53 protein-coding genes (2 of these 53 cut by a window edge) are annotated in these 57,671 nt (G+C 34.5%); 30 read left to right on the forward strand and 23 right to left on the reverse strand.

Annotated elements, in window-relative coordinates; all coding sequences use genetic code 11:
* The 11 genes from Q0951_RS06515 to Q0951_RS06565 all read right to left on the reverse strand — a co-directional run.
* Positions 1–790 carry the 5' portion of a glycosyltransferase gene (locus tag Q0951_RS06515; RefSeq protein ID WP_299335700.1) on the reverse strand. The gene continues 221 nt to the left of window position 1, outside the view, so the window shows 790 of its 1,011 coding nt (coding positions 1–790); the start codon lies at positions 788–790; the stop codon falls past the left edge of the window.
* A 77-nt stretch (positions 791–867) separates the two neighbouring features.
* Positions 868–2,427: a T9SS type A sorting domain-containing protein gene (locus Q0951_RS06520; protein ID WP_299335586.1), complete on the reverse strand. Its 1,560-nt coding sequence runs from the start codon at positions 2,425–2,427 to the stop codon at positions 868–870.
* A 198-nt stretch (positions 2,428–2,625) separates the two neighbouring features.
* Positions 2,626–5,862 carry a T9SS type A sorting domain-containing protein gene (locus Q0951_RS06525; protein WP_299335587.1) on the reverse strand — a complete coding sequence of 1,079 codons (3,237 nt, stop codon included), beginning with the start codon at positions 5,860–5,862 and terminating at the stop codon, positions 2,626–2,628.
* Positions 5,863–6,221: 359 nt separating this feature from the next.
* Positions 6,222–7,040 carry an SDR family oxidoreductase gene (locus Q0951_RS06530; RefSeq protein WP_299335589.1) on the reverse strand — a complete coding sequence of 273 codons (819 nt, stop codon included), beginning with the start codon at positions 7,038–7,040 and terminating at the stop codon, positions 6,222–6,224.
* Positions 7,041–7,087: 47 nt separating this feature from the next.
* A complete protein-coding gene (gene recN, locus Q0951_RS06535; protein ID WP_299335591.1) occupies positions 7,088–8,740 on the reverse strand; it encodes a DNA repair protein RecN in 1,653 nt (550 codons plus the stop codon).
* A 56-nt stretch (positions 8,741–8,796) separates the two neighbouring features.
* Positions 8,797–9,684, reverse strand: coding sequence for a DUF4835 family protein (locus Q0951_RS06540; protein ID WP_299335593.1), 888 nt, complete (start codon positions 9,682–9,684; stop codon positions 8,797–8,799).
* On the reverse strand, positions 9,677–10,888 hold the full coding sequence (gene coaBC, locus Q0951_RS06545; RefSeq protein ID WP_299335594.1) for a bifunctional phosphopantothenoylcysteine decarboxylase/phosphopantothenate--cysteine ligase CoaBC: 1,212 nt from the start codon (positions 10,886–10,888) through the stop codon (positions 9,677–9,679). Before coaBC ends, Q0951_RS06540 begins: the two co-directional genes overlap by 8 nt.
* Positions 10,889–10,895: 7 nt before the next feature.
* A complete protein-coding gene (locus Q0951_RS06550) occupies positions 10,896–11,225 on the reverse strand; it encodes a DNA-directed RNA polymerase subunit omega (protein WP_204345439.1) in 330 nt (109 codons plus the stop codon).
* 12 nt (positions 11,226–11,237) lie between these two features.
* Positions 11,238–12,053, reverse strand: a complete 816-nt coding sequence (locus Q0951_RS06555; protein WP_299335596.1) for an outer membrane protein assembly factor BamD — start codon at positions 12,051–12,053, stop codon at positions 11,238–11,240.
* Positions 12,054–12,172: 119 nt separating this feature from the next.
* Entirely contained in the window at positions 12,173–13,054 is an 882-nt protein-coding gene (gene dapA / locus Q0951_RS06560; protein ID WP_299335598.1) for a 4-hydroxy-tetrahydrodipicolinate synthase, read from the reverse strand.
* Positions 13,054–13,572: a hypothetical protein gene (locus Q0951_RS06565; protein ID WP_299335600.1), complete on the reverse strand. Its 519-nt coding sequence runs from the start codon at positions 13,570–13,572 to the stop codon at positions 13,054–13,056. The genes dapA and Q0951_RS06565 overlap by 1 nt, the downstream gene beginning before the upstream one ends.
* Positions 13,573–13,642: 70 nt before the next feature.
* On the opposite strand from Q0951_RS06565, the gene Q0951_RS06570 reads away from it, so the two are divergent.
* Together Q0951_RS06570 and Q0951_RS06575 are read left to right on the forward strand one after the other, a co-directional pair.
* Positions 13,643–14,401, forward strand: a complete 759-nt coding sequence (locus tag Q0951_RS06570) for a 5'-nucleotidase C-terminal domain-containing protein (protein WP_299335601.1) — start codon at positions 13,643–13,645, stop codon at positions 14,399–14,401.
* Positions 14,402–14,405: 4 nt separating this feature from the next.
* On the forward strand, positions 14,406–15,317 hold the full coding sequence (locus Q0951_RS06575) for a bifunctional UDP-sugar hydrolase/5'-nucleotidase (RefSeq protein WP_299335603.1): 912 nt from the start codon (positions 14,406–14,408) through the stop codon (positions 15,315–15,317).
* Here the strand turns inward: Q0951_RS06575 and Q0951_RS06580 are convergent, their stop codons facing one another.
* Positions 15,318–16,094 (reverse strand): hypothetical protein, encoded by a 777-nt coding sequence (locus Q0951_RS06580; RefSeq protein WP_299335605.1) that lies wholly within the window; start codon positions 16,092–16,094, stop codon positions 15,318–15,320. It abuts the gene before it with no gap.
* A gap of 149 nt (positions 16,095–16,243) precedes the next feature.
* Here Q0951_RS06580 and Q0951_RS06585 point away from each other — a divergent pair, with 149 nt between their 5' ends.
* Positions 16,244–16,633, forward strand: a complete 390-nt coding sequence (locus Q0951_RS06585) for a DoxX family membrane protein (protein WP_299335607.1) — start codon at positions 16,244–16,246, stop codon at positions 16,631–16,633.
* Here Q0951_RS06585 and Q0951_RS06590 read toward each other — a convergent pair.
* Together Q0951_RS06590 and ligA are read right to left on the reverse strand one after the other, a co-directional pair.
* Positions 16,622–17,359 (reverse strand): hypothetical protein, encoded by a 738-nt coding sequence (locus Q0951_RS06590; protein WP_299335609.1) that lies wholly within the window; start codon positions 17,357–17,359, stop codon positions 16,622–16,624. The two genes, Q0951_RS06585 and Q0951_RS06590, sit on opposite strands and share 12 nt — an antisense overlap.
* A 98-nt stretch (positions 17,360–17,457) precedes the next feature.
* Positions 17,458–19,452, reverse strand: coding sequence for an NAD-dependent DNA ligase LigA (ligA, locus tag Q0951_RS06595; RefSeq protein WP_299335611.1), 1,995 nt, complete (start codon positions 19,450–19,452; stop codon positions 17,458–17,460).
* Between the two features lie 61 nt (positions 19,453–19,513).
* Between ligA and Q0951_RS06600 the strand changes: the two genes are divergently transcribed.
* From Q0951_RS06600 to Q0951_RS06610, 3 genes are read left to right on the forward strand one after another with little or no spacing between them, the layout of a single operon-like run.
* Positions 19,514–21,781 carry a family 20 glycosylhydrolase gene (locus Q0951_RS06600; protein ID WP_299335612.1) on the forward strand — a complete coding sequence of 756 codons (2,268 nt, stop codon included), beginning with the start codon at positions 19,514–19,516 and terminating at the stop codon, positions 21,779–21,781.
* Position 21,782: 1 nt separating this feature from the next.
* The gene (locus Q0951_RS06605) at positions 21,783–22,484 is read left to right on the forward strand and encodes a copper homeostasis protein CutC (RefSeq protein WP_299335614.1); all 702 of its coding nucleotides are present in this window, start codon (positions 21,783–21,785) and stop codon (positions 22,482–22,484) included.
* Positions 22,477–24,954: a glycoside hydrolase family 2 protein gene (locus Q0951_RS06610; protein ID WP_299335616.1), complete on the forward strand. Its 2,478-nt coding sequence runs from the start codon at positions 22,477–22,479 to the stop codon at positions 24,952–24,954. The genes Q0951_RS06605 and Q0951_RS06610 overlap by 8 nt, the downstream gene beginning before the upstream one ends.
* Here Q0951_RS06610 and Q0951_RS06615 read toward each other — a convergent pair.
* Genes Q0951_RS06615 through Q0951_RS06625 form a run of 3 tightly spaced genes read right to left on the reverse strand, consistent with a single transcriptional unit; the run spans position 24,951 to position 27,276 of the window.
* Positions 24,951–25,925 carry a hypothetical protein gene (locus Q0951_RS06615; protein ID WP_299335618.1) on the reverse strand — a complete coding sequence of 325 codons (975 nt, stop codon included), beginning with the start codon at positions 25,923–25,925 and terminating at the stop codon, positions 24,951–24,953. The two genes, Q0951_RS06610 and Q0951_RS06615, sit on opposite strands and share 4 nt — an antisense overlap.
* Positions 25,922–26,788: a peptide chain release factor N(5)-glutamine methyltransferase gene (prmC, locus tag Q0951_RS06620; protein ID WP_299335620.1), complete on the reverse strand. Its 867-nt coding sequence runs from the start codon at positions 26,786–26,788 to the stop codon at positions 25,922–25,924. Before prmC ends, Q0951_RS06615 begins: the two co-directional genes overlap by 4 nt.
* The gene (locus Q0951_RS06625) at positions 26,785–27,276 is read right to left on the reverse strand and encodes a GNAT family N-acetyltransferase (RefSeq protein ID WP_299335622.1); all 492 of its coding nucleotides are present in this window, start codon (positions 27,274–27,276) and stop codon (positions 26,785–26,787) included. Before Q0951_RS06625 ends, prmC begins: the two co-directional genes overlap by 4 nt.
* A 54-nt stretch (positions 27,277–27,330) precedes the next feature.
* On the opposite strand from Q0951_RS06625, the gene Q0951_RS06630 reads away from it, so the two are divergent.
* The 5 genes from Q0951_RS06630 to Q0951_RS06650 all read left to right on the forward strand — a co-directional run bounded on the left by Q0951_RS06630 (position 27,331) and on the right by Q0951_RS06650 (position 31,215).
* Positions 27,331–27,786, forward strand: coding sequence for a hypothetical protein (locus tag Q0951_RS06630; RefSeq protein ID WP_299335624.1), 456 nt, complete (start codon positions 27,331–27,333; stop codon positions 27,784–27,786).
* 246 nt (positions 27,787–28,032) lie between these two features.
* Entirely contained in the window at positions 28,033–29,130 is a 1,098-nt protein-coding gene (gene ribD, locus Q0951_RS06635; protein ID WP_299335626.1) for a bifunctional diaminohydroxyphosphoribosylaminopyrimidine deaminase/5-amino-6-(5-phosphoribosylamino)uracil reductase RibD, read from the forward strand.
* Positions 29,117–29,734, forward strand: coding sequence for an HAD family phosphatase (locus Q0951_RS06640; protein ID WP_299335628.1), 618 nt, complete (start codon positions 29,117–29,119; stop codon positions 29,732–29,734). Before ribD ends, Q0951_RS06640 begins: the two co-directional genes overlap by 14 nt.
* The gene (locus Q0951_RS06645; RefSeq protein WP_299335630.1) at positions 29,731–30,594 is read left to right on the forward strand and encodes a DMT family transporter; all 864 of its coding nucleotides are present in this window, start codon (positions 29,731–29,733) and stop codon (positions 30,592–30,594) included. The genes Q0951_RS06640 and Q0951_RS06645 overlap by 4 nt, the downstream gene beginning before the upstream one ends.
* Positions 30,595–31,215 (forward strand): YigZ family protein, encoded by a 621-nt coding sequence (locus tag Q0951_RS06650; RefSeq protein WP_299335632.1) that lies wholly within the window; start codon positions 30,595–30,597, stop codon positions 31,213–31,215.
* Here Q0951_RS06650 and Q0951_RS06655 read toward each other — a convergent pair.
* Positions 31,212–31,622 (reverse strand): thioesterase family protein, encoded by a 411-nt coding sequence (locus Q0951_RS06655; RefSeq protein ID WP_299335634.1) that lies wholly within the window; start codon positions 31,620–31,622, stop codon positions 31,212–31,214. The genes Q0951_RS06650 and Q0951_RS06655 overlap by 4 nt on opposite strands.
* 190 nt (positions 31,623–31,812) lie before the next feature.
* On the opposite strand from Q0951_RS06655, the gene dnaA reads away from it, so the two are divergent.
* The 4 genes from dnaA (at position 31,813) to Q0951_RS06675 (ending at position 35,910) form a co-directional block, all read left to right on the forward strand.
* Positions 31,813–33,240, forward strand: coding sequence for a chromosomal replication initiator protein DnaA (gene dnaA / locus Q0951_RS06660; protein ID WP_299335635.1), 1,428 nt, complete (start codon positions 31,813–31,815; stop codon positions 33,238–33,240).
* Between the two features lie 9 nt (positions 33,241–33,249).
* Complete coding sequence (locus Q0951_RS06665) at positions 33,250–33,717, forward strand: low molecular weight protein-tyrosine-phosphatase (protein WP_299335637.1); 468 nt, start codon at positions 33,250–33,252, stop codon at positions 33,715–33,717.
* Positions 33,718–33,780: 63 nt separating this feature from the next.
* Positions 33,781–35,190, forward strand: coding sequence for a PQQ-dependent sugar dehydrogenase (locus Q0951_RS06670; RefSeq protein WP_299335639.1), 1,410 nt, complete (start codon positions 33,781–33,783; stop codon positions 35,188–35,190).
* Between the two features lie 3 nt (positions 35,191–35,193).
* Positions 35,194–35,910 (forward strand): SAM-dependent methyltransferase, encoded by a 717-nt coding sequence (locus Q0951_RS06675; protein ID WP_299335641.1) that lies wholly within the window; start codon positions 35,194–35,196, stop codon positions 35,908–35,910.
* Between the two features lie 147 nt (positions 35,911–36,057).
* Here the strand turns inward: Q0951_RS06675 and Q0951_RS06680 are convergent, their stop codons facing one another.
* The 5 genes from Q0951_RS06680 to dapF all read right to left on the reverse strand — a co-directional run bounded on the left by Q0951_RS06680 (position 36,058) and on the right by dapF (position 40,112).
* Entirely contained in the window at positions 36,058–36,747 is a 690-nt protein-coding gene (locus Q0951_RS06680) for a peptidoglycan-binding protein LysM (protein WP_299335643.1), read from the reverse strand.
* Positions 36,748–36,856: 109 nt separating this feature from the next.
* Entirely contained in the window at positions 36,857–37,699 is an 843-nt protein-coding gene (locus tag Q0951_RS06685; RefSeq protein WP_367179748.1) for a DUF2279 domain-containing protein, read from the reverse strand.
* 71 nt (positions 37,700–37,770) lie between these two features.
* The gene (gene mltG / locus Q0951_RS06690; protein WP_299335647.1) at positions 37,771–38,814 is read right to left on the reverse strand and encodes an endolytic transglycosylase MltG; all 1,044 of its coding nucleotides are present in this window, start codon (positions 38,812–38,814) and stop codon (positions 37,771–37,773) included.
* Positions 38,815–39,339 (reverse strand): GNAT family protein, encoded by a 525-nt coding sequence (locus Q0951_RS06695; protein ID WP_299335649.1) that lies wholly within the window; start codon positions 39,337–39,339, stop codon positions 38,815–38,817.
* Positions 39,336–40,112: a diaminopimelate epimerase gene (gene dapF / locus Q0951_RS06700; RefSeq protein ID WP_299335651.1), complete on the reverse strand. Its 777-nt coding sequence runs from the start codon at positions 40,110–40,112 to the stop codon at positions 39,336–39,338. Before dapF ends, Q0951_RS06695 begins: the two co-directional genes overlap by 4 nt.
* Before the next feature lie 144 nt (positions 40,113–40,256).
* On the opposite strand from dapF, the gene Q0951_RS06705 reads away from it, so the two are divergent.
* The 15 genes from Q0951_RS06705 to murQ form a co-directional block, all read left to right on the forward strand.
* A complete protein-coding gene (locus Q0951_RS06705) occupies positions 40,257–41,675 on the forward strand; it encodes a trypsin-like peptidase domain-containing protein (RefSeq protein WP_299335653.1) in 1,419 nt (472 codons plus the stop codon).
* A gap of 161 nt (positions 41,676–41,836) precedes the next feature.
* Entirely contained in the window at positions 41,837–43,285 is a 1,449-nt protein-coding gene (locus tag Q0951_RS06710; protein ID WP_299335655.1) for a glyceraldehyde-3-phosphate dehydrogenase, read from the forward strand.
* Positions 43,286–43,434: 149 nt separating this feature from the next.
* Positions 43,435–44,058, forward strand: coding sequence for a tRNA (guanine-N1)-methyltransferase (locus tag Q0951_RS06715; RefSeq protein ID WP_299335657.1), 624 nt, complete (start codon positions 43,435–43,437; stop codon positions 44,056–44,058).
* A 103-nt stretch (positions 44,059–44,161) separates the two neighbouring features.
* Positions 44,162–44,599: a GNAT family N-acetyltransferase gene (locus Q0951_RS06720; protein WP_299335659.1), complete on the forward strand. Its 438-nt coding sequence runs from the start codon at positions 44,162–44,164 to the stop codon at positions 44,597–44,599.
* 8 nt (positions 44,600–44,607) lie between these two features.
* Complete coding sequence (locus Q0951_RS06725) at positions 44,608–44,949, forward strand: DUF2834 domain-containing protein (protein ID WP_299335661.1); 342 nt, start codon at positions 44,608–44,610, stop codon at positions 44,947–44,949.
* A gap of 67 nt (positions 44,950–45,016) precedes the next feature.
* Positions 45,017–47,734, forward strand: a complete 2,718-nt coding sequence (locus Q0951_RS06730; protein ID WP_299335663.1) for a DEAD/DEAH box helicase family protein — start codon at positions 45,017–45,019, stop codon at positions 47,732–47,734.
* Between the two features lie 138 nt (positions 47,735–47,872).
* Positions 47,873–48,550: a tRNA (guanosine(37)-N1)-methyltransferase TrmD gene (trmD, locus tag Q0951_RS06735; protein WP_299335665.1), complete on the forward strand. Its 678-nt coding sequence runs from the start codon at positions 47,873–47,875 to the stop codon at positions 48,548–48,550.
* 17 nt (positions 48,551–48,567) lie between these two features.
* Entirely contained in the window at positions 48,568–48,918 is a 351-nt protein-coding gene (locus tag Q0951_RS06740; RefSeq protein ID WP_299335667.1) for a hypothetical protein, read from the forward strand.
* Positions 48,919–49,150: 232 nt separating this feature from the next.
* A complete protein-coding gene (gene rplS, locus Q0951_RS06745) occupies positions 49,151–49,501 on the forward strand; it encodes a 50S ribosomal protein L19 (RefSeq protein WP_230935649.1) in 351 nt (116 codons plus the stop codon).
* Positions 49,502–50,213: 712 nt separating this feature from the next.
* The gene (locus Q0951_RS06750) at positions 50,214–50,786 is read left to right on the forward strand and encodes a pentapeptide repeat-containing protein (protein ID WP_299335668.1); all 573 of its coding nucleotides are present in this window, start codon (positions 50,214–50,216) and stop codon (positions 50,784–50,786) included.
* A gap of 201 nt (positions 50,787–50,987) precedes the next feature.
* Entirely contained in the window at positions 50,988–53,207 is a 2,220-nt protein-coding gene (locus tag Q0951_RS06755; RefSeq protein WP_299335670.1) for an NADP-dependent isocitrate dehydrogenase, read from the forward strand.
* A gap of 80 nt (positions 53,208–53,287) precedes the next feature.
* Positions 53,288–54,229 carry a threonine/serine dehydratase gene (locus tag Q0951_RS06760; protein WP_299335672.1) on the forward strand — a complete coding sequence of 314 codons (942 nt, stop codon included), beginning with the start codon at positions 53,288–53,290 and terminating at the stop codon, positions 54,227–54,229.
* 50 nt (positions 54,230–54,279) lie between these two features.
* A complete protein-coding gene (locus tag Q0951_RS06765) occupies positions 54,280–56,655 on the forward strand; it encodes a TonB-dependent receptor (RefSeq protein WP_299335674.1) in 2,376 nt (791 codons plus the stop codon).
* A gap of 3 nt (positions 56,656–56,658) precedes the next feature.
* Positions 56,659–57,471, forward strand: coding sequence for a DUF4249 domain-containing protein (locus Q0951_RS06770; protein ID WP_299335676.1), 813 nt, complete (start codon positions 56,659–56,661; stop codon positions 57,469–57,471).
* A gap of 147 nt (positions 57,472–57,618) precedes the next feature.
* Positions 57,619–57,671, forward strand: partial view of an N-acetylmuramic acid 6-phosphate etherase gene (gene murQ, locus Q0951_RS06775; protein ID WP_299335678.1) — the beginning only. The gene runs 766 nt beyond the window's last position; 53 of the gene's 819 nt are visible here — the first part of the coding sequence; its start codon is at positions 57,619–57,621; its stop codon lies off the right edge, out of view.

Consider the following 57,671-nt stretch of genomic DNA (forward strand, 5'->3'; position numbering starts at 1 on the left):
TAAAATTGAGTAAAAACAGCATAGTAGATATAATTAAACCTACTGAAAATACTGTAGGAAACCAGTAAGTCAATCGCTTTGTTTTAGGATGCCATTTATTAAGTATTGGTCTAACCAATCCAAATTTATGAACTTGTTGATAAAACTTTTTCCAAGAAATACGTCTTTTATGAAATACAAAAGCCTCTTTTATTAATACAGTTTGATATCCTAAATTGTGTAATCTAATAGATAGGTCAGGATCTTCTCCTGGATGAATCAAACCAAAGCCCTTTGAATCAAAAAAAGCCTGCTTAGATATTCCCATGTTAAAGCTTCTTGGCTGAAATTTATCATCAGAAGACTTACCTCCTCTTATACCTCCTGTAGTTATAAATGAAGTCATAGCAAAGTTGATCGCTTTCTGCAAACTCGTGAAAGATGCATGAGCAGCGTCTGGTCCACCGAAACAATCTACGTATCTAGATGATAAATAAGAATGAACAGTTTCTAAATAATGTGATGGTAATAAACAATCGGAATCTAGAATTATAAAATAATTTCCTTTAGCTTTTTGCATGCCATAATTTCTAGAATCTCCCGGACCAGAATTAGGTTTCGCATAATATGATATCTCTAAACCCTGATCATATTTTTTAATGATATGTTTACAATCTATAGAAGATCCGTCTTCTACAATTACGATTTCAAAAGGGATATTCCCTTCTAAATCAATAAAACTAGAGAGAAGTTCATCAACTTCATCTGGTCTATTATAGACAGGAATTATGAAAGAGAATTGCAATGACATCATAGGTGACAAAGGTAAGTAAAGAAAATACAAAAGCCACCTTAAAGGTGGCTTTTGAAAAACTATTTAAGTTAAGCTTATTGCTTAAGTATTCTTACAGTTTCTGTTACGTTATCAATAGTAACCTGAACAAAGTAAGCACCTTGACTTAATTCGTTCATGTTGATAACACTCTCTACAGTATTAGGAGCAGTTCTTAAAACTTCTTGTCCTAACATATTGTAAATAGATACATTTTGAATATCCTTTTGAGCACTTAATGTTAACTCATTTCTAACTGGGTTAGGGAAATACGTAAATGTGTTTTCATTTTCAAAAGACTCAACAGATAATGTTGGATCAGTTAAAGATACATCAAAAGTACCTGTATCTGCACCAAAACCATCAATTACAAAGTAATATGTTGCACCAGCAGTTAAACCAGCTACTTGTAAGTTAGCTTGAAGACCAGCACCATCACCAACAACATTGGCATCATCATCCTCATCACAAGCTACCTCTACAGCAGTTGATAAGTCTGTACAATCACCAACAGTGAATAATGTAATTTGTGTGTCGTTTAATGTACCATCACCTGCTAATTCTTCAGTTTGAATTAAAACTTCACCTGTAACAGGTGCTACGAATGAGAACCAAACCGTATCACTTGCAGATGGTGTACCAAAGTAACATGTACCTGGAACTTCTCCAGTTTCTACAGAAGCAGCTTCATTTGAATAGAATGCACCAGTTGATGCATCACCAATATTAAGCATGATTGCATTACATGCATCATCATTTGCAGGAGGTAAAGCAGGTGTTGTAAACGCTGTTCCACCAGACCAAGAACTAAATCCTGCAGTATCACAGTTAGCTCTTACATAAAATACATAATCAGTTGCATCAGTTAATCCAGCTTCAGTTGCAGCAACAACACCAGCTCCAGTTGAACCAGAGAATAAGAATGTATCAACATCAGGATCACCTCCTGGTGCTAAAATTCCCCATTCAAAACCTAAAGTTGCTGTTGGTACATCAGACCAAGAAAAATCTGCAGACGTTGGCGACGTTGGTGTTGCTGTAGCTCCAGCAGGAGATGAACATGTAGGTGTTGGTGCAAATGTAAGTGCCCAACTATCAACAGTTCCAACATCTCCACCAGCATCATCACAAACTATTAGGTTCCATACACCATCACCAGCAGTAGTACCACTATTAAAACCAGCTAAGGCTTCTAAAGGTGCAAAAGTTCCTGTTAATGGATCAGTATTAGCAGTTGGTAACGCTGCAGCTCCATCTTGTAATACAAGATTCACAAAACCATCTCCATTTCCTGCAACATCGTCAGTTAAAAGTACTGTTACAGCTCCAGAAGGATCCTGTAAACTGATAACAATATCAGAATTCCAAGTGTGTGTTACATTAAGTGTTACACTCTCAAGAATGTTAGTTGTACCTAATGTACCAACACCAGTAACCGCAGTTGAAGGTAAAGTTAACTCATCTGCAGTACCACAAGTAGCAGCAGTTGTACCATTACCATTTTGCATATCCGCAGGATATGTAGCAGGATCACTAGTAGCATCAGATGTGAAGGTTTGAGCAAAACCTAAACCGCACATCATTACAAAAAGTAAAAGAAAAGTAATTTTTTTCATATTTAGTTGAATTTAATTAATAAGTCTTAAAATTATGATAAATCTGTAATAAAGTGAAACGAATATTATATAATCGATTAAATACAATAATTGTCGTTGAAATACATACATCTGCTTAACATTCAGTGTATTAAAAAAAGACCTCGCTTTTATCAAGCGAGGTCTTTCATTTATTAAAAATTCAACTATACTATTTGGTTATTCTTTGATAACTCGTATAGCTTTAGTTTGGTCTCCTATAGACACCTTAACAATGTAAGCTCCAGATTGGATGTTAGACATATCAATGTTTTGGATTGTATTTTGGCTATCTACAGCTATAATACGTTGTCCAAGCATATTAAATATCTCAACACTATCGATAGCTCTCGGTGAATCCAGAGTCAATACATCCTTAACTGGATTAGGGAAATATGTGAATCCTTCAAATGTATTGTCATCAACTCCTAACGTTGTTGGTGACCATGCACAGATATTAAAGTTACCTTTAAAATTATCTTGCCATTCCCATACACGAACTAAGAGTACTTCACCTGGAGTTAATCCTGTTAACTCTACCAGAGATAATAGTCCGTCACCATCATCATCGCTACAAGCGATTTCAACCAATGCTCCTGAGACTCCTGTATAGACTTCCATTACAGTATCTGTAATAATTGGATCTGTAGTTGAAGCCGAAACTTCAATTGTCAATTCACCTGTAGAAGGCACCATTACTTTGAACCACACATCTCCTGCTGGATCTGATGTAGAGCAACTTGCTTCGTTATCATTTTCAATTGAATCTGTAGCTCCCACATTAGTTCCAGCAACTATAGTTTCACATAGTGTATCTCCAACAGGTAAATCAATTGCTCCAGCAATTTCATCATTTTCTGGCGCTGGCGGAGGACAAGTAAATTCAAATGTTCCAACTGTAAAGCTACATGCTTCATCCAAAGCAATTAACTCAATAGTTACAGAATCTCCACTATTATATGGTCCAGCTGTAACTGTTCCAGCAACTACTGCATACGTAGTTGTTCCATCATCGAAAACACTTCCTGCACTTCCGGCATCTGATACCAAGATTTCTACTGTAAATGACCCTGTTCCATCTGGATTACAATCGTCTACAACAGTAGAACTATCAATAGTAGCTAGAGTACAAGCTGGTGGTGGAATAAACTCTAATGTCCAAGTAAACTCATTGGCGCCACTTGCATATCTATCATCCCACTCTATTGTATAAGGTGTTCCAGCGGTTACTGGGATTGTTAATTCTGAAGCAAAATTATTACCTAATCCTGAAGCACAAGAATCATCATTACTAGCAATAGATGTTAAATCAATACAAGGACCAGTTCCAATATTTAAGAAAGTATCTGCTCCTCCATCACATGAATTCACATATATTTCTCCATCTTCAGCTGGTGTGTAGACAAAAAACGCAGAGTCTCCACCTGTTCCCATTATAGAACCACCTGAACCTTGAGTTATCGTTGTTGTATATGTACCAGGAGTGATAGCTTCGGCAGTATCACAATTATCTTGAGCTAGCGGACAAGTGAAACTAAATGTTCCCACAGTGTCATTACACGCTGCATCTAAAGCTACAATTTCAATAGTTACTGAATCTCCTGTATTATATGTACCTAAAGTATTTAATCCAGCAACGACTGGATAGGTCGCTGTACCATCATCAAAAACACTTCCGGCGTCTCCTGCATCCGTTACAACAATTTCTACGGTGAATGTTCCTGTTCCATCTGGGTTACAACTATCAACGACGTCTGCAGTATCAATTATAACTGGTGCACACGATAACCCTGGTGTACTAGCAACAAACTCTAAGTTTCCAGTTAGTGAGTTAGACGTAGTAGCATCAAAGCCATCACTATAGGTGGTATTAAATCCACCTAATGCTATATAATATGTTCCTGCTGGAAGACCTGCTTCTGTAATAGAACTTTGTGGGCTTCCGAAATCATCATTGTTAGCAATTAAGAAACCATTACTATCATAAACACCTATTTCAGTATCAAAATCAGATAATAATGTATCGAAGGTTGCTTCAGTACATCCTCCATCATAAGTTAATTCCAACCATACTACACCATCAGCAGCACCATCATAAGCCGCAGAATAGGAGTCAGAATCTGAACATCCTGTAAGACTTAAACTAGCTACTGTAGCTGGCGCTGGAGGTGCTGGAGTACTTGCATTAATCACTAATGATCCTACAGCTGTAGAACTTGATGACACATCATAACCAGAAGCGAATGTTGTGTTAAACCCTCCTGCAGCTATATAATAAGTTCCAGCTGGTAAACCTAATGCCGTAAAAGAACTTAATGTTCCAGTTCCTCCATCATCATCATTCCCAATTAAATTACCTAAATTATCATAAATACCTATCTCAGTATCAAAGTCAGATGTTTCAGTATCAGCAGTTACCTCTGTACAATTTCCATCATAAACAAGTTCAACCCAAACCACACCTTGAGTAGTACCATCGTAAGCTACTGAATACGTATCACTATCAACACAACCATCAAGCGTTAGTGTTGCTTCTGTGGATGGATATAATGATGGGCAAATCACAGCTAAATCAAAGCTTCCGGTAGCTCCATTAAATCCTTCTACTGCAATAAGATAATTTGTTGCACCATCTGAAGTAATGGATACTTCTGATTGTAAACCACAAGAATCATCATTGCCATCAACGACTAATCCACCACATGAATCATATACAGTAATGATGGTATCAAAACCTGATCCACATAAGCTAAATGTTACAGTATCTCCTGCTGTAGTTAATGAACTATCAAAAGAAAACCATACATCTACATCGCCGTTACCATCGGTATCTGTTCCAGTATCTGTACTACCAGATGCAGAATCAAAACAAGTCAACGCTGTTGCACTTAAGCAATCGTCATTAGAAGGTGGTGGCGGTGGACCAAAAGTTAAGGCCCATGCATCTAATGTTCCTGTATCACCAGAGGCATCATCACAAACTCTTAAAATCCATACACCATCTGCAGCAACTCCATCGAAGTCTAACAAACTACCTTCTGGAGAATATGTACCTGTAAATGGTGCTACTCCACCTGTAATCGGTCCGTCAGCTCCACCATCAGCAAACACAGTGCCTGTGTAATTGTCATCAGAACTACCATTATCAGTAGACAACTCTACTTCTGTTCCATCTGGAGCCACGAGTGTGATATCCAAATCAGAAGCCCAAGTATGAGTAATATCAAGAGATACAGAGTTTAAATTGTTACCTGATCCCAAAGTTCCAATGCTTTCAGCAGATAAATCTAATGCGAACTCATTAGTAAGGTCACAGGTAGCGTCTGGAATTGCACCTGTACTGCCGGGAAAAGTTTGGGAAAAGCTTAGCGTTGTCACCATGCAACAGCACAGCAACCATAAAGTAATTTTTTTCATTTTTTGTCGGTTTTTAGTTATTGAATTAATTAACAGCGTGTAAATTATTCATATTAAAACCTTTAGCCTTAAAAATCTGTTAAGAAGATATTAACAATTCGATGAATATTAAGAAAAAACCGACAAGTGGTTACCTGTAATTTGTAATTAATTAAATATTTCGTTAAAAAAATGAATAATCTTAATCCAAAATCAATTTTTAACACAAAATCCTTAAACCGAACAGCTGTTTTCATCGATTTTTATTGTATTTCATCTATTTAACTATGTTATTGTATCACATGCTTTATAAACGAGAAAATAAAAAAGCCGATGCATTGCATCGGCTTTTTTATTTCTGTAGGAAATATAATTGAAATCTATTCTTTTTCGATAAAGGCATCCATAACAGCATCACTAACGCCCATATTACTAAAACCACCATCATTATATAAGTTCTGTAAAGTAACACGTTTTGTTAAATCGCTAAATAAGGTCACAGTATAATTAGCACAATCTAATGCTGTTGCATTTCCTAAGGGAGACATTTTTTCAGCATAAGAAATAAAACCATCAAAGCCTTTTACACCTTGACCAGCTGTAGTTGGTGTTGGCGACTGAGAGATGGTATTAACTCTCACCTTTTTATCTCTTCCGAAGAAATAACCAAAACTACGTGCTATACTTTCAAGATACGCTTTATTATCTGCCATATCATTATAATCTGGAAATACGCGTTGCGCTGCCATATAGGTTAAAGCCACAATACTTCCCCATTCATTCATTGCATCTGCTTTGTATAAGGTTTGCATTACTTTATGAAAGGACATTGCAGACACATCGGTTCCTTTTTGAGTCCAATCATACTTTTGGTCGGTGTAAGCTCTACCCTTCCTTACATTAACAGACATCCCAATAGAATGTAAAACAAAGTCAATCTTACCACCTAAGATTTCCATGGATTTCTCCACAAGGTTTTGAAGATCTTCTTCCGAAGTTGCATCAGCAGGAATAATTTGAGAACCTGTCTGCTCAGCTAATTCATTAATCTGTCCCATTCGCATTGCAATTGGAGCATTGGTAAGAACAAATGTTCCTCCTTCTTCATGAACACGTTCTGCTGTTTTCCAAGCTATAGAGTTTGAATCTAAAGCTCCAAATATGATTCCTCGCTTTCCTTTTAATAAATTATATGACATGCTATTAAAATTAAAATGTTAGTTAATTAGATGTGCCAAAGATAGTATTAATTGAGTAATTGTTTTGCATGTTCTATTGCAGAATTCGAAACGTTTACACCGCCAAGCATTTGGGCTATTTCAACAATACGTTCTTCGGGTGTTAATTTTTTAAGTTGTGTTTGAGTCACCTCATTAATATCTTCTTTAAAGACTTTAAAGTGCGTATCTCCCTTTGCCGCTATTTGTGGCAAATGAGTAATAGTAAACACTTGCATGGTTTTACTCATTTGCTGCATGATATTTGCCATCTTATTAGAGATTTCTCCTGAGACTCCAGTATCAATTTCATCAAACATAATTGTAGGCAACTGTGTATAGTTAGACAAAATAGACTTGATAGCCAACATGATTCTAGACAATTCTCCACCTGATGCAGATTTTTTAAGATCATTAAATTGACCTCCTTTGTTAGCTGAAAACAGAAATTGCAGTATATCTGTTCCATTTGACAAAAAAGATTCTGAGGACTGCAATTCTATATGAAACTTAGCATTTGGCATTCCTAAGGTTACAAGTATGGATTCTAATTGAGATGTGAGATTAGGAATACTTTTGGCTCTGTTATTATGTATTTCCTCAGCATACGACTGAAGTTCCTGCTTAACATTTTCTATTTCATTTTCTTTTTCTGAAATAGTAGCATCCAGATTTTCTGTGATAGAAACTTTGTTAGTGAGTTCCTCTTTAATTTCTAACAATTCTTCAATAGATGAAGTTGTATGCTTTTGCATCAAATTATGGATTACCTGTAGTTTCGTATTTACAGTTTCTAGTCGAGATGGATCAGCTTCCAACTGACCTTCTAAATTTTCGATTTCAGAAAAAACATCATCAAGCTCAATAAGACTGCTGTTGACACGTTGGTAAATATCATCATACGATTTACCAAAAGCTGACAACTTAGCTAATTGATTTTTTACCTCATTTAAATGTATAATAACACCTACATCTTCATTACTTAACAATTGATGTGAGTTAAGTAACTTCTCTTTAATTTCCTCAATATTATTAAGTGTTTCGTACTCATTTTCCAATGTTTCTAGCTCACCACGCTTAAGCTTGGCTTCTTCTAATTCGGTAAGTAAAAACTGGTTATAATCCAACTCTTTAATGGACTCTGCTTTTTGTTGCTGAAGTACTTCTAACTGAAATTTTAAACGTTTGTAATTTTTAAGTGTTTCAGAGTAGCTATTTAAGTGTTTGTCATTCCCAGCCAATGCATCTATAATTTGAAACTGAAAATCGTCATTAGTCAACTGCAAAGTTTGATGTTGCGAATGGATATCAAGTAAACGGCTACCCAATTGTTGAAGACTATCTAAGTTAACAGGCGTATCATTTATAAATGCTCTGGACTTTCCTGATGGCAGAATTTCTCGTCGAACTATAGTTAATGATTCATAATCCAGATCTTCAGTTTTAAATAAAGGCTTTAGATTGTATTTGGCAATATCAAAAGTAGCTTCAATAATACACTTTTTAGTCGCATCTTTGACAGAACTGAGATCTGCTCGCTTGCCCAGCACTAGTGACAATCCGCCTAAAAGAATAGACTTTCCTGCACCAGTTTCACCAGTAATAATAGACAGACCGTTATTGAAACTCACTTGAAGTTCATCAATAAGCGCATAATTTTTTATGGTCAATTGTGTCAACATAATGCATGGAAATTACAGTATGAAATTACTGAAATTAACTTTAAACTAATAGAAGTTTAGAATTTTATTTTACGCCATTTATCGGCATGCATTGGTGCAATTCGGGTTAAGGTAGAGATCAAGTCAGCTACTTTTACATTAGGCCCACCCGAAAACACTTGCTGAATCTCTTCAGATTTAGCATCAAAAAAGACACGAAGTAAAAATGAATTTGGACGTCTACTATTCATGGCTTTCAAGGATTCTACAGCATCCAAAACTCCTTGTTTTCCTTTTCTGGCATCTGCTGACATTTGATCTAACCCGTTAAGATGATAGTTGTACATGGCCTCTCTAAACTCCTTAAATGTAGGAGATAAAATATTGTCAATTAACACAAAACGCGTTTGTTGTCCATCTTCTAATTTCCAACCTTTAGAATTATTTTGTTGAGAATAATTTAAAATAGTTTGTGCCTGCTTCAAATATTCTTGTCCGCCTTGAGGTGCAAACGAATCGGCATCTAGTCCAAGCATCATATAGATATGAAAGGTAATAACAGACACTAAATTAGACTCAAACTGATTTGGATTATATATAAAATTCTGAAATTCTAAATATTGAAAGTTAAAGTCCTTATCATTAAAATTATAGATCGGCGTAGCATATGTAGAACCATATATCGGTCTGGTACTCTGAATTTGTAATGATCCTGAAAACACATCGTTATCATAATTGGTTATTGTGATGATCATACCACAATCAATGCGTTCCTGAGACTTGTATGTCTTGTTTGTCCATTGCGTATTATTGACAAACTCAGTAAGTTGTCGCTCCAAGGTTTTAAAAACCTGAACATTTTCATTACCTGTAAGTTGAGCATTTACAACAACATTACAATTAAGCTCCTGAGCCCAACTACCAAATGTTATGAATACTAAGAGAATGTATATATAATTACGCATGTGTTTGTTTTAATATTTGTTGCATAAGATCTTGAGCTACTTCAGTTTTAGATTTTAACTCATGCTCAATGATTTCATTTGATGCTGTTATAAAAGTAACTTTATTTGTTGAACCACCAAAACCTGCTCCTTTATCGTTTAAAGAATTCAATACGATAAGATCAAGATTCTTCGATTTCAACTTTCCTTTAGCATGTTCTAATTCATTATTGGTCTCTAATGCAAATCCGACCAGAAATTGATTTTTTTTGATTGCTCCTAAGGATTTTAAAATATCTTTTGTTTTTTCTAACTCAATATTAAACGTTGAAGCTGTCTTTTTTATTTTTTTATCTGCAACATTTTTTGGTCGGTAATCTGCAACTGCTGCTGATAGTATAGCAACATCACAATTATCGTAGTGCTTATGAACCTCATCATACATATCCTGAGCACTTGTAACTCTTTTAACGTCTATGAGACTATGTGATACTGTTTGCTGAGAGGGTCCAGAAACCAGAATCACCTCAGCTCCTAGGCTTGCAGCCACTTTAGCTATTTCAAACCCCATTTTACCACTCGAGTGATTTCCTATAAATCTAACTGGATCAATAGCTTCATAAGTAGGACCAGCAGTGAGTAAAACTTTTTTTCCTCTTAGAGGTAATTTTCCAAGGATATCATTTTCAATGAACCTTACAATATCTTCGGGCTCAGCCATACGACCTTCACCTACCAGACCACTAGCCAATTCACCAGATGTGGCAGGAATCATGATATTTCCGAAGGAGGTCAACTTATCAAAAGAGTTAAGAGTAGACTCGTGCTTATACATATCCAAATCCATTGCTGGCGCAAAATATACTGGACATTTTGCAGACAAATAGGTGGCTAGTAATAAATTATCACAGGTGCCATTTGCCATTTTAGACATGGTATTCGCTGTAACTGGCGCAATAATAAAAAGATCTGCCCAAAGACCAAGCTCAACATGATTATTCCACATAGCATTATCATCTTCTTCATTGGTGAACGAAGAAAAAACAGGATTTTTAGATAATGTTGAAAGGGTTAAAGGTGTAATGAAGTCTTTAGAAGCAGGTGTCATAACGACCTTTACGTTAGCACCTGCTTTTATAAATAGCCTTACCAGGCTAGCTGTCTTGTAAGCAGCAATACCAGCAGTTATGCCTAATAGTATGTTCTTGCCACTTAGTATAGACATGCTTATGTTATTCCTGAACGTCGTCGTCAGTGTTTCTGTAATAGATCTTATCGTCTAACCATTCCTGAACAGCTAAAGCATGTGGCTTTGGCAATTTTTCATAGAACTTAGACACTTCGATTTGCTCTTTGTTTTCAAAGATCTCTTCAAGACTATCATTGTAAGTTGCAAACTCTTCAAGTTTATCAACCAACTCACGTCTGATATCTGTATTAATTTGTTCTGCTCTTTTAGAAATTACAGAAATAGCTTCATAGATATTATCTGTTGGAGCGTCAATGATATTTCTATCATACGTTTCTGTTGTTACAGGAGCATTGGTCTTTTTTAAATCCATTGTATGTATAAATTAACTTTTTGTATTGTATTGTTCTAATGCTGTTTTCATTTCTTCGTCCATCTTGTTGGCTTCTTTCATGAATTCAGAATCAGGATAAAACTTTTTAAAACTATTGTAATAATTAATTCCTATGTCTAATCGTTTTTGCTGTTTAGCCTTAACACTATTTATGGCCAATTTATAAGCAGAATCTAATCTATAGAACATAGCTTCTTCTCTAAAACTCGTCCCAGGGAAGTCTGCTAAAAAATTATCGAAAGCTTTTATTGCAGCTTCGTAATCTGACGATTCAAAGTAAGCAATTTTATTATACTGCTTGGCAATTTCGAACGCTTTCTTTTCTAATTTATAATCTAATTCTTTAATCAACTCATTAGCTTGAGGTAAATATTCAGAATTAGGATATTTGTTGACAAACAATTGAAGTTTTTCTAAAGCTTCAACGGTTTCTTGTTGTTCTTTACTGTAAACAGGTGATACTTTATAATAACTTTTAGCAGCTAAAAATGAAGCCTCTTCAACTTTCTCGCTATTAGGATATCTTTGCTCAAAACGTCCTAGTTGGTAAGCTGCTGTAAGATGATCTTTCATCTCATAGAAGGTCATAGAATACATATACATCAACTTCTCTGCCTGAGGCTTTCCAGCATAGTTTGGTACTATTTGGGCAAATAACCTATTGGCTTTAGACCATTTACCAGCTTCAAACAACTTGGTACCCAAATCGAACTTGGTTTTGACATCTTCAGACTTTAGTGCCTGCTGAAATTCGCCACAAGAGGTGAATACCACAAGAATTGCTAATAGATAAAATATTTTCTTCATAAATAAAAAACAGGTTGCAAAAGTACGTATTTATAACGTATTATAAAAACTAAATTATACGCTAAAATAACGGATGAAATTAGGCTCCTATTATGTTTAAGTAATATTTAACTTTTAATCTAAGATTCTATAGTATCAAGTGCTGACTTCAGGCTTTGTTTCAATGTTGGTGTTGCTTCCACTAAAGGTAATCTTACAGTTGATTTTGAAAGTCCTAAAACTTCTAAAAGCGCCTTAATACCTGCAGGATTATTTTCAGAAAATATAAGTGATGTCATATCCATTAATTTGAAATGAATATCATAGGCTTCTTTCGCTTTTCCTTCTAATCCTAAATTGATCATTGTTGTAAACTGTTTTGGCAAAGCCTGACCTAATACTGAAATCACTCCTGCTCCACCTGCCAGAACTACACCTAACACTAGATCGTCATCTCCTGAAATCACTAAAAAATCGTCTGGTTTATCTCTCAAAAGTTTTAAATATTGATGCACATTGTTTCCTGCTTCTTTTACAGCAATAATGTTCTTAAAATCTCTTGCCAAACGCAATGTTGTTTCAGGTAACATATTTGATGATGTACGACCTGGAACATTATACAAGATTATATCTACTGGTGACACTTCTGAAATGGCCTTAAAATGCTGATAAATACCTTCCTGAGTTGGCTTACTGTAGTAAGGAGACACTGATAACAATGCATCTATCTTACTTAAATCTGTGGCTTTGATTTCATCTATAACCTGAGTGGTATTATTACCTCCAATACCAAGCACTAGTGGTACTCTACCGTTATTAGCTGCAATGATAGTCTTTATAATCTCCTGTTTTTCATGTTTGGTAATGGTTACACTCTCACCAGTAGTTCCACTGATAACAATGTAATTTGTTCCATTTTCTATATTGTAGTTTACCAGATTAGTAAGTGCGTCATGATCTACACTAAGATCTGCTTTAAAAGGTGTAATTATAGCTACACCTGTACCATGAAATTTAGTCATTATAATTTATTTAAAACTGTTAAATATTTTTTTAATTCTTCTTTAAAAATTGAAAATTCCTTGGGTTTCACATTTATAATAAGATCGTAAAGCCTTTGGTCTTCATTGTTCAAACCCACTTTAAAATTAGCCTTTGATGACGCTGTAATTAAATCGAGCTCCAAATGATGTGTTTTGTAAAAACTAATCAATACGTCATACTTTGTATCAATAAAGCTCTGTAAGTCGATATTATTTATCTTACCTTTCCATCCAAAATCTTTTGGATTAAAATAGGTATCCCAAAGCACATTAGAATCTTTTGGATCTTCTACAAAAGCAATGATTTTTACTTTAGCTTGCTGAACACCCAGACTTTTAAAATAAGCTCTGAAAGCCTCAAAATCAGAAAACTCACTAATATTTAAAATTACACCAACTGTATTCATTTTAGTGTTACTAACGGCAACACGACGAGCATTTAACAATTTGTTGATGTATTTTTGGTTTGATTTTTCTTTAAATGCCTTTAAAATCATTTATATTTATGCTTTGTACAAATGTAGAAAAAAGCATAGTACGAATTCCAAAACATATCATAATAAATCCATGAATTATAAACATATATTCCTTCTTTTTTGCATCGTCACATTTAGTGCATGTACTAAGACATTTTACAACACTAAAATTGAAGGCAAACAAATAAATATCTCAGATAGTCTAGAGTTAAGTCAGCAAATTGAAGACTTTATAAAACCTTACAGAGCACATGTTAATAAAAATTTAGATAGTGTTTTAGCTTATGCAGTAGACACGTACTCCAAACGAGATGGCAATTATAACACAGCTATTGGTAATATGATGGCAGATGCTGTATATGAGGAGTCTAATCCGATTTTTAAAACAAGAACTGGAGATGATATTGATTTTGTTCTCCTCAATCATGGTGGTATTAGAGCCATAATTTCCAAAGGAAATGTAACTATAAGAACTGCTTATGAAGTAATGCCTTTTGAAAACTCGGTAGTTGTGGTGAAATTAAAAGGTGCTCAGGTCAAAGAACTAATCGATTACTTAGTCAATGCTAAACGTGCACATCCGATCTCAAAATTAAATATTGTTTTAGATGCAGAAGGTCGCTTTAAATCAGCTGGACTCAACGGCCAACCGTTAGATTTTGACAAAACCTATAATGTTGCTACTAATGATTACTTATACAATGGAGGTGATCGAATGAATTTCTTTCAAACTAACCAAGGTGTACAAGTATTGGATTATAAGATCAGAAACGTACTGATCGATTATTTCACAAAAATTGACACGTTAAGCCCAGTTAGAGACAACCGATTTATTCAGCTAAAAAACTAGAAACATGAAGAGAAGAGAATTTATACAACAAACTGCTGCTGCTTCGGCATTGATCGGTCTTGGAGGTATGGGACTGACCTCGTTTACTTCTGCGACAAAGAAAATTACAATCTTACATACTAATGATGTCCACAGCCATATTGATGCGTTTGGACCTGACGATGGAAGAAACCCTAATCAAGGTGGAGTTGCTAGACGCGCTACTTTGATTGAAGCAATAAGAAAAGACAATCCTAACACTTTACTACTGGATGCAGGAGACATTTTTCAAGGTACTCCCTATTTCAACTATTATGGAGGTGAATTAGAGTTTAAGCTCATGAGTATGCTCAAATATGATGTAGCTACTATAGGAAATCACGATTTTGATAATGGTATTGACGGACTCTACGCTCAATTACCACATGCCGATTTTGATTTTGTTTCTGCTAATTACGATTTCTCTAATACCATAATGGATACCCATGTAAAACCGTATCGTATTATTGTTAAAGACGGAATTAAAATTGGAATTTTCGGATTAGGAATCATGCTTGAAGGATTAGTTGACAAAAAAATGTATAAGGAAACGGTATACATAGACCCTACAGAAACCTCTCAGGAAATGACTCGAATTCTTAAAGAAGATAAAAAATGTGATCTCGTGATCTGCTTATCTCATTTAGGATATAATTATAGAAATATTCCAGATAGAATATGCGATTTAAAGTTAGCTAAAACGACTAAAGATATCGATTTGATCATTGGTGGTCACACACATACTTTCTTAGATAAACCAACTGTGGTCAAAAATATGGAAGGTAAAAACATGTTGGTTAATCAAGTGGGTTGCTACGGAATTAACCTCGGAAAAATAGATTTTTACTTCGATTCCAATAAGAATAAATCTGCAAACGGAACTTCAATTGTAGTCTAATTACAAATTCACTCTAATCTGCCGAAGGGTTTCAGTTGTTGGAATAAAATATTCTGAGAAATTGATTCGTTTGTTGCTATTTCTTAGTGTGTGATGATCATACACATACTTATATAACAAGAATAATCCTGTGGTGTGAAGAATGCCTTCAAAGACTTCAAATATCCAGAAATACACGTAAAGTGCACAGATATAATTTAATACATCCGAAAACACAAAACAAAACACCATTAATAAAAAGGTTATAGATTGCGCAGTCTCTCTACTTAAATATACTGCAAATGCAAAATAAGTCATCGCTATAAGTGTGATACCATGGCATATGTACAATATTAGATTGATGTCATCAACAAAATTATCTTTGGCTACACCATAAAGAGCATACAAGAAATAGGAGTTTAATAGTAACACCAAAATAAGATAAACAGACACTAGACCTTCAAATTTGACTTTTTTCAACTTTCCAATCAGAACAAAAATCAGCAATAAATAAGCTCCTACATACATTGATTTAGACAACTTAGAGGAAATATCTCCGAAATCAAAAACAGAGAAAGCATCACCAGCAAAAAATACAAGAAATATGGTTAAAAACACATTAGCCATCTTATTCAATTGACAAAAGTAGAAAGTCAATAGTATTGTAACTGTAATAAGTTTTGCAATCTTTGATATTACTATGAAGTCAAAGTATGTGGCTACAGAAGTACATACTAATAACACAAATAAAACGAGAACTAATCCCATATTTGGGCTTATTTTTTTCTCTTTTCGCATGGTAGATTTTTAAATGGGTAGGACAAATATAGTAAAAAATATGTATTTCAACGTGATAATCATACGTTTTATCGATTTTTTATTCTTTTTAAGCACTTGTCGGTAGGTTTTGATTTTGTAACCGTCTAATAAACAATAGAAACCGTATTATGAAAACATATTTTCCACTTATTTTAAGAATTGCCGTAGCCGTTATTTTAATTCAGACTCTAAGGTTTAAATTTACCGGAAACGAAGTTAGCATCTATATTTTTACCAAAGTTGGACTTGAACCTTTTGGAAGGATTGGTATTGGTATAGTTGAGCTTATTGCAGGTATCTTATTACTTTTCAAAAAAACAGCATGGGCTGGCGCTACAATAACTATAGGAGTGATTGGTGGAGCAATAATAATGCATTTAACACAATTAGGAATAGAGATCAAAGGCGATGGAGGTGTTTTATTCTATACAGCCATAATTACTTTCCTCATGGCATTGATCATACTTTACTTATACAGAAAGGATATTCCAATTTTAGGAAAACGATTAAACTTTTAAATTATGCTGTTGCGCATAAGACATTGTAACTTCGTTTTCTAACCTCGATTGAAGGTAAAAGAACACAAACGCAGCTACTAAAAACATAGAGCAAAGAAGATTCAAGATATTGGAATCTGCTATGTAAAAATAAGCGAGTTGTAATATTTCAGAAAACACAATACAGATAGATCCTATGAGTAAATTCATAGATTTCTTATTATCCTTAAACATATAGTTTACTAATGCTGAACACATTAAAAACACAATCACTGCATTATAACTAAACTCTAGTGTATATTGAGAATTATCTAATTCAGATTTAGTAGTATCGGTAACTAAATAGACAACAAAAACACCTAAAACAACTAATAATAATGTTTGCATTGGAAATTTACTGATTGCTTTTATCATATTAGTACCAACAAAAATTCTGGCAATTAAAAACGTGTACGACAGTATATAAAGAGCATTCCCAACATAATACAAGTAGTCTGTACCTTCATCCATTTCAAAATCTCTAACCCATGTAACATAGTTGAAGATTTCTGCTACTGTAAAAAATATCAAAAAGAGTAAAAAAAGCATATGCTTCTTCTTCACTTTTAATATGTAAAGTAAAGTCAGCAAAATCATAGCCAAAGACTTGACACCAGAGGCTTCAATCTCTAATACTTGAGACTGTAAACCCAAAAAAAGTATACTTAATAGTATAAGTATAATCCCTAAAATTTTACTTACATGCATAAATTTGTTCATTAATAGCGTAACAAATATATGTAAAAAATACATGTAAACGAATAAAAATGCATTTAATCGATGAAATTTAACAATTTGTAAGAAAATTAACTCAATAAATTCAAGAAATCAGTTTCTGAAATTATAGAAACTCCCAATGTTTCTGCCTTTGCTCGCTTACTTGGTCCCATATTAGCACCTGCTACCAGATAATTTGTTTTTGAAGAGATTGAGGATGAGACTTTTGCACCATTATCTTCAATGAGTTTCTTAAGTTCAGTCCTAGATACGGTTTCAAAAACACCTGAGACAACAATTGACAACCCTTTTAGCTTTTCTGTTTGATTAGCCAATGTCTCGGCAGATAATTCTAATTGTAATCCGTGAGTTTTTAATTTGTCAATAATATGTCTATTCGCTTCCGAAGAAAAGAATTCTATAACACTTTCAGCAATTCTATCGCCAATTTCATCAACAGATATTAAGTCTTCAACTGAAGCCTCAGCCAAAGCATCAATAGTTTTATAATGTTTAGCTAGTTTTTTAGCAACCGTCTCTCCTACATAGCGAATTCCTAAAGCAAAAAGTACACGCTCAAAAGGAATTTGTTTTGATGCTTCAATACCACTCAACAGGTTATCTGCACTTTTCTCTGCCATACGCTCTAAAGGCAATACATCTTCCCTTGTTAAGGTATAGAGATCTGCGTAGGTTGTGATCAATCCTGCATTTACAAGAAGCGCAACAGTCTCTCCTCCTAAACCATCTATATCCATTGCCTTTCTTGAAATGAAATGTTGAATACGACCAATAATTTGTGGATTACAACCGTTATAATTCGGACAATAATGTTTGGCATCACCTTCTTGTCTTACCAATTTGGTTTGACACTCAGGACAATGAGTTATATAAATAGTAGGAACCGAATGAGCAGGACGTTTACTTAAGTCTACAGCAATAATCTTCGGAATGATCTCTCCGCCTTTCTCTACATACACCTCGTCTCCTTCACGTATATCCAATTTTTCTATTTGATCGGCATTATGCAATGACGCTCGTTTTACTGTGGTACCAGCTAATTCCACTGGTTCTAAATTAGCAACAGGCGTAATAGCTCCTGTTCTACCAACCTGATAGGTAATTTCATTGAGGCGTGTTGAGACTTGCTCTGCTTTAAATTTATAAGCCATTGCCCAACGAGGCGCTTTGGCTGTATAGCCTAACTCTTCTTGTTGTTGTAAATTATTAACCTTAACCACAACGCCATCAGTTTCATAAGGTAAATCATGACGATGCGTATCCCAATACCTTATAAACTCTAAAACCTCATCAACTGAAGTTGCTAATTTTGCAGCTTCAGGGACTTTAAAACCCATTTGCCTCGCTTTTTCCAAACTTTCAAACTGTGTCGAAAACCCTAATTTTCTTCCTTTTATACTATACAATAAGCATTCTAAGGGACGTTTCGCTACTTCGGCACTATCTTGTAACTTCAAACTTCCTGAGGCTGTGTTTCTCGGATTTCGGTAAGGCTCTTCTCCTGCTTCCACACGCTCCTCATTCATCTTATTAAAACCTTCAAATGGCAATACGATCTCTCCTCTGATATCGAATTTCTGCGGAAAATCGCCTTTCAATTGTAATGGTACCGTTTTTATGGTTTTTATGTTTGCAGTTACATCGTCTCCCTGAGTGCCGTCTCCTCTGGTCACTGCTCTTAAAAGTTGTCCGTTTTCATAAGTTAAGCTAATGGAGGCGCCATCGTACTTTAACTCACAAGTATAACTAACGTCTCCGTCAATCATTTTTTTTATGCGCTTTTCCCAATCTAATAAGTCTTCTTTAGAATACGAATTATCCAAAGAATACATTCGATGTTCATGCACAACCGTTTTAAAATTTTTGGTTACCTCTCCTCCAACCCGCAAGCTAGGGGAATTGGCATCATAAAACTCTGGATACTTTGCTTCTAAATCCTGAAGCTCTTTGAGTTTCATATCAAACTCATAATCACTAATGGTGGGATTATCTAATATATAATAATTGTAATTATGCTCTCGTAGTTCGTCGCGAAGACTTTGAATTTTCTGTTCTATACTCATTAAAATGATCGTGAAAAAGTTATCTTTTTACCTTATATTTAAAGCACACTAATATACTAAAATGTCATTCAAAAAAATTGTAGCCCTCTGTGTTTTTATCAGCTTTTTATTCAGTTGTAAATCTGAAGAGTATATCCCTGAAACTCCGCAAATTATTCCAGCACCAGCAGAACTAACTATTAATAAAGGGTATTTTGTTTTAAACAACGATGTAGGAATAACTTATGAAGATCCATTTAAAATCTCTGGAGAATTCCTCAAAAATTTTATTGAAAACGGAAGTACTATTGAATTAAAAGACACCAATGACATCCAGTTTATAATGGATGACACTATTAAACATCAAGAAGGCTACACTTTAGATATTCAGCCTTATCAAATTATAATCAAAGCCAAAACCGATCGTGGTGCTTTTTACGCTGTTCAAACCTTACGTCAAGTATTGCCAACTGAATTTGAAAACCATACAATTTCCGAAGAAAAAATAAGCATTCAATGTATGACAATTACCGATGCACCACAATTTCAATATCGAGGCATGCACTTAGATGTTGGTCGTCACATGTTCTCTGTTGATTTTATTAAAAAATACATTGATGCATTAGCGATGTTAAAAATGAATACCTTTCATTGGCACTTAACTGAAGACCAAGGCTGGCGTATAGAAATCAAGACATATCCAAAACTTCAGGAGATAGCAGCTTTCAGAGAAGAAACTCTTATTGGACATTACAGTGATCAACCTCATCAATTTGATGGGAAACGTTACGGTGGATTTTACACACAAGAGCAGGTTAAAGCAATTGTAGCCTATGCTGAAAGTCGCCATGTCACTGTAATCCCTGAAATTGAACTCCCTGGACATGCACAAGCTGCAATTGCTGCTTATCCTAATTTAGGTTGCACAGGAGAACAAGTAGAGGTTGCAACAAAATGGGGTGTTTTTGAGCATATCTATTGTTCCAAAGATGAAACTTTTGAATTTCTTGAAAATGTTTTAGACGAAGTAGTCGCATTGTTCCCAAGTGAATACATTCATATTGGTGGCGATGAAGCTCCAAAAACGAAATGGAAAACCTGTAATCAATGTCAGAGTAGAATAAAAACTGAAGGCTTAAAAGATGAGCACGAACTTCAAAATTATTTCATTACGCGTGTTGAAACCTATCTCAATTCTAAAGGCAAGCAAATCATTGGCTGGGACGAAATTCTGGAAGGCGGATTAGCACCAAATGCTACTGTGATGTCGTGGCGAGGGACAAAAGGTGCCATTGAGGCTGCCAAGCAAAAGCACCATGTGGTTATGACACCAACCTCACATTGTTATTTTGATTATTACCAATCGACAAACCCAAATGAACCAACAGCTATTGGCGGATTTCTACCTTTGGAAAAGGTATACAGTTTCAATCCAATTCCTGAAGAATTAAACAAGGACGAAGCTCAATACATTTTGGGTGCTCAAGGCAATATATGGACCGAATACATACCTACAGAAACTCAAGTTGAATATATGGCATTTCCCAGAATGCTCGCCATGAGTGAAGTGGTTTGGTCTAAAAATGAAACTAAAAATTATACTGATTTCACCAAACGCGTTGAGCATTTCAACACACGTTTAGATGCCTTAGACATCAACTACGCCAACCATCTGTATGAGATTTCTGGAGCACTTATTTCAGATGACGATACCTCAGCTTATGCACTTTCAACAACAATAGACGATAGAACTATCAGATATACATTGGATGGTAGCGCACCAAACATAACTTCGGAAATATATAAAGATCCAATCCCTGTTAATAGAAGTCAGACCATTAAGGCTGCTGTTTTTGATTCTGAAAACCAACTAGGCTCCGTGTTTTCAGAAACTATTAACTATCATAAAGCTGTGGGTAAAACGATCACCATTAACAAAACACCGCACAGATCGTACTCAGGTAGTGGACCAGAGGGATTGATTAATGGGATTTCTGGAAGTGATTCTCGTTATGGCGACAAAGAATGGTTAGGGTTTTGGGGAGAAGATTTGGAAATTATTATTGATTTAGGTGAGGAAACTTATATAGATGCAATAGAAACACGTTTTCATAATGGTAATGGACAATGGATTTATGCACCAAAGGGAATGATAATTATTTTAGACGATAAAGAATTTGAATATAACTATTCAAACTCCACAGACTTGATTTTGAATGTTGAATATAAACTGGTTTCAAAAACAAGATATATTAAATTTATCATTCCTAACTACGGTACCATACCCGATGGCAAACAAGGTGCTGGTAATAAAGCTTGGACCTTTATAGACGAAATCATAATCAACTAGTATGCTTTTAGAAATCTGCGCTAATTCCTTTCAATCGGCTAAAAATGCTCAGGATGCTGGAGCACATCGTATTGAGCTTTGTAGCGAACTATCGGTTGGAGGCATCACACCTAGTTACGGACTCATAAAACAAGTTATTTCAGAATTAAGTATTGAAACCTTTGTATTAATTAGACCACGAAGTGGGAACTTTTGTTATTCGGAAAGTGAACTTGAGATCATTAAAAAAGATATTCAAATCTGTAAAAACTTAGGATGCCATGGCATCGTTTCTGGTGTTTTAAATCCAGATCATACGATTGATATAGAACACACACGAGAACTTATTGAATTAGCTAAGCCATTACCATTTACGTTCCATCGTGCTTTTGATATCGTTCCTAATCCGAAACAAGCTACCGAACAATTAATAGACATAGGTGCAAGTAGAATTTTAACCTCTGGTCAACAACCTAAAGCGATTGATGGCATACACTTTCTAAAAGACTTGAAAGTACAAACAGAGAATAGAATTACTATTTTAGTTGGAAGTGGTGTGTCTTCGGAAAACGCGAAACTATTTAAAGATGTTGGCTTTAATGAAATCCATGCGTCAGCTTCAAAATTAATCAATTCTAAATCTTCAGACTATTTTGGAAACACACCACAAACCGTGTCTTCAACCGATGAAATTAAAGCCATTATAAAAGCTATTTATGAATAACTATTGTGTTCTTAGTATTTGTCTGCTAGTATTGATGAGTTGTCAACCCAAACATGATGTACCAATAAGACTTGAACTTCATAATGATTGGCAATTTAAGGCGGTTAATGATTCTGTCTGGCAATCTGCCACTGTTCCAGGAAATGTGCACTCAGATCTATTAGATAACAAGCGAATCCAACATCCTTTTATTGGTAACAACGAAGATAGTTTACAATGGATTTCAGACACCGATTGGGAATACAAAACAACATTTTTAGTTGACAATAAAACCTTAGAAAAAGAATATCTCGAACTCAATTTTGAAGGCTTAGACACCTATACCACTGTGTATTTAAATGATAGTTTAATTTTAAAAACCGATAATGCTTTCAGAGAATTTAATGTCGATGTTAAAACACTTCTCAAATCTGAAAATGAACTTCATATTGTTTTTGATCGCACGTCTATTTCCGAAGCACAAGAGCAAGCTAAATTGAGCTATCAACTTCCAGAGGGCAATCGTATTTTTACCAGAAAAGCCCAATTTCAATATGGTTGGGATTGGGGACCAAAACTTAATACTTCTGGAATATGGCGGCCAATAACCTTGGAAGCTTGGAATGAATTTAAGATTAAAGATATTCATGTTATTCAGTTTGAATTGAATGACAATTTTGCGCATCTTGGTCTTCAGTTAGAGAAATTTGATGATTCAGTATATACCTATGATGTGTATGTTAATGAAAAATTATACAAGTCCTCTCAAAATAGAATCAATCTCAACAATCGTCATGGCAACAACTTTTTACCAATTACAATAGAAAACCCAAAACGCTGGTGGCCACATAATCTCGGAGAACCGTATTTATATGACATTAAGGTTGTTGTAAAAGACGATAAAAAAGTCCTCGATAGTATTTCAGTTAAGAAGGGATTGAGAACAATAGAATTGATTACAGACAACGATAGTCTTGGAGAATCGTTTTATTTCAAAGTAAACGACGTTCCTGTCTACATGAAAGGTGCCAACTACATTCCGCAAAACAGTATGCAAAACCAAGTCACTAATGCACACTATAAAAAACTCTTGGATGATGTTGTTGATGCCAACATGAACATGTTGAGAGTTTGGGGAGGTGGCATTTATGAAAATGACGTGTTCTACAACTTATGTGATGAAAAGGGCATTTTGATTTGGCAGGATTTTATGTTTGCCTGTGCCATGTATCCTGGAGATGACGCTTTTTTAAATAATGTAAAAGCAGAAGCTGAGCAAAATGTTAAACGCTTACGCAATCATGCCTCAATCGCCTTGTGGTGTGGTAACAATGAAAACTCCGAAGGCTGGCATCGTTGGGGCTGGCAAGCAGATAGAAGTGAAGAAGAAAAAGAAGAGATTTGGAATAACTATTTAAAAGTATTTGACTCGATTTTGCCAAAGACAGTAAAAAAACTAACAGATACCCCTTATTGGGAAAGTTCACCAAAATATGGTCGTGGAAATCCGAAATACAAAACTGAAGGCGACGCACACGATTGGTGGATTTGGCATGATGCTTACCCTTTTGAACACTTAGAACAGAATGTACCTCGATTTATGAGTGAGTTTGGTTTTCAGTCGTTTCCAAGTTATGAAGTCATTAGATATATCAATCAAAGTGATTCGATAGAGATTGCTTCAGAAGGTTTTAAAAATCATCAAAAACATGTACGCGGATTTCAGCTTATTGACGAATATATGAAACGTGATTTCCCAGTTCCTGATAATGCCGAAGATTACGTATATGTGAGTCAGTTGCTTCAAGCCTATGGCATCACTAAAGGTATTGAAGCACACAGAAGAGCCAAACCTTACAATATGGGAACACTCTATTGGCAACTTAATGATTGTTGGCCTGCAGTGTCGTGGTCTAGTATTGATCACTTCGGAAATTGGAAAGCACTGCATTACCAGGCGAAGAAAAGTTTTGAGGATGTTTTAATCTCTAGTGTTGTTGAGAATGACATCCTAAAAACCTATGTGATTAATGACACCTATGAAGGCATTGCGAACACGATGTATATAGATATCATCGATTTTAATGGTAATAGTATTTGGAGTGATGTAAAAATGGTCTACGCAGGAACACAAAACAATTTAGTGTACCAATTAAATTTAAATCCACTTGACTTTAATAAAGAAGATGTGGTGATCATTTCTCGATTTGGTGATGCTAGGTCTCTTCATTATCTAGCAAAACCTAAAGATCTAAAGCTCAAAAAAGCACCTATTGAACAATCCATAACCAAATCTGATGATGGATTTCAGATTACACTAAAAAGTGTAACGCTTCAGAAAAATGTGTTTTTATACACCAAAGAAAAAGGCCATTTTAGTGATAATTATTTTGATTTGACACCCAATGAGACTGTAACCATTACATTTGAAACTGCTGCAGACACTCTGGAAGACTTGAAGATAAAAACCTTGAATGATTTTGTAAATTAGCTATCACACCTGCGTTGTACTTTGATTCTAGTTACAATTTTGTCATCATGGAAAAATTCAGATGTAAACTGAGATGTGTACATTGTAACTTTACGAGTATCGTTGTGATATTCTTCACTTGAAATGTAAGTCATCAATTCGTCTAGAGACATACCTACTCTGAAAGTATTCCAGAGTTTGATGTATTTGTAATTGACATCGATGGACTGAAAAATCTCTCTGGCATGTCGCCTACTCATTTTAAATCGATCATCATTAACATAAACTTTTAAGTAACTGAACGTTTCAGAATCAATTTTAGATATCAAGTTATATGTCCTTTGCAAGTGATAGTCTTTGTAGTTACAAAAGTCGTCTAAATACTGAGCATCTGTAACACCTGAAGTCACATCAAATAACTGTGTGTTTAACACCAGGTTTTTGATCTTAACTGGCGACTCATTTAAATCATAAACACCTTTAACAGACTTAATTCTCGGTGCATTTTTTTTAGACTGATCCCAAAATTTATCCCGATCGACTTCTGGAGCTATACGAATCACTTTTGGCGCTTGTACTACATCCTCTATTATCATGTTAAAAAAGAAAAAACAGTCACAGTCATATATGGGATAAACTGCCACAATCTCAACATCTTCTATTCCATCAAAATCGGAATCAACAGATTTATTTACCAAAGTGGTGTCAACATCATGTGGTCGATCCATATGGATAATCATCGTGTCATTTCGTTCTTCGACCTCTTTAATAAAAGCATCTTCCCAGGCACAATTAAGAAAGTAGCCAAACTTAATGTACAAGTCGCCATCTTTCACCTCATTTCTTCTAATACCTACCGAATCTATACTGCAGTTATCTCTACATTCTGAAACCTTAAAACCATCAACCTTTTCAACTAGTGCTAATTCCTTTTGCTCAGAACAACTGCACATCAAAACAAGCAAACCAATACTATACATTATTGTTTTCATTTCACTCCTTTTAGCATGCGTTGTTTGCCATATAGATCTTGTTTGAGCTCTATCTGCTTAAAACCAAAATGTTCCAGAAGCTCAACCATTTCCGCTCCGAGATATTCATTGATTTCAAAGTATAACACACCATTTTCCTTAAGGTTATCTTGTGCAAATTCACAAATAGCTCTATAAAACTGTAACGGATTATCATCATCAACAAACAAGGCTATATGAGGTTCGTTATCGAGTACATTTGATTGTATTTCGATTTTTTCGAGATGTCTAACGTATGGTGGATTAGAGACAATAAGGTCATATTTAGATTCTACATCAAGCTGAGACTCACCAATTTTAAGAATATCGCCATGGAGAAATTCAACCTCAACATTGTTCAAAATAGCGTTCTGTTTAGCCACTTCAATAGTTGCTTCGGAAACATCTAAAGCAAACACACTAGATGTTTTTAAATGTTTAGACAATGCTATGGCAATACAACCAGAACCTGTACCGATATCTATAATTTTTAAAGGCTTCTTTTTTGCACTTGAAGCCACACTATTTAAAATCCATGCGACTAATTCTTCAGTTTCAGGTCGTGGTATCAAGGTATGCTGATTCACTTTAAAAGGAAGACCGAAAAACTCGGTTTCACCAAGAATATACTGAATAGGCTGTTCTAATTTTAGCTTGCTTAAGACTTCAAAAATTGGTTGTTCTTCGACTTTAGAAATTACATATTCAGGCTCAAGCACAATATGGATTCTCTTGATATTTAAATAATGTTCAATAACAAGATCAAAAAACGAATCCACTTCATTTTTTCCGTAGAGTGCATCTAACTCTTTATGATAAATATCAAGAATATCTTTTAATCTCATAGCGTCTTAGTCATCCAAACACCACAAGAATAATGCCCAGTATTTCCTAATGGTTGCGTTCTGTGCTCAAATCCGTAGCTCTCATAGATATGAATTGCAGCTTTGAGTTGAGATGCCGATTCCAGATAACAGGTTTCAAAACCGAAGTCTTTTGCAGCCTTTAAACATTTTTCAAACATGAGTTTTCCATAACCCTTTCCTCTTATTTCAGGAGAAAAATACATTTTTTGAAGCTCACAAACATTACCATCAAAATCTTTGAGTTGTTTGATACCTCCTCCTCCAAAAACTTCTTTATCATTAGCAACTACATAATAGACTTCTTTATCACCTTGATAAGATTCGTACATAAAAGGCGTTTCCGCATCTTCATAGGCAGTACCTTTTAAAGGAATACTAAATTCAGGAAAACACCCTTTGATCACTGCTTCTATTTGTGGATTATCCTCAGGGCGAATTTCTCTAATTACGATATTATCTTGACTCACTTTATTATAGTATTTTTGTAGCGTGAAGGTACGTTAATTCTAATAAATAAGTAAATGAAAAAATTCATATTATTATCAACAATACTACTGCTTTGTATTGGGTGCTCGGTAAATGAAAAACCTGAATTCCTTAGGGTTGACAATATCAAAGTCTTAGAATCTACCTCTACCTACGTGACCATTACAGCAGATGCTTATTTTTTAAATCCGAATGACATTGGAGGTGAGTTGCAATCTGATGGTATCAAAGTATTGGTCAATGACAATGAGATGGCAAGCGTGAGTTCTGAAAGCTTTAAAGTACCTGCAAAGAAAGAGTTTTCAATTCCGCTAAAAGCAAATGTTCCTACAGATAGTTTGTTCAGCAATAAAAGCATTGGTGGTTTGATTGGTAGTTTGTTTAGTCAGAAATTAAAAGTGCAGTACTTAGGAGATATAAAATATAAAGTGCTTGGGTTTTCTCACACTTACCTTGTAGATAAAACGGAGACTGTAAAAATCAAGCTTTAATTTTTGTTATCAAAAAAATGCCTTTTTATTTGATAAGCCATGTCAGACACTAAGTAAACCAGACAGACAATAATTATAAATAAACCAGCAAGTTTTGCTTTTAGATCAATTAAAGATGCTCCAGTATTGTTGATATCTAATAAAAGAAAACAGCTTAGATAAATTAAAAGAATTGATAAAGGATAAGCCACAAGACGGACTAGAAAATTTTTAAGCATAAGCAAATATAAGAACAACAACGCTATTTTGACACCTCAAGAAAACTACATAAAACGTTGTATTGATATCGCCAAAAATGGATTAGGAACCACAGCCCCTAACCCAATGGTTGGTTGTGTGATTGTTTACCACAATAAAATTATTGGAGAGGGATTCACGAGTCCTTATGGTGGACAACATGCCGAGGTGAATGCTATCAATTCGGTAGCTGACAAAAGCTTACTAAATAACGCAACTTTGTATGTGACTCTGGAGCCTTGTTCTCATTTTGGAAAAACACCTCCATGTAGCGACCTGATAATCAAATACCAAATTCCTAATGTGGTTATTGGCTGCCTAGATGACAATCCGCAAGTAGCCGGAAAAGGTATTGCCAAACTAAAAGCTTCTGGATGCAAGGTAACCGTTGGCGTTTTAGAAACCGAATGTAAAACACACCACAAACGGTTTTTTACATTTCACAATAAAAAACGACCATATATTATACTGAAATGGGCAGAAACCAGCGATGGCTTTATTGCTCCCTTATCGAAAGACAAAAAAGAACCTGTGTGGATTACCAATGAATATTCCAGACAGTTGGTTCATAAATGGCGTGCGGAAGAGCAAGCAATTTTGGTTGGCACTAAAACGGTTTTGGAGGATAATCCAAGCTTAACAGTTAGAGACTGGACTGGAGAAAATCCTGTTCGTATTGTTTTAGATCGCGAACTCAAATTATCAAATGAGCATTCTATTTTTAATTCTGAAGCAGATACAATCATTTTATTTGAAGACAATCCCGTATTAGTAAAACCTTTTAAAACAGAAACAGATTGGACTGTTCATCCACCAAACTCAAAATTTGGAAATGGTTCATATCATGAGTTAGATTGGACCAAAAAGCATCAAATTGCCAAACAAATATGCGATGTAATCTACAAAGCTAACATCAACTCTGTCATTATTGAAGGTGGTGCACAAACACTCCAAACCTTTATCGATGAAGGTCTTTGGGATGAAGCCAGGGTATTTACAGGACCAACAACATTTAAAAAAGGAATACGAGCGCCTGAACTTTCAGGAGAGCTTATTTCCGAAGAACACATATTAGAAGACACGTTAAAAATCTATGTCAACAATTAAAACCATCATATTCGATTTTGGTGATGTATTCATCAATTTAGATAAGCAAGGTGCTATGGATCATGCTTTAAAATTATTCGAGCTTGAGGAGTTACCTGAAGATCTTATTGCCATAAATACCTTATATGAACAAGGTCTGATTTCTACAAACGAATTTATAGGGTTTTATATTGAAAACTTTCCGTATCTATCTAAAAAAGAAATTGTTGAAGCATGGAATTTTATCCTCAGAGATTTTCCGAAAAAACGTTTAGAATTTCTACAACAATTAGCAAAGAGTCAAACTCACAACCTTATATTATTGAGCAATACCAATGAATTACATATTAATTGGATTATTGAGAATGTTTCCTTTTATGAAGATTTCAAAACCTGCTTTAATCAGTTTTATCTATCTCATGAGATTCATTTAAGAAAACCAAACACCGATATTTATGAGTTCGTGTTACAAGAAAACAATCTTAAACCCGAAGAATGTTTTTTTGTTGATGACACTAAAGAGAACACAGATACCGCAGCCAAATTGGGTATTCACACGTGGAATATTGACGAAACAAAAGAAGATATTACCGATATATTTATCATCAACACTCACTTATTTTGATATATCTCTTACTTAGCATATCTGCATCAACACTTATTTTTATCATATTTAAACTCTTCAATAAATATGGTATTAATACGCTTCAAGCCATAGTAGTTAACTATTTTACAGCTTGCTTGTTTGGTTTATATATATATGATGCACCAATACGTATCAATGAGATCTTAGCTTCAAAATGGATCTATGGAGCCTTAGGATTGGGCTTTCTTTTTATAGCTATTTTTAATGTGATGGCATTAACAGCACAACGCAATGGACTTTCAGTTGCTTCTGTAGCGTCAAAAATGAGTGTGATCATTCCAATCATTTTTGGCATATATGTTTACAAAGAAGGGGTTGGTTTTCAAAAAATTATTGGTATCATTTTAGCTTTAGTTTCGGTATATCTAACTTCGGTCAAGCCTAAAGCCTCAGATAATATCAATAAAGGATTATGGTTACCTATACTACTCTTTTTTGGATCTGGAATTATTGATACCTCCATCAAATATGTTGAGACCACCTATCTTGCTGATAATGGTATTCCTATATTTTCGGCGACCATATTCGCTTTTGCTTTTACTATTGGCTCTTCAATTTTAATTATGAGAGCATTTAAAAAACCTTATACATTTCCCCTAAAAACTATTATTGGAGGAAGCATATTAGGCATTGTCAATTACTGCTCTATTTACTATTTACTGAAAGCACTTAACCATGAAAGTCTGGAGAGTTCTACATTATTCACCATAAATAATGTGGCTATTGTTATGGTATCAACGCTTCTGGGGCTTATTTTATTTAAAGAAAGAATCTCTAAAATGAATTGGTTAGGAATTTCACTAGCCATCATATCTATAGTTATAGTAACTTTGGCATAAATGGATTATAAGGACACCTATAGGACAATCAATAGACCATCTTCTGAAGTGCTATTCAAAGATAAGAACAGTAAGTTTTTTGGGTATGCATATCCAGTAACTACAGAAGATGATGTAAAAATACATCTCGAAGACTTAAAAAAACAACACCATGCTGCCAGACATTGGTGCTACGCTTATCAATTTGGAACACAAGAAAAAGACTTGGTTTTTAGAGCAAATGATGATGGAGAACCTAACAATAGTGCAGGAATGCCTATCTATGGACAAATACAATCTTTTGATGTGACCAATATCCTAATTGTTGTTGTTAGATATTTTGGAGGTGTTAAACTAGGTGTAGGAGGATTAATAAATGCTTATCGTACTACAGCTCAAATGGCGTTGGAGGCCTCAAATATCATTTCTAAAACTATAAATACCGACTACGTCATCTCTTTTGATTATAAAAACATGAATAAAGTGATGAGAATTATTAAAGAGAAACAGCTAAATATTATAAAACAAACTTTAGAATTGAGTTGTGAGATAGTTATTTCTGTACGTTTAAAAGACGCCAACTCCATTTTTGAAATTTTTGATGCGCTATACGAAATTAACATCAAGGAGTTGAACGATTAAATTTGCATTTTGTCTAAAATATAATCTGGGCATTTTGTAGGCCGTTTCTTATGAATATCCATAAAAGCTAAAACTGAATTTCCTGTTGCCAAAATTTCATCATTTTCATTTAGGATTTCATAATCAAATTCAATTTTTACAGCTGGTTTTTTTACAAGTTTAGTTTTTACTTTAATGAGATCATCATAACATGCTGACTTTTTGTAATTTATGGAAAGCGATATAACTGGTAGCATAATACCATCCTCTTCCATTTTTCTGTAAGAAAACCCCATTTTTCGTAACCATTCGGTTCTACCCATTTCAAAATACTGTGCATAATTTCCATGATAGACAACTCCCATTTGATCGGTTTCACCGTAACGGACTCTAAATTGTATTTCATCGGATTTGGAAAGATTGGACATCGTTTGTGATATTTTTTTTGTAATTTCGGGACGATTTAAACATGAGGAAAAATTTCCGAATATTCAACTATTTTTGATTTTTTTATTAAGAAAATTGTTCACATATTTGTCATGTAAAAATCTATCAGGAGAAACTCAAATTTCTCTTTTTTTTGCTAACTAACAAAAACCCTAAAAATTAACTTAGAGAATGGATGTAACTGCGCAATCGGTTTGGACGAACTGTCTCTCATTTATAAAAGACAATATACAACCTCAAGCCTACAAAACTTGGTTTGAGCCTATAGTAGCAGTAAAGCTTTCCGATAACGCACTAAGTATTCAGGTACCAAGTAAATTTTTCTACGAATGGCTTGAAGAGCATTATGTAAAGATCTTAAAAGTTGCCTTAACGAAACAGCTAGGTGAAACGGCTAAATTGGTGTATGTGATTAAAATGGAAAACACCTATGGCAACAAGCAACCGTTTACAGAAAAAATTCCTAGTTCTAATCGTGGTGCTTTAAAATCTCAAGATGTTGACGTTCCTTTAAATAATAAAAATCCAGAACTCAAAAACCCTTTTGTCATTCCTGGAATTAGAAACGTTAAAATTGAATCACAACTAAATCCGAATTATAGTTTTGAAAACTTCTTAGAAGGTGATTCTAACCGTTTGGCCAGAAATGCTGGTTTAGCAGTAGCTAACAAACCTGGAGGCACGTCTTTTAATCCTTTACTCATCTTTGGTGGTGTAGGACTAGGAAAAACACATTTAGCACATGCTATAGGTGTTGACATTAAAGATAAATATCCAGAAAAGACCGTATTATATATTTCCGCAGAAAAATTTACCCAACAGTATATTGATTCTGTAAAGAAGAATAATAGAAATGACTTCATTCACTTCTATCAAATTATTGATGTACTAATCATTGATGACGTACAATTTTTATCAGGAAAATCAGGAACTCAGGATGTATTTTTCCACATATTTAATCATTTACACCAAAATGGAAAACAGGTTATATTAACTAGTGACAAAGCGCCAGTTGATATGCAAGATATTGAGCAACGCTTATTATCCCGTTTCAAATGGGGACTTTCAGCTGAATTACAAAGTCCAGACTTTGAAACCAGAGTATCCATACTAAAGAACAAACTTTATCGTGATGGTGTTGAAATGCCAGATGAGATTGTAGAATATGTTGCCAAGCATATTAAGACTAATGTTCGTGAGCTTGAAGGTGCCATCATTTCACTAATAGCTCAATCCTCTTTCAACAAAAAAGAGATCACTGTTAATCTTGCTAAGGAGATTGTTGAGAAATTTGTAAAGAACACTAAACGTGAAGTCTCTATTGATTACATTCAAAAGGTCGTTTCAGATTATTTCCAAATGGATGTGAGTACACTTCAATCAAAAACAAGAAAACGTCATATTGTTCAAGCAAGACAGCTAGCCATGTTCTTTGCCAAAAAGTATACAAAAGCATCATTGGCAAGTATTGGTTCTCAAATTGGGAAACGTGATCATGCTACTGTACTTCATGCATGCAAAACTGTGGATAACTTATCTTCAACTGATAAACAATTCAGAAAGTATGTTGAAGATCTTTCTAAGAAACTATCACTTTAATCATATTCTATGACAAGCATCCTAATGGTCTGTTTAGGCAATATTTGTCGTTCGCCATTAGCTCATGGTATTTTAGAATCTAAACTTCCTCAAGAATTATTTTATGTAGATTCTGCAGGCACAGCCAATTACCATGTTGGTGATTCGCCCGACCATCGTTCAATTACAGTAGCTAAATCTAATGGTATAGATATTTCCAAACAACAAGGCCGACAGTTTAAAATTTCAGACTTTGATACTTTTGATTATATCTTCGCGATGGATCAATCTAATTATGATAATATCATCAAGCTTGCCAGAAACACTAGTGATATAGGCAAAGTAAAACTCATTTTAGAAGTTGATGATTCTGTAAATGATAAACGAGTTCCAGATCCTTATTATGGTGATATATCTGATTTTGAACATGTCTTTTCTCTTCTGAATAGCGCCTGCACTAAACTTTCCAAAACACTAACAGGCAACTCCAGCAATTGATATCTCAATACGACTCTTAATTTTTTTCGTATTTTGTAAAAAAATTCCTTAAAATCTAGAAAAATGAAAAAGATTGCACTTTTCCTAGCCTGTTTTACTATATCCCTATCTTACGCTCAAGACATTAATTTAGAATCTTTTGCGTCTGGCTTTTCAAATCCGGTAAGTATTAAACACGCAGGAGATGATAGACTCTTTGTAGTTGAAAGGGCTGGTGTCATTAAAATTTTAAACGCCAACGGCACCACCAACTCTACTCCATTTTTAGACATAAATGACAGAGTAATAAATTTTGGTGGCGAACAAGGTCTTTTGGCATTGGCATTCCATCCTGACTATACAACAAACGGTTTCTTTTTTGTTAACTATATAGACAATAGTGGTGATACAGTTATTTCAAGATTCACCCGAAGTACAACAGATACAGCAGATCCAAATTCTGAAGTTGTTCTATTAAACATCGCTCAACCGTTTTCTAATCACAATGGTGGAGATTTACATTTTGGAACCGATGGTTACTTATATATCTCGCTTGGAGATGGAGGCTCAGGTGGAGATCCAGGCAATAGATCACAGCGTTTAGACACTCTGTTAGGAAAACTATTAAGGTTAGATGTTGATGTGACTCAAACACAAATAGATGCAGGAACTACTTATCTTATTCCAACGGACAACCCTTTTGTTAGCAATTCTACTGCCTTAGATGAAATCTGGGCAAACGGATTAAGAAATACATGGAAATTCTCTTTTGATCGCTCTACAGGAGATCTTTGGACCGCAGATGTAGGTCAACAAAATATAGAAGAAATCAATAAAGTTGCACCATCTTCAACAGGTGGAGAAAATTATGGATGGAAATGCTTTGAGGGTAATAATGTATTTAGTAATGTGACTGGTTGTAGCACCATAACTCACGAAGCTCCTATAGCACAATATGTACATGGAAGCACTTCAAGATGCTCAATAACTGGAGGTTATGTGTATCGAGGTTCAATACAAACAGGTTTAGTAGGACTCTACTTTTTTGCAGATTATTGTAGTGGTGAAATTGGTGTCGCTGAAGAAGTAACACCAAACAATTATAATATTACATTTTTAGGAACGTTTAGCGCTGGCGGATGGTCTGCGTTTGGAGAAGATGTTAATGGTGAATTATTTGTAACAAGCATTTTTAATGGTACAGTATATCGAATAATTGATGCTAATTTGAGTGTAGACGAACAGACGGTTAGTGATGTAAAAATGTATCCAAATCCAGCAAAAGAAAGTCTTACATTTGACCTTATAAATACAGGTAACCAAATAGAACGTATAAACATATACGATATTCAGGGGAAACTGATACAATCACAATCTGATTTTGACGGACAACTTATCACTATATCCACAAAATCACTTACGAGTGGATTATATCTTGTTGAAATTTCGAATCCGCAAGGCAACTCCAGTATTAGAAAGCTTATTATAGAGTAAAACATGAATCCAAATTTCGGAAAGCTATATCTTATTCCTACACGACTTGGTGACAATCCACCATTAGAAGTATTGCCTATTTCAGTAAAAAAAATTATTGAAATGGTCGATGATTACATAGTTGAGAACGAAAAAACAGCACGTCGATTCATAAAAAAAATCGACTCCAGAAAACAACAGTCTATTTTAAATTTCAAGATTTTAAATAAATACACACAGCCAGAAGAAACACAAAATTTTCTTGACGACTGCAAAAATGGGAAACCCATGGGTTTACTTTCTGAAGCTGGATGCCCCGGAATTGCAGATCCAGGAGCAGATATTGTAAGATTAGCGCATGAAAACGATATTCAAGTTGTGCCATTGGTTGGTCCGTCATCTATTGTTCTTGCGTTGATGAGCTCTGGAATGAACGGTCAAAGTTTTGCATTTAACGGCTATATTCCTATTGATAAATCTGAACGAAAATCTGCTTTAAAACGTCTGGAACGCTTATCATTTGAACAAAATCAAACCCAATTGTTTATTGAGACTCCTTATAGGAACAATAAAATTTTAGAAGACATTTGTAGCACACTTCATCCTAATACCAGAGTATGTGTTGCTTGTGACATCACTTTACCAACAGAGTATATAAAGACACTGACAGTTAAAGAATGGAAACACACAAACATTGACCTCCATAAGCGTCCAGCTATGTTCGTGATTCACAGAGAATAAAGGCCTTACTATGAAAGATGATGTTGACCAAGAACTTGTACTTTCATTCAGCGCATGAGGCTGTTAGGTCAGTATACATAATAAAAGAACAAACCACATATATTTGATATGTGGTTTGTTTTTATAATTGTATTATTGTGCGCGTTTTTAAAGTGTGGCTTTTGCTTTCTTATCAGCTTCTATAAAAGACGTGTCATAGCCTGCAAATTTTTTCATGTAGTGCCTAACAGTAGAACCGTAAGCATCAGAAAAATTATTTCCGCCATAGCTTCTTAAAAACTTTTTCACGCTTCCAGGACCCGCTAAATGAGCAGCAGCTAAAATACCAGATTCAGTAATTTTAACACCACTAATCGTCTTTCCCACAAAGCGTTTGATATCTTTTCTTAAGATCCATTTGTTACGTTCTGCATTGGCTAAGAATGCTTTTTCTTGCAACTCAGGATTGTATAAAAACTGTGTTGGATTATAGATTCCAATCATCTTTAAAGTTTCAGAACCAAACTGATATTTTCCTAAATAGCCTAAAGTATTTACTGTAAAATAATTCCCTCTTGACTCTTTGAAAGCCAAAGCCTCTTTAAATCCATTGTATGACTTTCCTAAATATGGAAAATAAGCATGAGTAGATTGAAACGGATTAGACAATTCTACCTGTGAGAATTCGTCTACTTCGGTAGAACTAGATGCTAAATCGTTAGAAATATTATAGTTTAATTCTAAACCCTCTGTAGAATAATCGTCATAATTCAACGATGAATCCGGTTTAAGTGCTACATATAGTGTGACACAAATAGCTAATGGAATAATGAAATAATTACCTACATTTTTAATCATAATAGCTAATATTCTGAAGTACAAATTTTCCCTTTTGTAGTACTTCAATTTTCAGGATGCAAATATACGCTTTTTTCTACATATCTGAAAACGAGACGTTAAAGTGTTGTTAAAAGTAGATATAGTGGAGCTTTATGCCGCTTTTTCCGTTGAATTCAATAGCTGGAAATGGCACTTTAATTACGTTTAAAACGTCAAACACTGTCCTTAACAGACGAGAATTTGTTTTTATTCTAGACAAATCTACGTCCAAACTAAGGTAAAATTGACGTCTGCGGTTTTGAGTTATTAAGAAGTTATCAACGTTTTCGTTTTTTCCGGTGAGCATTCCTTCAGCACCATAACCAAATGCCAGATTGAGCCACTTGGGAATTTTACTGTCCTTAAAGAAGGAATGAAGGTTTGCACTTAACCAATAGGTTTGACCATTATAGTCTTTTAGCATTTCTTCTAAAAACCCTTCTCCCAGTTTATCAGGACGTTGATTTGCAAATGAAGTTTGATGAAACGAATATTTCATTGTGATACGTTGTTCATCCCATAATAGCTCTTGACCAACATATAAACCTGTTCCTAAACCGTTTGCTAACATATCTGACCATGAAAATCCCCATTCTTCAGAATAGCCGTCAAAAATTTCAACAGCTGATAGAAAACCAAAACCTAATGTAGCTCCATAAATGAGTTGATCTCTTTTTCCCACTCCTGACCAATGCAATGCATTCGCTCCCACTCTTCCTAGTTGATACGACGAAAACACATGACCTAGTTTATCCATCTGCAACCATTCATCTGCATCATTAATGGTTTTAAAATTTGATCTTGGGAAATCTGCATACCACAATTGATCCAGACCAATCAGAGTAAGCGTTGCCAGAGAAGCTTCAGTAATAATTACAGCATTTCGTCTGGATGTATTTAGAGTATCACTAGGTTTCAAAAACGTATCCATCTTGGATTGAGAGCACATAGTAAATGTGATCAACCAGCAGCATAGATTAAAAATAAAACGCTTGCTCAAAATTATTTATTTATACCTTGAGAAGATAAATAACGTTGGTATTCTCTAGCATTCACATTATGCTGAGCTAAAGATTTAGCAAACTTGTGAAAACCTAACTTTTTTGCATTAGCAGCAAAATAAAGATAACTGTGCTTTTCATAGTTTAGTACAGCATTAATAGCAGAAATATCAGGCATTGCTATCAATCCAGGTGGCAATCCAGTATTCTTGTAGGTATTATATGGAGAATCAATTTCTTTATGCTTATTTAACACGCGCTTAATTACTGTGTTTTTATATTCTGGCAACTTGTAAGCAGCAAATTTCAACGTAGGATCTGCTTGAAGTGGCATTCCAATTCTAATTCTATTCATATACACACCAGCAATTCTAGGTTGTTCACTGGCTTGTTTAGACTCTTCATGAACAATAGATGCCAAAGTCAATACTTGATCTCTAGTGAGGCCTATGGCTTTTGCTTTGCTATTTCTACTGTCATTCCAGAATCTATTGTACTCTTTTAACATTCTATCTCTAAAGCCTTCAGCAGAAGTATTCCAGAAAAATTCATAACTATTAGGAATGTACATTCCTAGTGCGGTTTGTTCAGTAAATCCACTTTCCTTTAAAAAAGTTGTGTCACGCATAGCCTTAACCAAAGCACTACTATCGGCATCAATCTGAACACTGATTCGACCAGCTAGCTTTTCCAGACTTTCCTGATTATTAAAAGATAATTGTATCGGTAGATTGTTGCTCCTAATAGAGTTGATGATGTCATTATTACTCATACCCTTTTTAATGACAAATCTTCCAGCCTTTAAATTTGTAGAATATTTCTTTCTGTCTGCTAAGGCGTCAAAAGCATCAATATCCTCTAACAAAGGTATCAGTTGCTCTCTAACCTCATCATAACTTGCACCAGAAGGCACATAAATATAAGCTTCATCATTGGCAAACTTTGTATTGGGTGCCAACATTGCATTATACACATAATATGCAAAAACTGCTGCAACCACTAAACCGATAAGAGCAATAGCCCAAAGTATTTTTTTAATGTACATTTAATTCAATAGTATTTGTAAAAGGTATTCGTTTTTATGTGAACCATTAATATAATTCCAGTCTTTTTTGAGTCCGATAATTTCAAACCCGTGATTTTTAAACAGTTTCAAACTGTCTTTATTGTCTTCAGAAATATTACAATACAACTGGTGTAGTGCTAACTGAGATTTACAATAATCTTTTAAAAGTTGCAATGCTTCGTTTCCAAACCCTTTTTGTCTTTGATCAGATTCTTTAATCAAAATGCCTACACCTGCTCTTTTATTTTTAAAATCAAAATCAAAAAGATCAATCATACCAATTGGTTCTTCTTGATAATTACTGATAACCAATCGCAACTGCTTGACCTCAAAAATATCCTTATGAGAATGCTCTAAATATTGTTTGATGATGTATTTAGAGTATGGTGTTATGGTATTACTAATCTCCCAAAAGATTTGATCATTCTCAATCTCATGAATAAAATCCAGGTCTTCAGGCTCTAAAGCTCTCAAATAAATATGCTTTCCTTTTAACGTTATCATGAGATATAACCTTTAAAAACTTGAGTGGCTGCACCAATGAGCCAGATATTTGTATAACGTGTATTCTCAACATTAAAAGACACTTTTAGATGGCCTCCCTGAGTTTGCAAGCTGATTAGGTCATGCTTAGTTCTTCCTGTATAATGCATTGCAATTGCAACTGCCGTAACTCCTGTTCCACAGGATAAGGTTTCGTCTTCGACACCTCTTTCGTAAGTTCTTACTGAAAAGTTATCATCTGAATGTTTAGTCACAAAATTTACATTACTTCCTGCCTCATTATAAGGTGGTGCGCATCTTATTTGTCGTCCTAAGGTTTTCACATCAACACTGTTAAGATCATCAGCCATTTGAACATGATGAGGCGACCCAGTATCTAAAAACACATGTGTTTTATGATCTTCTAAAACATCTACATCTTGCATTTGTAAATGTACAATTCCGTCTTTTATTGTGGCTTTATGCATCCCATCAATAGCTTCGAAAGTTGCTTCAGAATCAATAACACCTAAAAAATTTGCAAAAGCAGTAATGCATCGACCACCATTTCCACACATAGAACTTTCATTTCCATCTGCATTAAAATACACCATCTTAAAATCGCAGCTATCATGATTTTCAAGAAGTATCAATCCGTCAGCTCCTATGCCAAAACGTCTGTCACATAAAAATGCAATACGTTTGGTATTATTTTTGTCGAAATTTCTCTGACGATTATCAATCATCACAAAATCGTTTCCTGTTCCTTGATATTTGTAGAATGTGGTTTGCATATGAGTTGCAAATATAGGAATAATGCCTCGATATTTGTAGTGTTAAATGAGCGTTAAAAACGGCGTTAAAAATCGTTAAAAGTGAATGTCAAAGTCAATAAATATTTAATTTTAATCGTTACCTAATAATTAAACAACATGAACATGAAAAAGATTTTAACCTTAGTATTTGTTTCAGTGTTAGGTGGAATTATTTCCTTATCTGCCTACACCTTATTTATTGAAAAAGATCAAACAATAACAATTACAGAAAGTGCCGAAGAGCCTCAATTTATCAATGCGAGTTATGATGCAAAAACTGATAATTTGATAGCTGGCGAACAACCAGATTTTACAACCGCAGCAGAAAATACTATCGATGCCGTTGTACATGTTAAAAATACTGCAATTGTTTCATCACAACCAACGCTTGAAGATATGTTCTTTGGAAGAAATCCGTCACCAAGAGCTCAAGTTGGTACAGGAAGTGGTGTCATTATAAATAAAAACGGTTATATCATCACAAACAACCATGTGATAGCTGGTTCAAGTAGCATTTCAATAACTTTAAATGACAATCGCGTCTATGAGGCAGAACTTATTGGTACTGATGAAAAAACAGATATTGCACTCTTAAAAATTGATGCTGAAGAAGATTTACCTTCTATACCTTTTGCAGACTCTGATATGGCTAAAGTAGGTGAATGGGTTTTAGCGGTAGGAAATCCTTTTAATTTAACCTCAACAGTTACTGCAGGTATTATAAGTGCTAAATCTCGTGATCTATCAGGTCGAAACTCACAATCATTTATTCAAACTGATGCTGCAGTAAATCCAGGTAATTCTGGAGGTGCATTGGTAAATTCCAGAGGAGAATTAGTAGGAATTAATACTGCTATTTCATCTAGAACAGGTTCTTACATTGGTTATTCTTTTGCTGTACCAAGTAATATTGCGCGTAAAGTAGTAGAAGACATCATGGAGTTTGGTGATGTACAAGAAGGAGTCTTGGGAGTTTCAATCTTAAACAGAAACTCAAAAGAAGCTATTGAGAAAGGTCTTAATGAAATTGATGGAGTGTATATAAGTGAAGTCGAAGAAAATTCTGGTGCAAAACAAGCAGGAATTAGAAATGGAGACATCATTAAAAAATTGGATAATGTAGAGATCTCTAAGTTTTCAGACTTAAGTGGTTATATTAAAACCAAAAGGCCTAATGACGTTATAAATGTGGAGATTGAGAGAAATAATGAGGTTAAGACCATTCCTGTAAAGCTCTCAAAAAGCGATATTATTAGCGTTGAATTTATAGAAATGGAGTTGAGAAACCTTCCTTCGAAGTTCAAAAAAGAAACCAATCTAGATAAAGGTGTAATGATCTATAAAACGAGTAATGTTTATCTCTACAAAAAACTAGGTATAAGACCTGGATATGTAATAACAGGAATCAATGACATTACTATCAACACGTTGGAAGATCTATCAAAGTTTACTAATAAGTATGGATCAAATGCTCAAGACAATATTTATAAACTAGAGTATATGGATACCAATTTAAATAAGAAAGAAGTCATTTTTGAATAAACGCAACATACGAGCTATATAAAGCCCTTCCGAAATTATATTCTGAAGGGCTTTTTATTTTTTCATTTTACATTACGAAAACGTTTGAAATATGTTACTTTTGCAAAAATTTTAAACACAACAACCTGTCTGTTTAATAAGCAGACACTAAAATTATCACAATGGGTTTGAACGGAACTTATGAAAAAGAACTTGCTTTTCAAGCAGATCGTAGAAGAGCTACTGTAGAATTTATTAAAATTGTCAGTGATCTCTGGTACGACAAATCAATAGAATTGGTACTCTTTAGAAACCAATTAATTGATAGAAATGTTAGCGAAATTTTAAATCTTCACGAGTATGCTGGAGAATTTGTGCAAAAACCAATCTCTATCTTTGATTCTGTAGAAATCGCTCAAGCGATAAAAACATTAGATCTGCCTCCAGCTAAATTAGATATAGGAAAACTAACTTATGAGTTTCATTTAGAAGACCAAAAGTATAGCAATGCTACTGGTTTTGTTGCATCAAAACTTAAAGAAGCAAAGAAAACTAAAGATATAAAACCAAAAGATGTTGTTTTATATGGTTTTGGTAGAATAGGACGTTTAGTTGCCAGAGAGCTTATGACCAGAACAGGAAAAGGTAGCCAGTTACGTCTTAGAGCCATTGTAACTCGTGGTGCCATTGACGAAGTAGTTCTTGAAAAAAGAGCTTCTTTATTGAGAAATGATTCTGTACATGGTGATTTTTCAGGAACTGTTGTAGCAGATGCTAAAAATAGTGCCTTATTAATTAATGGAACAACAGTCAATGTTATTTCAGCTAATGCTCCTGAAGATATTGATTATACAAAATATGGAATCAATGATGCCTTAGTGATAGACAACACTGGAGCTTTTAGAGATGATGAAGCTTTAGGAAGACACCTTAAATCTAAAGGTGTAGAAAAAGTATTGTTAACAGCACCAGGTAAAGGGGTTCCTAATATTGTTCATGGTGTTAATCATTCAGAACATAATCCAGATAAAGTTGATATTTTTTCAGCTGCCTCTTGTACTACCAATGCCATTACACCAATATTAAAAGCTATTGAAGATACGTTTGGTGTAGTTAGCGGTCACTTAGAAACCATTCATGCTTATACTAATGATCAAAACCTGGTAGATAACTTCCATAAAAAATACAGACGTGGTAGAGCTGCAGGTTTAAATATGGTTATTACTGAAACTGGAGCTGGGAAAGCTGTATCTAAAGCATTACCATCATTAGAAGGAAAACTTACTTCAAATGCTATCAGAGTTCCTGTTCCTAATGGATCTTTAGCCATATTGAATTTAGAGTTAGAAAAAGAAACTTCTGTAGAAGGTATTAATACAATTATGAAAAAGTATGCTCTAGAAGGTAATCTGGTTGAACAAATCAAATACGAAATGAGCGACGAATTAGTATCTAGTGATATTGTTGGTAGCTCTGCTCCGTCAATCTATGATAGTAAAGCAACAATTGTTCGTAGTGATGGAAAAAATGCCATACTTTACATCTGGTACGATAATGAGTATGGTTATAGTCATCAAGTGATTAGATTAGCAAAGTATATTGCTAAAGTAAGACGTTTTTCATACTACTAATAGTTCATAACATCCAAAATTATTTTTGAATCGTATATAATTTAGCCTCACAATTTGTGAGGCTAAATGTTTAATTCAACTCTCAATTTAACGTATTAATTATTATATTGCTAACCATTAATTAAGCTATTTAATTCAACCAAACCAAAATGAAAACTCTCAAAACGCTACTCCTTACAACTCTTACTGTATTTTGTTTTTCAAGTTCATTTGCTCAAAATGCCAATGAAGAAGAGACATTATCTCTAAATAGTGGAACTATTGATAACCAATTTGAATATGTCTTTAGAAAATCTGGGAATTTTAAAGGAACCAAAGGCCAAAAGTATGAAGCCGTTAAGCAAGCATGGTTACTTAAACTGAAAGCAAATGTTTTAGATTCATTAAAAACAACTTATCAAGAACTCAACAAAACGCAAGCAGTAGTAACTAATCAAGCCAAAACCATCGATGATTTGAATGCTGAACTCACAAATACTAAAACGGAGTTATCAAATACCATTTCAGAAAAAGACAGTATGGAGCTTTTTGGGATGCAAACCAGCAAACCAAACTACAGCTTGATTTTATGGAGTATTGTTGGTGTGTTATCTGCTTTATTGTTGTTCTTTATTTATAAGTATAGAAATAGTAATGCTATAACTAAACAGGCAAAAAAGACCTTAGCTGAGACAGAAGAAGAATTTGAAGAGCACAGACGAGTTGCTCTGGAGCGTGAACAAAAGGTTAGACGTCAATTGCAAGATGAAATCAATAAGCAAAAGAATGCTTAAGTGATGACACCTGAAAATCTAACAGTCATACTGAAGTAAAATCAGTATCTCATATAAACTTATTAAATTAAAAATCTGTAATTTTAGATTACAGATTTTTTTTATGGATATCAAGCACGCAAAACTTAAAGATCTAAATGCATTAACCAAGTTATTTGACGGTTATCGTGTCTTCTATAAGCAACAATCAAACATAGAAGCTTCAAAGCGATTTTTAAAACAGCGCTTAATGCAAAATGATTCTATCATTTATGTTGCTTATATAGATAACCAAGCAGTAGGCTTTACACAACTCTACCCTCTGTTTTCATCTGTATCCATGGAACCCATGTATATGCTTAACGATCTATATGTGGACTCCAATTTTAGAAACAAAGGTATTGGTGAGGCTTTAGTAAATCGTGCTAAACGCTTATGCCAATCGGAAAACAACAAAGGACTAGCCATACAAACCGCTTTTGATAATCCTGCTCAACATTTATACCAACGTTTAGGCTTTAAAAAAGATACTGATTTACAGTTTTTCTGGACTAACGAATAACACTTCATATGAAATTCAAACACCTTTATCTCCTACTCGCTGTTCTGGGATTAGTATACACCTGGTATTATAATATTCAATTTTACCAAAACGAAATGGATACCTCCATCTCTAATTTTATAGCACTTACAAAAACCACACTACCTGCAAAATCAATTGTAGCAGATATTTCAATTGTTGTCATTACATTTCTGGTGTGGATGATTTATGAGTCGCTTAAATTAAAAATCAAATATTGGTGGATCATTATACCTTTGACATTTTTAGTTGCTATTGCCTTTAGTTTTCCTTTGTTCTTATACATGCGAGCTACCCGATTAGAAACTTTAAAAATAAATGCCGAAAATTAACTAATCTAAATACAGAAATAATTGTATTTTGTTAGCTCAAAACTGAGTCTAAAAGCCAACCAGTCGATTGCAGGAATTCCCAAAAGACATACAATTTAAATATCCATGGAGAGCCTATCAGCAACGCGTACTTGAGGATTTAAAAAGTCATTTAGATGACTCACATTTACATGTGGTAGCACCTCCTGGCTCTGGTAAAACAGTTCTCGGGCTCGAAGTTGCCATTAGACTTAATAATCCAACATTAATATTAGCACCAACAATAGCCATTAGAAATCAATGGATACAGAGGTTTTGTGAATTATTTCTTCAAACCGATACGATACCACAATGGATTTCAAGAGATATTAGAAACCCTAAATTTTTAACGGTTTCTACATATCAAGGATTACATGCTGCTTGTAATGACATAGCAACAGATGAGGAAGAGTATGAAGAAGAAATCGAAGACACTCAGGAGCTTTTTATTACTGACACTAATATTGCTAATGTCGCTAAAGGCTTAAAAGCTCAAGGTGTAAAAACCATTATTGCTGATGAGGCTCATCATCTAAAAAACAGTTGGTGGTATACTTTAAATACTATTAAAGATGAACTAGACCCTGTGATTGTAGGGCTCACAGCCACACCGCCTTACGACGTCACAGTTAACGAATGGCAACGGTATATAAATTTGAATGGACCTGTAGACACTGAGATTACTATCCCTGAACTTATTATCGAAGGCGATTTATGTCCTCATCAGGATTATGTACATTTCACATTACCTTCTAAAAAGGAAAAGCAAGACATTCATAATTTCAGAGAACGCATTTCAAAACTATTTCATGAGATTCAATCAGATGAAATCTTAATTGATGCCATTGAAAATCACCCTATTTGGCTATTACCAACACTCCATGTTGACTGGATATATACCAACTTAGCTTACTATTCGGCATGTTTAATTTTCCTCAATGCTAATGGTAAAGAGGTTTCAAAAATGCATTTGGAAATTATAGATGATATATCTGTAAAAATTCCAAACTTTGATTATGATTGGATAGAGATCTTATTAGAATTCTATCTGCACAGTAAAGATGATTATTTTGAAGCCTATACAGCACACAGAGAAAAACTAGAAAATCGTTTAAGACGCTATGGAGTAATTGAACGAAAACGTATCAACTTTTCTCACAATAAAAAAGTATCAGGCTATCTAACCTCAAGTATTAGCAAACTTCAGGGTGTTAAAAATATTGTTGACTTTGAATACAGTCAGCTTCAAAATAAACTACGATTAGTAATACTCTCAGATTACATACGAAAAGAGTTTATCGTTAATTCTTCTGAAAACACACTTGAGTTGAATAAAATAGGTGTGATTCCAATTTTTGAAACCTTAAGACGCGATAACGCTAACCATAAAAACATTGGAGTGCTTACAGGATCGATAATCATTATTCCTAAAAGTGCATTATCAGCATTTCAAACACAAGCGACAGACCTAGGAATTACAACTATTAAATGGAGTACACTCGATTATGACAACGATTACATCCTGATCAATCAAACCGAATCACTTAAACATGACATGGTTCATATCGTCACTGAGATATTCCAACAAGGTGATATAGAAGTTCTCATAGGCACAAAATCTCTTCTTGGTGAAGGTTGGGATGCTCCAGCAATTAACGCCCTCATATTGGCAACGTTTGTTGGTTCGTTTGTTTTGTCTAACCAAATGCGTGGAAGAGCCATTAGAACTCAAAATGGTAATACTTCAAAAACGGCAAACATATGGCATTTAGCTTGTATTGATCCATCAGCAAAGTCTAGTGGTACTGATTTTGATGTATTAAGTAGACGCTTTAGAAGTTTTGTAGGTATTTCATTCAGAGAAAATGCTAGTATAGAAAACGGTATTGACCGACTTCAGATTCCTTCACAAATAAATAAAAAGAAGATTCTGGAAAAACAAAACCAAGCTATTTTTGACCTCGCAGCAGATCGTAAGGGACTCAACCAACGCTGGAAAAAGGCTATTGAATCTGGAACTACACTCATAGAAGAAATCAAAGTTCCATATCGAGAAAAGCAACCTTACAGAATTGCAAAATCATTATCCTACTACAAAACAATCGCCAGTATTGGAAGCACGTTTTTGATTGGTGCATTGATATCCTCTGGATGGTTAGTGGATGTATGTTTAAGATTGCTTCCTAACCTTAAAAGTGCGCCTTTTGTAGGTTACTTTATTACAGCTATTGGTATTCTTGGACTATTATTATTTGGTGGTTTAGGATTTAAACATTTGCGTTTATATCTGCAGTATCGTGACATATCAAAAGACATTCATGGTATTGGAAAAGCCTTATTATCATCTTTGGTACACGCCAATCTTATTCATACGCCTTTAGAATATCTGCAAGTTGTGTCTTCCAAAAATGAATATGGAGCAGTATTCTGCCATTTAGAAGGAGGATCGACTTTTGAGAAATCAACCTTTATCAATGCGCTTTATGAAATCATTTCACCTATTGATAATCCGAGATATGTCATTATTAGAAAACATAGTCTTCTTAACATTTTTCAACAAAAAGATTATCATGCTGTACCAGAACAATTGGCCAAAAACAAAAATTTAGCCGAGTATTTCAAAATACAATGGAGTAAATATGTAGGCAAATGCGATTTGATATTTACAAGAACACCTAAGGGCAGAAAATTACTCTTAAAATCCAGATTAAAATCTTTAGCAGCACAGTTTGAAAACAATATTGAACGCGTAAATAAATGGCAATAAGACCACTTAATTATTTCGTTATATCAAAAAAAGTGATGGATGATTTATATAAAGGTGATGCAGCTATTCAAAGTGCTTTAGAACTATCTACCAAGTAATTCTAAATTCATATATCTTTGCACTCCACAAACAAGAGTCATGCGCATAGATATTATAACCGTTTTACCAGAATTATTAAGAAGTCCGTTTGAAGCCTCTATACTGAAACGTGCCATAGAAGCCAATCTGGTAAGTGTCCATTTTCACAACCTACGCGATTATGCCACTGGCGGCTACAAAGCTATTGACGACACACAATTTGGAGGTGGTGCAGGCATGGTCATGATGATTGAGCCTATCGATAAATGTATTACCAAATTACAAAGTGAACGTGATTATGATGAAATCATTTATATGACACCTGATGGTGATCGCTTAAATCAAAGTATTGCCAATCAAGTATCGCTTAAAGAAAATATTATCATTTTGTGCGGACATTATAAAGGTGTAGACCAACGGGTTCGTGATAAATTTATTACCAAGGAAATTTCTATTGGTGACTATGTGTTATCTGGTGGCGAATTAGGAGCGGCTGTTCTTTGTGATGCTGTTATTAGACTAATTCCCGGAGTTCTGGGAAATGAAACTTCTGCACTAACCGATTCCTTTCAGGATGGCTTATTAGCACCTCCAATATATACCAAACCCAGAGAGTATGATGGGATGAAAGTACCAGAAGTATTATTTAGCGGAAATTTTCCTGAAATTGAAAAATGGCGTGAAGAGCAAGCCTACAAAAGAACAAAAGAGCGACGACCGGATTTGTTGGATGATTAATACATAAATAATTTCATATGCAAGACTACGAAAATTTATACATTGCAACATATATAGTCCAGAATTTGGCCACATTGGTTTTATTTATTGGAAGTATTATTCTGTTTTCAAAACAACGAACGTTATCTACAATATTGATCCTAATTGGAAGTATTTTTATCTTCCTGTTTGGAGTTGGCAACATTTTTATGAGTGCTATTGCAGGACGCTATGGCACTGAAATGCTAATAAAAGTAAGTGCTTTTTATAATTTTTTTAATGGTGTGGTATATTTCATATTCTGTTTAGGTATATTTTTATTTACTCTTGATTATATAAAAAAGAAAAAAACAAAAAATGATATCTCAGACTTAGGTGTTAAGGATTGAGGCATTGTTGGAGCTCCTCATAGAGAGCGACTGCCGAAAGCCTGGTCCATCGGAGCCATTCAGCCTTTGTAGCACTATAGCGAAGGAGGCAGGCGGAGTTGGGAACACCCAAAAAAAATTAATTATTAATTGTGCATTATCAATTATTAACTATCTTTGCACCCACTTTTGGATTAACCTCTGGCGAAAATCGTGAATGTTGATTTGAAACAATCATTATAAATAATAAAAAATGAGTTCTTTAGTAAAATTTGTACAAGACGAATTTGTAACAAAAAAAGATTTTCCAGAATTTGGAGCAGGTGATACTATTACAGTGTATTACGAAATTAAAGAAGGAAGTAAAACACGTACACAGTTCTTTAAAGGTGTTGTACTACAGGTAAAAGGATCTGGGACTTCACAAACATTTACCATTAGAAAAATGTCAGGAACTATTGGTGTAGAGCGTATCTTCCCAATTAACTTACCTGCGCTTCAAAAAATTGAAGTGAACAAAAGAGGTAAAGTTAGAAGAGCAAGAATCTACTACTTTAGAGGTCTTACTGGTAAGAAAGCTAGAATTAAAGAAGTTAGAAGATAAGCTTCGACCACATAAATTTCATAGAAAGAGCCTTGACATTGTCAGGGCTTTTTTAGTTATGAACTTTTGTTAATAACTATGGTTTATAAAATGTGAATATCTAAACGGCTTAAAAATTTGGAATTCTCAAACAAAAACATACTTTAGCTAAACAATTAACAACAAACCTAGTTTGGTTTTGAAAGAAATTTTGAATTTATGTTAAATTTTAATAAAGTAACGTTCTTTATATCGTATTGTTTTTTGAGGTTTGGTTAACTGCATGTGTATGCGTGTAAGTGACGAAATCATGAAGCTTAAGTGACATTGGATGTGTAATCAGGCGATGTGGTTTAAGTGGAAAGCTTTGAAAAAGTAACAGGAGCGAAAGTGACTGTGAACAGGATGAGCAATGTTTATGGAGGCATCTAACACGCAAGTGGAAGATATTAAGACATAAGACATCAAGGAAAACAATCGAAAACGAAACCGAGTAGTAACAGGTCAATACATTTTGAAAGTTATGAAACGTTTCATTGAAATAGTGAGACTTGAACCGAAGTAGGATGAGTGAGCGCAAGCTTAGTAGTCTTAGTTTTAGCAGCAATGTTGAATAGGTCATGTGGAGCTATCTCAAAAAAGCCATGTCAAAGTAGTCAGCTACAGTGATATGGCTTTTGTTTTTTATATCTATTCCTTCTTTATACCTTTATCTCTCAAAACCAAATACTTCATGAGCCTTCCGTTTATTTGTGATAAAACGTTTAAAAGCCAGTCATATACTCAAAACTCCCTCGAAAAAGCTGAATATGACAATTGCACATTTATCAATTGTAATTTTTCGGAGTCTTATGTGTCGGGAATTAGTTTTTTAGAATGCAAATTTATTGATTGTAACTTCAGCATGGTAAAAACAAAAAACACCATTTTTAAAGATGCAGTATTCAACAATTGCAAGCTTTTAGGTGTCCCATTTCATGATTGTAATCCATTTTTGATGTCTATGACGTTTATAGACTCCCAACTTAATTTGTCATCTTTCTATAATTTAAAACTAAAAAATACCACATTTAGTAACTGTATACTTGAGCAAACTGATTTCACCAATAGTGACCTTACCAAATCTAAGTTTATCAATTCAGATCTCAAGAAAGCTATTTTTGACAAAACAATCCTGGAAAGTGTAGATTTCTCAAGTGCGTATAATCTGACTATCAACCCTGAACAAAATAGAATCAAGAATGCTAAATTTTCGAGAGATAATGCACTCGGACTTTTAGTACAGTATCAAATTGATATTAAATAAAGATTTTAACCGCTTCTAATTTTTGAATTGATAATTTTCTAACACTCAAATTATGAAATTGATAATTTAGGGTATTAATTTCATACATGTCTTAAAACCTTAGTTTAAGAGCTTAAGACATTTCTAAGAAACCCTTGTTTTTTGTATATTTGCACAGCTTAAAAATTAAGCGTTTTCAATACACTAAATTCTAAACACTTTATGGCAAATACTCCTACAATCATCTACACTAAAACAGATGAAGCACCAGCATTAGCAACACGCTCTTTATTACCAATTATAAAATCATTTACAAAATCGTCTAACATCAATATTGAAAGTAGAGATATATCTTTGGCAGGACGCATTTTAGCAAATTTCTCTGATTTTTTAACCGAGTCACAACGTGTTCCAGATGCTTTGGCCGAATTAGGAGAATTAGCAAAAAGTCCAGAAGCCAACATCATTAAACTTCCAAATATTAGTGCGTCAATTCCTCAGTTGAAAGCTGCTATCAAGGAATTACAAAATCAAGGTTACGGATTACCAAATTATCCAGATGAACCTGAAAATGATGAAGAAAAAACAATAAAAGCACGTTACGATAAAATAAAAGGTAGTGCAGTAAATCCTGTTTTGCGCGAAGGAAATTCAGACAGACGAGCACCAAAAGCAGTTAAGAATTTTGCTAAAAAGAACCCGCATTCTATGGGAGCATGGTCTTCAGATTCTAAAACACATGTGGCAACGATGTCACATGGAGATTTTGCTCACAATGAAGTCTCTGTTACTTTACCAGAGGCTACATCTGTAAAAATTGTACATACAGATAGTTCAGGTAATGCTACAATTTTAAAAGATAATTTATCATTACTCAAAGGTGAAATTATTGACGCAACAGTGATGAGTAAAAAAGCGTTAATAGAATTTTTAGAAGCTCAGGTAAAGGACGCTAAAGATAAAGGTGTGTTGTTTTCATTACATATGAAAGCTACCATGATGAAAGTGTCTGACCCGATTATATTTGGTCATGCTGTTCGCGTATTTTTTGCTGATCTATTTAAAAAACATGGCGACACTTTTGAAGAAATAGGTGTTGATGTCAATAACGGTTTTGGAAACTTAATGAGTAAACTCAGTGAATTACCAGAACCCAAACGTTTACTGATTGAAGAGGATATCGCAACAGCTTTTGCCAATGCACCAGATGTAGCGATGGTTAATTCAGATAAAGGCATTACAAATCTACATGTGCCAAGTGATGTCATCATTGATGCATCTATGCCAGCAATGATAAGAACTTCAGGACAAATGTGGAATGCCCAAGGAAAACAACAAGACACCAAAGCAGTCATTCCAGATAGTAGTTATTCTGGCGTGTATACTGCCACAATAGATTTCTGTAAAAAACACGGTGCTTTCGATCCTACTACTATGGGAACTGTTCCTAATGTTGGATTAATGGCTCAAAAAGCTGAAGAATACGGATCTCATGATAAGACCTTTGAAATACCAGCCAACGGAAAAGTTGAAGTCATTGATGTTGCAGGAAATGTATTAACATCACATGAAGTAGAAACTGGTGATATCTGGAGAATGTGTCAAGTTAAAGATGCACCAATTCAGGATTGGATCAAATTGGCTGTTACGAGAGCAAGAGCTTCACAGACACCTGCTGTATTTTGGTTAGATGAAAAGAGAGCTCATGACGCTGAGTTGATTAAAAAAGTCAACCAATATTTACCAAACCATGATACCTCAGGATTAGATATTAGAATCCTCTCTCCTATTAAAGCTACAGAATTTACTTTAGAAAGAATTAAAGATGGAAATGACACTATTTCTGTAACTGGAAATGTATTGCGTGATTACCTAACAGATCTGTTTCCAATTTTAGAATTAGGAACTAGTGCAAAAATGTTATCTATTGTTCCTTTAATGAATGGTGGAGGTTTATTTGAAACTGGTGCTGGTGGATCTGCTCCTAAACATGTTCAGCAGTTTACTAAAGAAAACCATTTACGTTGGGATTCTCTAGGTGAATTTTTAGCGCTTGCTGTGTCCTTAGAACATTTCGGAACTGTGAATCACAACCCAAAAGCTCTTATTCTTTCTGAAACCTTAGATGATGCCACTGAAAAATTATTAGCTAACGGAAAATCGCCTTCTAGAAAAGTAATGGAATTAGACAATAGAGGTAGTCACTTCTATTTAGCTTTATTCTGGGCTGAGGCTTTAGCTAATCAAAACAAAGATGAAGATTTAAAGCATGAGTTTGCACAAGTATTTAGAGATTTACAAGCACATGAAGCAAAAATTGTTGATGAGCTGAATTCTGTACAAGGACAAGCTATGGATATTGGAGGTTACTATGAGCCAAATGAAGTAAAAACTTCAGAAGCAATGCGACCTAGCAATACATTGAATAAGATCATAGGTTAATCTTATTGTATAATACAATACGAAAAGGCTGTCCGTAAAGCAGCCTTTTTTTTGTTTTAAACATGTTGTAAATTTACAGAATGACAAAAGAAAACCTCATTGCTTGTCACAGTAGAATTAAACCTTTTATTCATAATACACCTGTATTAAGTTCAAGATTGGTTAATAACCTTGTTGGCGCAGAAGTCTATTTTAAGTGTGAAAACTTTCAAAAAGCTGGTGCTTATAAAATGCGAGGTGCTACCAATGCGATTATACAACTAACCGATGAAAAAAAAGCAAATGGAGTAGTTACACATTCTTCGGGAAATTTTGCCCAAGCCTTGTCATTAGGTGCTCAGAGTTTGGGAGTTAAAGCTACTATAGTCATGCCTTCAAATTCTCCAAAAGTAAAGAAGAATGCTGTTTTAGAATATGGAGGACAGATCATTGAATGTGAACCGACCATTGAGGCCAGAGAAGCTGCTGCTGAACATATTGTAAAAACAACTGGAGCTACTTTTATTCATCCATCTAATGATCTTGATGTTATATTAGGACAAGGAACAGCCTGTGTTGAATTGCTTCATGAACAACCAGAATTAAATGCTGTCTTTTGTCCGGTTGGAGGTGGTGGTTTAATAGCTGGTTCTTCATTAGCCGCTCATTATTTTGGAGTAAATTGTATGATTATTGGCGGAGAACCCTTTGAAGCTGACGATGCATATCGATCTTTGATTAGTGGCAAAATTGAATCTAACATCACAGCAAATACCATTGCTGACGGACTCAGAACACAATTAGGCCATCATAATTTTCCAATCATTCAAAAACATGTTAACCGCATTATAAGAGTCACCGAACAGGAAATTATCGAAGCCATGCGCTTCATTTGGGAGCGTATGAAAATTATTATCGAACCATCAAGTGCCGTAACTTTTGCTGCAGTACTAAAAGAAAAAGATCAATTTAAAAATAAGAAAGTTGGAGTAATCATTTCTGGTGGAAATGTGGATGTCAATAACTTACCTTTTAATATTTAATTAACTTTTAAGTCAATACATGTCAGATAGTTCTTTCTTAATTTTGTGTAATGATGACAATTAAGAATAAAGCCCTTCTCCTTTTCTTATTATGTATTAATAGCGTCTTCGCGCAAGAAAAGATAACACTGAGTGGTACCATTACTGATGCCAATAGTAATGAGACACTAATTGGTGTTAATATTATTTTTCCCGAATTACAAACAGGAACTAATACTAACGAATATGGTTTCTACTCTATTTCGCTACCAAAAGGGGAGTATAAAATGCAAATTAGTTATCTGGGTTACACCACTATTACGGAGACCATATCCTTTTCCGAAGATAAAGTAGTAAACTATAAACTTGAAGAAAACACAGAGAGTCTTGACGAAATTGTAATCAAACAAGATGTTGAAAAACTCAATATCAAAAAACCACAAATGAGTGTTAACGCCTTATCAATTGGAACAATCAAGCAAATGCCTGTGGTTCTTGGAGAAGTTGATGTGATCAAATCTATCACATTACTACCTGGTGTTACTAATGCTGGTGAAGGCTCTTCAGGGTTTAATGTGAGAGGTGGTGCAGCAGATCAAAACCTGATCTTATTAGATGAAGCTACAATTTTTAACTCATCTCATCTTTTCGGTTTCTTTTCTGTTTTTAATCCCGACGCCATCAAAGATATCAAACTTTATAAAGGTGGCATTCCAGCAAAATATGGAGGTCGCGTATCTTCGGTGCTTGATATCTATCAAAAAGATGGGAACAGTAACGAATTTCATATGAATGGTGGTATTGGTATTGTATCCAGCCGTTTACTTGCTGAAGGTCCTATAAAAAAAGGAAAAGGTTCATTTTTATTTGGCGGTCGTAGTAGTTACGCTCATTTATTCCTACCACTTTTCGACATTGATAATATCGCCTATTTTTATGATCTCAACACCAAATTAAGCTACAGACTTAACGATAAAAACAGCTTATATCTTTCTGGTTACTTTGGAAGAGATGTGTTTAATATTTCCGATAGTTTTGAAAACACCTATGGAAATACAGTCGTTAATTTTAGATGGAATCATTTATTTTCTGATCGATTGTTCTCTAATATGTCATTGATTTATTCTGATTATTACTACGGATTAAACTTAAATTTTGTTGAGTTTGATTGGGACTCTGGTATTCAAAATTTCAATTTTAAATACGATCTAAAGCACTATGTCAATAATAATTTCAAACTTGAATACGGTTTAAATAGTATTTATTACAAATTCAATCCTGGTGATATTAAGCCTTCAACACCTACATCTGGAATCAATGAATTTAAACTCATTGACAAATATGCCTTTGAAAATGCTATCTATATCGATGCTGAACACCAAGTCAGTAACCGGTTAGCTTTATCTTATGGTTTGAGAGTAAGTTCATTTTTAAGACTAGGTCAAGATGAACTAAATGTGTACGAAAACGATAATCCGTTAATCTTTAATGAGGAACTTCAAATCTATGAAAAAGCCGAACCTACAGGTACAGAAAGTTTCAGCAGAAGTGATGTAATCAAATCGTTTGCTAATCTGGAACCACGATTTGCACTTGCCTATCAACTCAATGATAATTCCTCTGTAAAGGCTAGCTACAACAGGATGACACAATACTTACATCTCTTATCAAATACGACATCGCCAACACCTCTTGATGTTTGGACTCCAAGTGGTAAGTATGTAAAACCTCAATTATTAGATCAGGTAGCAATAGGTTACTTTAAGACCTTTAAAGACAATCGATATTCACTTGAAGTAGAAAGCTTTTACAAGACCATCAAAAACAGAATTGATTATACAGATGGTGCTGATCTCATTGCTAATAACGCCATAGAACAAGTCATATTAAACGGACGAGCGAGAGCTTACGGACTCGAAATTTTACTAAGAAAAAATGAAGGACAACTCAAAGGTTGGTTGTCTTACACATTATCCAAATCTGAACAACAAACTGAAGGAAGAACTGCTGCAGAAACAGGTGTAAATAATGGCGAATGGTATAATACAGCATTTGATAAAACTCACGACATTTCTTTAACAGCTAGTTATAAGCTCAATAAAAAATGGACCTTTAATAGTAATTTTCTCTTTCAAACTGGTCAACCTACAACATTTCCAAACGGTCAATACGAATTTAATGGTATTACCATCCCAAATTATGAATCAAGGAATTCAAGTAGATTACCAGCCTATCATAGATTAGACATATCAGCTACTTATACGCCCAAACCAGAATCAAAGAAACGCTGGAAAGGCGAATGGGTATTTGGTATATACAATCTTTATAACAGGCGAAATGCTGCTTCTATATCCTTTGGAGAAAACAGAATGACTGGACGCAATGAGGCAACTCGATTGGCTATTTTTGGAATTATTCCATCGGTTTCATATAATTTTAAATTCTAAACAATGAAAAAGTACATATATATTCTACTAAGTCTGTTGATGTTTTCCTGTGAAGATGTCATAGATGTTGACCTAAATACTGCCGAACCAAAACTAGTGATCGATGCCTCTATAAATTGGTTTAAGAATACAGCTGGTAATCAACAGGAGATAAAATTAACCTTATCTGCCCCATATTTTGATGAAGAAGTTCCTCCAGCCACAGGTGCCGAAGTTCGGGTCATTAAATCCAGTGATGATGTATTCGAATTCATAGAAGAAGGAACTACTGGTATCTACAAAAACAACGTCTTTATACCGCAAATCAATGAAACATACGATTTGGAAATCATATATGAAGGAGAAGTCTACACAGCAACAGAAACTTTAAAATCTGTAGTAGATATTGATTATGTCGAACAAAATAATGATGGTGGTTTTTCTGGTGAAGAAACCGAATTAAAGGCCTTTTATACAGATCCAGCTGATGAAGAAAATTATTATTTCTTTGAGTTTATAAGTGATATTCCAGACATTCCAAGTCTGGAAGTTTATGATGATGAGTTTACCAACGGAAATCAAATCTTTGGATTTTATACCGAAGAAGAATTAGAAACTGGAGATCAAGTAACCATTAGAAACTATGGCGTTTCAGAACGCTTTTACGAATTCATGTTCATTTTATTGCAACAAAATTCTGAAGAAGGTGGAGGACCATTCGAGACACAGCCTGCCACAGTTCGTGGCAATTGTATCAATGAGACCAATCCCGATAATTTTCCACTTGGTTATTTTAGATTATCTGAGGTTTCAGAATTGATCTATACTGTAGAGTAAGTTATTTTTGGCGTTACCCTTCACGCACTTTTAGTCAAGTGCAGAGAAGCGTCGTGTCATCCACTATATCTCTACATAGCCCAAGGCGATGTAGAGGATGTCGTTTCTACCACTAACGCAGAAGAAAATTTTAGCTATTTTTATACCATGACATTTATTAAAACAACTGAGCAGGATTCTAATTATAATCATTTGGAGAA

The organism is uncultured Psychroserpens sp., assembly GCF_947501425.1.
Classification (GTDB): domain Bacteria; phylum Bacteroidota; class Bacteroidia; order Flavobacteriales; family Flavobacteriaceae; genus Psychroserpens.

Excerpts from the sequence above, each read along its gene's own strand:
- dapF (WP_299335651.1), bottom strand. The coding sequence starts at position 40,112 with ATGCAAACCACATTCTACAAATATCAAGGAACAGGAAACGATTTTGTG.
- recN (WP_299335591.1), bottom strand. The coding sequence starts at position 8,740 with ATGTTGACACAATTGACCATAAAAAATTATGCGCTTATTGATGAACTT.
- Q0951_RS06705 (WP_299335653.1), top strand. The coding sequence starts at position 40,257 with ATGAAAAAGATTTTAACCTTAGTATTTGTTTCAGTGTTAGGTGGAATT.
- Q0951_RS06770 (WP_299335676.1), top strand. The coding sequence starts at position 56,659 with ATGAAAAAGTACATATATATTCTACTAAGTCTGTTGATGTTTTCCTGT.
- Q0951_RS06665 (WP_299335637.1), top strand. The coding sequence starts at position 33,250 with ATGACAAGCATCCTAATGGTCTGTTTAGGCAATATTTGTCGTTCGCCA.
- Q0951_RS06655 (WP_299335634.1), bottom strand. The coding sequence starts at position 31,622 with ATGTCCAATCTTTCCAAATCCGATGAAATACAATTTAGAGTCCGTTAC.
- Q0951_RS06710 (WP_299335655.1), top strand. The coding sequence starts at position 41,837 with ATGGGTTTGAACGGAACTTATGAAAAAGAACTTGCTTTTCAAGCAGAT.
- Q0951_RS06570 (WP_299335601.1), top strand. The coding sequence starts at position 13,643 with ATGAATTATAAACATATATTCCTTCTTTTTTGCATCGTCACATTTAGT.
- Q0951_RS06565 (WP_299335600.1), bottom strand. The coding sequence starts at position 13,572 with ATGATTTTAAAGGCATTTAAAGAAAAATCAAACCAAAAATACATCAAC.
- Q0951_RS06525 (WP_299335587.1), bottom strand. The coding sequence starts at position 5,862 with ATGAAAAAAATTACTTTATGGTTGCTGTGCTGTTGCATGGTGACAACG.
- Q0951_RS06740 (WP_299335667.1), top strand. The coding sequence starts at position 48,568 with ATGCAAGACTACGAAAATTTATACATTGCAACATATATAGTCCAGAAT.
- Q0951_RS06630 (WP_299335624.1), top strand. The coding sequence starts at position 27,331 with ATGAAAAAATTCATATTATTATCAACAATACTACTGCTTTGTATTGGG.
- dapA (WP_299335598.1), bottom strand. The coding sequence starts at position 13,054 with ATGACTAAATTTCATGGTACAGGTGTAGCTATAATTACACCTTTTAAA.
- Q0951_RS06530 (WP_299335589.1), bottom strand. The coding sequence starts at position 7,040 with ATGTCATATAATTTATTAAAAGGAAAGCGAGGAATCATATTTGGAGCT.
- Q0951_RS06765 (WP_299335674.1), top strand. The coding sequence starts at position 54,280 with ATGATGACAATTAAGAATAAAGCCCTTCTCCTTTTCTTATTATGTATT.
- Q0951_RS06760 (WP_299335672.1), top strand. The coding sequence starts at position 53,288 with ATGACAAAAGAAAACCTCATTGCTTGTCACAGTAGAATTAAACCTTTT.
- Q0951_RS06675 (WP_299335641.1), top strand. The coding sequence starts at position 35,194 with ATGAATCCAAATTTCGGAAAGCTATATCTTATTCCTACACGACTTGGT.
- Q0951_RS06680 (WP_299335643.1), bottom strand. The coding sequence starts at position 36,747 with ATGATTAAAAATGTAGGTAATTATTTCATTATTCCATTAGCTATTTGT.
- Q0951_RS06695 (WP_299335649.1), bottom strand. The coding sequence starts at position 39,339 with ATGATAACGTTAAAAGGAAAGCATATTTATTTGAGAGCTTTAGAGCCT.
- Q0951_RS06575 (WP_299335603.1), top strand. The coding sequence starts at position 14,406 with ATGAAGAGAAGAGAATTTATACAACAAACTGCTGCTGCTTCGGCATTG.
- prmC (WP_299335620.1), bottom strand. The coding sequence starts at position 26,788 with ATGAGATTAAAAGATATTCTTGATATTTATCATAAAGAGTTAGATGCA.
- Q0951_RS06685 (WP_367179748.1), bottom strand. The coding sequence starts at position 37,699 with ATGGATACGTTTTTGAAACCTAGTGATACTCTAAATACATCCAGACGA.
- Q0951_RS06540 (WP_299335593.1), bottom strand. The coding sequence starts at position 9,684 with ATGCGTAATTATATATACATTCTCTTAGTATTCATAACATTTGGTAGT.
- ligA (WP_299335611.1), bottom strand. The coding sequence starts at position 19,452 with ATGAGTATAGAACAGAAAATTCAAAGTCTTCGCGACGAACTACGAGAG.
- Q0951_RS06555 (WP_299335596.1), bottom strand. The coding sequence starts at position 12,053 with ATGAAGAAAATATTTTATCTATTAGCAATTCTTGTGGTATTCACCTCT.
- Q0951_RS06755 (WP_299335670.1), top strand. The coding sequence starts at position 50,988 with ATGGCAAATACTCCTACAATCATCTACACTAAAACAGATGAAGCACCA.
- Q0951_RS06725 (WP_299335661.1), top strand. The coding sequence starts at position 44,608 with ATGAAATTCAAACACCTTTATCTCCTACTCGCTGTTCTGGGATTAGTA.
- trmD (WP_299335665.1), top strand. The coding sequence starts at position 47,873 with ATGCGCATAGATATTATAACCGTTTTACCAGAATTATTAAGAAGTCCG.
- dnaA (WP_299335635.1), top strand. The coding sequence starts at position 31,813 with ATGGATGTAACTGCGCAATCGGTTTGGACGAACTGTCTCTCATTTATA.
- Q0951_RS06605 (WP_299335614.1), top strand. The coding sequence starts at position 21,783 with ATGCTTTTAGAAATCTGCGCTAATTCCTTTCAATCGGCTAAAAATGCT.
- Q0951_RS06520 (WP_299335586.1), bottom strand. The coding sequence starts at position 2,427 with ATGAAAAAAATTACTTTTCTTTTACTTTTTGTAATGATGTGCGGTTTA.
- Q0951_RS06590 (WP_299335609.1), bottom strand. The coding sequence starts at position 17,359 with ATGCATGTAAGTAAAATTTTAGGGATTATACTTATACTATTAAGTATA.
- coaBC (WP_299335594.1), bottom strand. The coding sequence starts at position 10,888 with ATGTCTATACTAAGTGGCAAGAACATACTATTAGGCATAACTGCTGGT.
- Q0951_RS06750 (WP_299335668.1), top strand. The coding sequence starts at position 50,214 with ATGAGCCTTCCGTTTATTTGTGATAAAACGTTTAAAAGCCAGTCATAT.
- mltG (WP_299335647.1), bottom strand. The coding sequence starts at position 38,814 with ATGTACATTAAAAAAATACTTTGGGCTATTGCTCTTATCGGTTTAGTG.
- Q0951_RS06650 (WP_299335632.1), top strand. The coding sequence starts at position 30,595 with ATGGATTATAAGGACACCTATAGGACAATCAATAGACCATCTTCTGAA.
- Q0951_RS06580 (WP_299335605.1), bottom strand. The coding sequence starts at position 16,094 with ATGCGAAAAGAGAAAAAAATAAGCCCAAATATGGGATTAGTTCTCGTT.
- Q0951_RS06610 (WP_299335616.1), top strand. The coding sequence starts at position 22,477 with ATGAATAACTATTGTGTTCTTAGTATTTGTCTGCTAGTATTGATGAGT.
- rplS (WP_230935649.1), top strand. The coding sequence starts at position 49,151 with ATGAGTTCTTTAGTAAAATTTGTACAAGACGAATTTGTAACAAAAAAA.
- Q0951_RS06720 (WP_299335659.1), top strand. The coding sequence starts at position 44,162 with ATGGATATCAAGCACGCAAAACTTAAAGATCTAAATGCATTAACCAAG.
- Q0951_RS06585 (WP_299335607.1), top strand. The coding sequence starts at position 16,244 with ATGAAAACATATTTTCCACTTATTTTAAGAATTGCCGTAGCCGTTATT.
- Q0951_RS06615 (WP_299335618.1), bottom strand. The coding sequence starts at position 25,925 with ATGAAAACAATAATGTATAGTATTGGTTTGCTTGTTTTGATGTGCAGT.
- Q0951_RS06550 (WP_204345439.1), bottom strand. The coding sequence starts at position 11,225 with ATGGATTTAAAAAAGACCAATGCTCCTGTAACAACAGAAACGTATGAT.
- Q0951_RS06640 (WP_299335628.1), top strand. The coding sequence starts at position 29,117 with ATGTCAACAATTAAAACCATCATATTCGATTTTGGTGATGTATTCATC.
- Q0951_RS06670 (WP_299335639.1), top strand. The coding sequence starts at position 33,781 with ATGAAAAAGATTGCACTTTTCCTAGCCTGTTTTACTATATCCCTATCT.
- Q0951_RS06600 (WP_299335612.1), top strand. The coding sequence starts at position 19,514 with ATGTCATTCAAAAAAATTGTAGCCCTCTGTGTTTTTATCAGCTTTTTA.
- Q0951_RS06715 (WP_299335657.1), top strand. The coding sequence starts at position 43,435 with ATGAAAACTCTCAAAACGCTACTCCTTACAACTCTTACTGTATTTTGT.